The organism is Angustibacter luteus, from assembly GCF_039541115.1.
Classification (GTDB): Bacteria; Actinomycetota; Actinomycetes; order Actinomycetales; family Angustibacteraceae; genus Angustibacter; species Angustibacter luteus.
Map to the genome: position 1 here is coordinate 506,660 of NZ_BAABFP010000004.1, position 54,587 is coordinate 561,246.

The window sequence follows — 54,587 nt, forward strand, 5'->3', positions numbered from 1 at the left end:
GTTCACTGGGTCCATGACCGCGCTCGAGACCAGCACCAGCAGACCGGCGACGACGACCGCCCGCTCGTCGGCCCGGACCGGCGCCGGGATGGCGGTCACCTCGATGCTCTGCGTCCAGCTCGGGCTCGCCGCGTCGGTGCCGCTGATCGACGTGGTCGGCACGCAGGGGGCGGCGTGGCTGCGGCTGTCGTGGGCCGGCGTGCTGTTCCTGGTCATCGTGCGTCCGCGGTTCACGAGCTTCTCCCGCTCGGCCCTGCGCGCCGGCATCGCCCTCGGCGTGGTCACCGCCGGTCTCACGATGCTCTTCATGGCCGCGATCGCGCGGCTGCCGCTGGGCACCGCCAGCGCCCTGGAGTTCCTCGGACCGCTCGGCGTCGCGGCGTGGCGCAGCCGCGGAGCCGGCCGCGCGTGGGCCCTGCTGGCCGGCGTCGGCGTCGTCCTGCTGACCCAGCCCTGGACGGGCGAGGCCGACCTGGTGGGCGTCGCCTTCGCGCTCGGCGCGGCGGCCTGTTGGGCGGCCTACATCCTGCTCACCCAGCGGGTGGGCGACGAGGTCACCGGCATCGCGGGACTGTCGATCTCGATGCCCGTCGCGGCGCTGGTGGCGACCGTGGTCGCCGGCCCCGGCGTCCTGCCCCACCTGACGCCGCAGGTGCTCGCGCTCGGCCTCGGCCTGGCGGTCCTGCTGCCCGTGGTGCCGTTCACCCTCGAGCTGTTGGCGTTGCGGCGCCTCACCACCGCCGCGTTCGGGACCCTGATGAGCCTCGAACCCGCGATCGCCGCGGTCATCGGCTTCCTCGTGCTGCGGCAGGCCCTGGACCTCCTGGCCGTCGCCGGCATCGCCCTCGTCGTCGCCGCCGGTATCGGGGCCGAACGCGGCGGCGCCCGGGCGGGACACGTCTGACGGTTCGCCCGGCCAGGGTTCACCGACCCGACGAGTTCCGTGCACGCCCCGTCCACGTTGTGCGGCCAGCATCGGGCCGGAGCGTGCCAGCGGGGCGCGCAGGTCGGAGGACTCGATGTCGTTGCGCGCCCGTCACCTCGCGCTGGTGCTGGTCCCCGTCACTGCGGCGGCGCTCGGGGCCGTGCCGGCCGCGGCGGTCTCACCGAAGGCACCGACCGGCCCCACCGCCCGAGCTGACGGGTACGTCGCGTTCGGCGGTCGCACCCTGACCCTGCCCGCGGCCCTCGGGGTGACGGCCAACGACCGGGTCGGCGCCGGCGGTGCGCGAACCGTCGTCCAGCACACCGACCCCGCGCACGGCAGCCTCGCGCTCGCCGCCGACGGCTCCCTGCGCTACCGCCCGGCGGCCGGGTTCCACGGCCGAGACACGTTCTCGTACACCATGACCGACGCGGTCAGCCTCTACCCCACCCACCTGCCGGCGCTCGCCACCATCGACGGGACGACGCTCAGCGGCGGCGCGTACGGGTCCGGCCTCACCCCGGTACCCGGCGTCCGGAACGAGTTCTACGGTCTCACCGACCGCGGCCCGAACGTGGACGGCCCCGGCGGGGTGAAGGTCGAGCCGCTGCCGTCGTTCACCCCGGCCATCGGCCGGTTCCGGCTGGTCTCCGACGCGCTCGGCACCCGTGCCCAGCTCGTCCGCAGCATCACGCTCAAGGCGGCGGACGGCAGCCCGTACAACGGCCAGGTGAACGCGCTGGCCAACACCGGCGAGACGATCCTGGACCGGGACGGGGCGGTCCTTCCCGCGTCGGCCAACGGCTACGACCCCGAGGGCCTGGTCGCGCTGCGGGACGGCACGTTCTGGGTCTCGGACGAGTACGGGCCGTTCATCACCCACGTCGACGCGAACGGCCGGGCGATCGAACGCCTCTCGCCGTACGACGGGTCGCTGCCCCGCGAGCTCGCGAACCGGGTGCCCAACAAGGGCATGGAGGGTCTGACGATCACCCCGGACGGGCGCACGCTCGTCGGCATTATGCAGAACGCCCTGCAGGCGCCGGACGTGACGGGCAAGACCGGCTCCTACCCGGTCATCCGGATCGTCACCGTCGACCTGCGCACCCGCGCCCAGCACGAGTACGTCTACCTGCTGGATGACCCGCAGACCACCAACTCCGGGGTCAGCGAGATCACGGCGCTCAGTGCCACGACGTTCCTGGTCGACGAGCGCGACGGACTGCTGGAGCCCGGCGCCTACAAGAAGCTGTGGAAGATCGACCTCGCCGGTGCGACGGACGTCGGGCCGGCCACGACCGCGGGGACGTACGACGTCGCCGAGGGCGGTCTGGTTGCGGGCGGCGGCTCGCTGGAGAAGCTCGTCGGCAAGGCCACCACCGCTGCGGCCCAGGAGACCCTGGCCGGCGTCGGGGTCACGCCGGTCCGCAAGACCCCCGGGCTGGACCTCGGCGCCCTGGTGAGCGGGCTCGACCCGTCCGGCGGCTTCTTCGGCCACGACAAGGTCGAGGGCGTCACCACCGTCGACGGCGGCCGCACGCTGGTGATCAGCAACGACAGCGACTTCGGCATCGACGCCGTCACCACGGACGCGCCGCCGTTCGGGCTGCACGCCAAGGTGTTGCCGAACGGCACCCAGGACGACGGGGAGTACCTCGCGGTCGACACGACGCGGCTGGTCGGTGGCGCCGCGCGCACGAGCACCGCGACCGTGACGATCTACGTCCCGTAGCGGCGGTCAGGGCTTCTTGGCGGGGTGCTTCGGCGGCTTCGGCGCTTTGGCCTTGTGGGGCTTGGCCGCGGGCTTGGGTGCGGGCTTGACCTTGGTCGTGGTCGACGCGTTGGTGGCGCGGGTCCGCGTCGCCGTCGGGGAGGGGCTGTGCGTCGTCCGCGTGGAGGTGGCCGCTGCCGGACGCGGGCTGGCGGAGACGGTCGGTCGGTCGACGCTGGCGGCGGGGTCGTTGCCGCCGAGCCCGACCGCCACGGCGACGACACCGGCGACGGCGACCGTCGCGGCACCGACCAGCGCCGCCGGCCGTCGCGACCGCCCACCCGCGGGCGCGGGCTCCGTGACGATCGGCGGAAGGACGGCAGTAGGCGGTGGCAGGACCGGCGCCTGGTCCGTGGACGACGTCCACGCCGCGATCTCGGCCGCCGATGGCCGCATGGCGGGGTCCTTGGCGAGGAGCCGGAGGGTCAGCGCCTCGACCGGGGAGCCCATCAGCTCGGGGAGGACCTGGCCAGGACGCACCGGTACGGCCTGCACGTGCTGGTAGGCCACCCCGGCCGGGCTGTCGGCCCGGAACGGCGTCACCCCGGTCACGAGCTGGTAGAGCACGCACCCCAGCGAGTAGACGTCGGACGCCGACGTCGCCGGGCCACCCTGCGCCCGCTCGGGTGCGAGGTAGTGGCTGGTGCCGAGGATCTCCCCGGTGGACGTCAACGCGAGGGCCGGGTCGTCGACGAGTCGCGCGATCCCGAAGTCGGCGACCTTGACGGTGCCGTCGGCCGCCAGCAGGAGGTTCCCCGGCTTGACGTCCCGATGGATCACGCCCTGCGCGTGCGCGGCCGCCAGCCCAGCGGCAGCCTGCGCCACCACGGTCATCGCCCGCTCCGGCGCCATGGCGCCGTTGAGGGCCGTCTCACGGGCCAGGTCGTGCCCGGCGACCAGCTCCATCACCAGGAACCCGTGGTCACCGGACGTGCCGAAGTCGTGCACCGTCACGACGTTCGGGTGGCTCAGTCGCGCGGCCGCCTGCGCCTCGACGCGGAACCGACCTGCTGCCTGCTCGCCATCACCCGTGCGCAGCATCAGCTTGACCGCGACGGTTCGTCCCAGCACGGCGTCCGTCGCCGACCAGACCTCGCCCATGGCGCCTCGGCCCAGGCGTTCTACCAGCAGGTAGCGGTCGGCCAGCAGTTCCGTCACCCGGTCATGGTGCTGGGGACCGTCCGGGATCGCCAGTTGGATCAAGCAAGCCCGCTCGCGGGCCACGCGCTCACCAGATAGCGGGATATCGGGGCTCAAAGAGGCCGTTTGACGCCGGATAGCGGGACATCTGGGGTGCGCGGCGGGCCTACGAGGCGAGGTAGACGGTGCTGGCGGAGGGCTCGCGGGTGTAGAAGTTCGGGAACTCAACGACGTCCGCGCGCGCCTGACCGAACACCTTGCGCAGGGTGGCGAGGAAGTCCACGTCCGGCGCGCCGTCCGCCCACAGGCCGAAGATGCCGCCCGGGCGCAGCAGCTCCACCAGCCGGCCGAGGCCGTCGCGGGTGTAGAACGCCGCGTGGCTGGGGTGCAGGACGTGCCGGGGCGAGTGGTCGACGTCGAGCAGGACGACGTCCCACTGGCGACCCGGAACGGCTGGGTCGAAGCCGGTGCCCGACGCGACCAGGGCGAAGAAGTCGGCGTGCAGCAACGTGGTCCGCGGGTCGGCGTCCAGCTCGGCGCCGCCGGGTACCAGGTCGCGCACGTGCCAGTCGATGACGTCGGGCAGTGCCTCGACGACCGTCAGCGCGCTCACGCGGGGGTCTTCGAGCGCCGCCCGCGCGGTGTAGCCCAGTCCGAGCCCACCGACCACGACGTCCAGGCTCCGGTCGGACGCCTCGCCGAGCCCACGACGCGCCAGCTCGACCTCGGCCACGGTGAACAGGCTCGACATGAGGAACTCGTCCCCGAGCTTGACCTCGTACACGTCCACGCCCAGCGACGGCTCGACCCGTCGGCGCAGGCTGATCGCGCCCATCGCGGTCTCCCGCCAGGCCAGCTCCTCGAACCGCGCGCTCACCCTCAGGCTCCCGTCTGCCACCCCCAGTAGGCCACGCCGCTCCCGCCCACGCACGACAGTCGCCGCACTAGGGTCGTGGCGAGCACACCTCCCCTCCCCAACGACGAGGAGCGCGCCATGGACTGGACCCTCGAAGTCGTCCTCCTGCCGGTGAGCGACATCGACCGCGCGGTGGCCTTCTACCGCGACCAGGTCGGGTTCCACCTCGACCACGACACCACGAACGAGCACATGCACGTCGTCCAGCTCACCCCGCCCGGCTCAGGTTGCTCGATCGTGATCGGCGACCTGCCCAGCCAGACCGAGATGGCACCCGGGTCGATGCGCGGGCTGCAGCTCGTGGTGTCCGATGCGCAGGCTGCCCGCCAGCACCTGGTGGACCACGGCGTCGAGGCCAGCGAGATCACGGTGTTCGACGAGCGGGACGGTGGCACGTTCTTCGGCTTCGCCGACCCGGACGGCAACACGTGGGCCGTGCAGCAGCTCAAGGTGCGCGCGGACAAGCCGCTGATCCCGCTGGACGCACGCGGTCGCTTCGGGGAGTAGAGCCGGACAAATCGGCGGGGCTCGAACACGTGTTCGATTGTCTGCCATGCTGGGTCGATGGCCGCGACGCCCCTCCCCCGTCGAGGACCCTCCCTCGACGAGCGGTCCCGGGCGACCGGCATCGGCACCGGTCAGCCGGCTCCGGCGAGGTGGTCCCCGCGACACTGCTGGGTCGAGGGTCACCACGGCTGGCCCGGTCGCTGGCCGGGCGTGATCCTGGAGTGGCGCCAGCTGGACGAGGGCTGGCAGGGCCGGGTGGCCTTCGTCCTCGTACTGGGGCGTGAGGTGTGCCTGGTCGAGTCCTGGTTGGACGCCGACGTGCTGAGACCCACGGCAGGATGAGCCCGTGAACCTTCCCCTCGGGAGCGGCCCGCTGGCCGGCGTCCGCGTCGTCGAGCTCGGCGGCATCGGACCCGGCCCCTTCTGCGGCATGCTGCTCGCCGACCTCGGGGCCGACGTGATCCGGCTCGAACGACCGGCGGACGTCGGAAGGGCGAGCGAGCACCCGGTGGTGCACCGCGGGCGGCGATCAGTGGCGCTCGACCTCAAGTCGGAGGACGGGATCGCCGCTGCGCTCCGGGTCGTGGACACTGCCGACGCGCTGATCGAAGGCTTCAGACCCGGTGTGGCGGAACGAATCGGGCTCGGACCCGACGTGTGCCTGGCCCGCAACCCGCGGCTCGTGTACGGCCGGATGACCGGCTGGGGCCAGGACGGACCGCTCGCCCAGCAGCCGGGCCACGACATCAACTACATCGCCCTCGCTGGCCTGCTCGGCGCCCTCGGCCACCCCGACCGGGAGCCGCTCCCTCCGCTGAACCTGGTGGGAGACATGGGCGGTGGCGGGCTCCTGCTCGCGCTCGGCCTGGTCGCCGGCGTTCTCAGCGCCCGGACGACGGGGGTCGGGCAGGTCGTGGACGCCGCCATGACGGACGGCACGGCGATCCAGCTCGCGCTGGTGCACGGGCTGCTCGCTCGCGGGCTGTGGGCGGACCAGCGCGGCGGCAACCTGTTCGACGGGTCCGCGCCGTTCTACCGGACCTACCGCTGCGCCGACGGCGGCTTCGTCGCGGTCGGTGCCATCGAGGCGCCGTTCTACGCGGCGCTGCTGGCCGGGTTGGGCCTGCAGGACGACCCGCTGTTCGCCACCCAGTTCGACACCTCGGCCTGGCCCGAGATGTCGGCGCGTCTCGCCGATGGGTTCAGCACCCGAGCCCGCGACGACTGGGCCGCCCACTTCGGCGACCTCCCGGCCTGCGTCACGCCGGTGCTGTCGTTCGCCGAGGCCGCCGACCACCCGCACCACCTGGCCCGTGGCACCTTCACGGAGCAGCACGGCTACCTCGAGGCCGCCCCGGCCCCGCGCTTCTCGGTCACACCCGCCGGCCCGGTCGCCGCGCCACCGGCGATCGGCGAGCACACCGTCGAGGTGCTGCGCGAGGCCGGGCTCGACGACGATTCGATCGCGCGTGCCACCCGTGCCTACCCTCGTCGGTGATGAAGCCCTCCCGCACCACGTCCTGCGCCGCCGTCCTCGCCGTCCTGCTGGGCACCGTCGCGTGCTCGCACCGAGCGCCCACCCCGGCCGCACCGTCCCCGTCGGTGACGACGTCCGCGCCCAGCCCGCCGGCGAGTGCGCCCCCGCTCGTGGCACCGCTCACCGGCCGGCCCGTGCACGCGGTCGCCCAGCGGCCGGCGCTGACCGTGAAGATCGAGAACAGCACGGCGGCCCGCCCGCAGTCCGGCCTGGACCAGGCGGACCTCGTCGTCGAGGAGCTCGTCGAGGGCGGGATCACCCGGTTCGCCGCGATGTTCCAGACCGCCGACCCGGGCACGGTGGGCCCGGTGCGGTCCGTGCGCAACGTCGACACGTCGATCGCGTCGCCGACCCGCGGGCTGCTGGCCTTCTCGGGCGGCGCCGGCGTGGTGCTCAAGGTGGTCCGCAAGGCGCCGTTGCAGCTGCTCTCCGGCGGTGCCGGGTTCCGTCGCTCGGGCGCGCGGTCGGCCCCGCACAACCTGTACGCCAAGGCCGGCACCTTGTGGGGGCGGGCGAACGCCGCGCACCGAGCCCCGCCGAAGCCGTACCTCCCCTGGGCGCCCGATGCGACCCGCGCTGGCACGGCCACAGCCCCGGGCAACCAAGCCGCCAGCCAGGCGCAGCTGACCTTCTCGAGCGGCGAGCGGCCGCGCTGGACGTATCAGGCCTCCACCCGGACGTGGCTGCGCAGCGAGGGCAGCAAGCCGGCGAAGGTCGCCTCCGGCCGGCGGCTGGCCGCTGACAACGTCCTCGTGCTGCGGGTGCGCACCCGGGACGCCGGCTACCGCGACCCGGCCGGTAACGACGTGCCCGAGTCGGTGCTGACCGGGTCCGGCCGGCTCACGGTGCTCAGCGCGGGGCGACAGGTCTCCGGCACCTGGCACAAGGCCGGTCGGGACGCCCGTTTCACCTTCACCGACACGGCCGGCCGGCCCTTGCTCGTCGCGCCTGGGCGGACCTGGATCGAGCTCGTGCCGTCGACCGGCGCCGTCCGGATCTCCTGAGCCTGCGGATCGGGTACGCCCCGTCTGGTGCGGCAGGGGGTCTGGACGCCGCCGCTCGACTCCAGTTGAGTAGGCGCATCCGCGCCGCGCACCCGGGGAGCCCACCATGTCCACGATCACGCCGGGCTTCTTCGGGCGCCGACGCCGCTCGGACGACGACCTGCCGCCCGGCCAGTACCTGACCGAAGACTTCCCGGTGCTCACCGCCGGGCCGACGCAGCACGTGCCGACACCGGAGTGGCAGTTCACCGTCACCACCGAGACCGGCCAGCGGCAGACCTGGGACTGGGCGCAGCTGATGGCGTTGCCGCAGGAGGACGTCACGGTCGACCTGCACTGCGTGACGCGGTGGTCGAAGCTGGCGACCCGCTGGCGCGGGGTGTCCGTGGACACGCTGCTCGCGGACGTCGACACCGACGCGAGCTTCGCGCTCGTCGGCTCGTACGGCGGCTACACGACGAACCTGCCGCTGGACGACCTGCTCGAGGGGCAGGCCTGGGTGGCCCACCGGTTCGACGACGACGACCTCGACGCCGAGCACGGCGGCCCTGCCCGGCTGCTCGTGCCGCACCTGTACCTCTGGAAGAGCGCCAAGTGGGTCACCAGCATCACGCTCTCGGACGCCGAGGAGCTGGGGTTCTGGGAGAGCGCTGGCTACCACAACTACGGTGACCCCTGGCGCGAACAGCGGTACTGGGAGTGAGCGGCTGGCAGCGCGCGACGGTCGTCGGGGCGCGGGCCGAGACCGCGTCCGCGCGCACCTTGCGGCTGCAGGTCGAGGGATGGCCGGGACACCTTCCCGGCCAGCACGTCGACGTCCGGCTCACCGCCCCGGACGGTTACACCGCAACGCGTTCGTACTCGATCGCGTCGGCCTTCGACGGCGCCGCAGGCGGCGACGAGATCGAGATCTCGGTCGAGGAGGTGGCGGACGGCGAGGTGTCGCCGTACCTCGTGCAGGTCGCCGCGGTCGGGGACGCCGTCGAGGTGCGCGGGCCGCTCGGCGGCTGGTTCGTCTGGCGGGCCGCGCAGCCGGAACCGTTGCAGCTCATCGGTGGTGGCTCCGGCGTCGTCCCCCTGATGTCGATGGTGCGCGGGCACGAGCTGGCCGGCGCCCGCGCCCCGGTGCGGCTGCTCTACTCGGTGCGCGACCCGGCCTCCGTCTACTACCGCGACGAGCTGACCCGGCGCGCCGCCGAGCAGCCCGGCCTGCAGGTGGACTTCGCGTACACCCGGACCGCCCCGCCGTCCTGGGACGGGGTGGTCGGCCGGCTGGACGGCGCCCGGCTGTCCCGCTGGACCTGGCCGGTGGACGCCGAGCCGACCACGTACGTCTGCGGCCCCACGGGTTTCGTCGAGGCGGTAGCGGACGAGCTCGTGCGGGCCGGCTACGACCCGCGGCGGATCCGCACGGAACGGTTCGGCCCCAGCGGCTCCTAGGCCAGCGCCGGGTCCTAGGCCAGCGCCGGGTCCGTGCGGAAGGTGAGGCGGCTCAGGCCGCTCAGGTCCAGCCAGCGCGCGTGCGGCGCGGTGACCAGCTTGAGGACCGCCTCGCCGCAGCCGCGGCAGCGCATCACCGTGCCCGGCGCCTGGGTGTAGACCCGGGTCTCCGCCATCGGGGCCTCGTGACCGCAGTGCGCGCACTCGCCCATCGCGGCGGTGACGTCGACGGCGAACAGCTCGAGCAGGTCGCCCGCCACCGCGTTGCCGTCCACGTAGTGGTCCTCCACCTGCATGGCGTCCTCCGATGCGCGTAGGTTCGCAGCCCAGGGTGCCGTGCCGCGCGCTGCACCGCTAGACCCGATCTGTCCGCAGTGCGGGAGGTGCCCGTGTCCCAGCAGCGTCCGGCCGTCGTCGCGCAGCTGTCCGTCCGGCGCGGCCGGGAGGCCGTCGACTTCTACCGGGCGGCGTTCGGGGCCGTCGAGGTCTACCGGGTCGGCGGCACGGACGACGACCCCGAGCTGGTCTCTCAGCTGCAGATCGCCGGCACGACGTTCTGGGTGGCGGACGAGTCACCGGCGCACGGCAACCCCAGCCCCGAGACCGTCGGTGGCTGCACCACGCGGCTGCTGCTCGTCGTCGACGACCCGGACGCGGTGGTGACGCAGGCGGTCGGGGCCGGTGCCCGCGAGGTCCAGCCCGTCACCGAGGACTACGGCTGGCGGCTGGGTCGCATCGAGGACCCGTTCGGCCACCACTGGGAGGTCGGGCACCCACTCGGAGCCTGGCCGCCGACGTCCGGGCCGCACTAGAGGTCGGTCTTGGCCTCCACCCGGCCGGACGCGACGGCCTGCGCCAGCGCGGCGTGGTCGAGGGCGTTCTGCTCCGCGTAGGTCACGGAGAAGTCGGCGACCGCCTCCTCGAAGTGTGACTTCGAGCCCAGGTAGGCGGCGATCGCCACCCGGTCGCCGGAGCGGGCGTGGGCGCGGGCCAGCGTCTGCGCGCACAGCCTCCCGTAGTAGGTCATCGTGCGCGGCTCCATGATCTCGACGACGGCCGAGCCCTTGCCGTCGCGGAGCTGGCGCACGTAGAAGTCACGCTCGGTGCCCTCCGGCCCGGTACCGCTCTGCCAGCCCAGGAAGATGTCGCTGGCCGCCTGCATCAGGTGCTGGCCGCGCACCACGCGCTCCCCGTGGTTGTGCACGGACGGGATGTCGACGAAGTCCGCGAGGACCGACGGCTGGGCCTCCTTCGCCTGCAGGAACAGTGGGTCGCCGCTGTCGACTCCCTCGAACAGCAGGATCCAGGCGCGGGTGCCGACGCTGCCCACGCCGACGACCTTGCGGGCCACCTGGACCAGCCGGAACTGCTCCAGCAGGTGCTGGCGGTCGGACTGCAACGTCGTCCGGTAGGAGCGCACGAGGTCGCGCAGGGTCGCGTAGATGTAGTCCGACTCCTCGTGCGGCCACAGCTCCTCGACCGGGACCAGCAGCGGGGGTTGGCTGAGGATGCGGACCTGGCCGTCGACCGTCGTGGTCAGCTTGCCCAAGGCCTGCAGGCTGTTCTTGTTGCGGGCCTTCTTCAGGGCCGCCTCGGCCCGCGCGGTGACCTTGTCACCCAGGTGCTCGCCCAGCGTCCTGATGGCCTCCTCCATGTCGAGGTGGGTGTACCAGACGTCGAGGTTTCCCTGCCGCGCGAACGAGCGCATGGTCTCGCGGTAGGTGGCCGCCGCGGCCGCCGCGACCTTGCGCTGCTGCTTCGCCGAGAAGTCGTTGTTCTGGGCCGCCACGGTCAGGCTGGCGCACAGCCGCTTGATGTCCCACTCGAACGGGCCCGGGTGCGTCTCGTCGAAGTCGTTCAGGTCGAACACCAACCGCCGCTCCGGGGTGGCGAAGGCACCGAAGTTGCTCAGGTGGGCATCGCCGCAGAGCTGGACCGAGAGCCCCGAGCTCGGTGACCGGGACAGGTCACCCGCCATCAGCAGCGCCCCGCCGCGGTAGAAGGTGAACGGCGTGGCCAGCATCCGCCCGTACCGGATCGGCACCAGCTCAGGCACCCGCGTGGTGGCCTGCCCCTCGAGCACGTCGACCGGATCGGGCCGGCCCTGCGGGACGTAGTCCGCGTGCGAGTCCAGCGGGAGCCGCTCGCGGGCCGCCTTTCCGGCTGCGACCCGCTCATCACGGGTCAGGTGCGGGATGGAGTGAGCGTCCGTGGCTGTCATGGTGGCCTCCGCCTGTTGCTGGGCATTGCATCCCTGCGGAGGCGATCTTGGCAAGTGACCAGCCGCCGCTCGGCCCACGGGTTCGGTATCAGGAGCGACCATCGGGGGTCTTGTCAGGGTGACAGCGAAACGCACCAGGCCACCCAGCCGCACCGTGGTCGTCGCGACCGCCGGCTACGGCAAGACGACCGCGCTGGAGTCGGAGGCCCCCGCCGCCGGGCTGCGCCGGCAGGCGGTCGACCTGGTTGCCGGACCGCTGCCGGACGCGCCGTGGCTCGGGATCGACGACCTCGATGTGCTGTCCGCCGGCGACCGGCTGCTCCTGCTGGAGCGGCTGGCGGCCCTGCCCGACGACGTCGGGTTCACGTTGACTGCCCGGTGCCCGCTGGACGACGCGCTGCTGGCGACGTTGCCCGGCCCGGTGCTCGAACGCGGGCCGCAGGACCTCCGGCTGAGCACGTACCAGGTCGCCGGCCTGCTCGCTCAGGAGTACGGCGTCCAGGACCCGGCCGCGGCCGGACGCGTGCACGCCGCGACGGCGGGCTGGCCCATGCTGGTGCACTTCGCCGCGGACCTGGTCGCCCGGGAGCCGGACGCGGACGTCGTCACGGCGCTCGCCGCTCCGGGCACGGCCTCGGCTCGCTGGGTCACGGCCCAGGTGCTGGCCTACCTGGAGCCCGCCGTCCGCGACGCCCTGCGGGTCGCCGCCGCCCTCGGCCCGTTCACCGCCCGGCTGCTCGAGAACCTCTCGCCGCTGGGTTCGGCCGCCGCAGCGGCGGCCGTCGACCGGCTCTGCCGCAGCGGCGTTCTCGTCGCTCGGCAGCGGCCCGGCGGCCTGGGCCTGACGGTGGTGGTGCCGGTGGTGGCGCAGGTGCTGGCCGCTGCCACCCGCTCCGCGGTCGGCGCCGACAAGCTGGTGACCGCGGCGCGCAGCTACCAGGACGACGACCTGCCCTTCCCCGCAGCGCGCGCCTGGCAGCTCGCCGGCGATCTCGAGGCCGCTCGCCGGATGGTCGAGCAGCAGGGTGCGCAGATGCTCGCCGCCGGGCACGCGGCCGGGGTGGTCGCGCTCCTGGACGAGCTCGGTGCCACCGAGTCCACCCTGCTGCAGCGCACCCGGGCGGACGCGCTGCGGATGGTCGGCGACACCGCGGGCGCGCTGCGCGCGTACGCGCCGCTGGTGGAGCGCGCCGACCGCGACGGGTGGGACGCCGCACTGTCCGGCCAGGTCGCCGCCGTGCACTACGCCTGCGGGGAGCCCAGAGCGGCGCTGGTCGCGCTCGACCGGATCAGCGCCGACGCGGCGTCCGGTGACCGCGACGGCATCCTGTGGAGGGCCTGCCGGGCCCAGGTGCTCGCCACGCTCGGCCGGGACGACGAGGCCGTCACCGTTGCGGCACAAGCGGTTTCGGATGCCGAGGCGGGTGACGACAAGCACGCCGCCGCCGAGGCGCACTCGGCGATGGCCCGGGTCTGCCGCGGGTCCCAGAAGGAGGCGCATCTCGAACGAGCCCTGGACGCGGCGACCAGCGCCGGCGATGCCCTCGCCGCCATGCGGGTCCGCGTCAACCAGTCGTGCCTCGCCCTCGCCGCGGCCCGCTACGGGCAGGCCTGCACGGCCGCCCGGGAGGCGGTCCGGCTGGGTGAGCTCGGCAGCCCACCAGGGCGGTACGCGGTCGCGCTGCACAACCTCGGCGAGGCCCTGCTGCGGGTCGGCGAGTACGGCGAGGCGACGTGGCAGCTGCAGCGGTCGGTTGCCATGTTCCGCGGCCTCGGGCCGGGGCGCTGCGGCATGGGCCTCGTGGGCCTCGGCGAGGTCCACCGCGAGCTCGGGCACGACGAGCAGGCGCGGGCCGCGTACCTGGAGGCCGTCGACCTGGGCCGGGACAGCGGCGAGCTGCAGGTCCTGGTCCCTGCCCTCGCCGGCCTCGCCCGGCTGCGCGCGGCCGACGACCCCGACGAGGCGTACCGGCTCGCCGACGAGGCGGTCCGCGGCGCCTCGGCGAGCCAACGGCCGTTCGCGCACCTGGGGATGGGCTGGGTGCACCTCGTCCGCGGCGACCGTGCCGACGCCGCGATCTGGGCCGGCCGGGCGGTGGAGTCCGCCCGCGACGTCCACGCCCTCGACGTCCTGGCCGAGGCGCTCGAGCTCACCGCGGCTGCCACCGATGACCCCGCCCTCGCCCACCGTGCCCTGGGTGAGGCCCTGGCGATCTGGCGGGACGGCGGCGCCACCACCGCCGAGGCCCGCGTCGAGCTGCTGATCGGCTGGCAGCCGGCCGCCGACGGGGCGGACCGGTCCCGTGCCCGGGACGCCGCCCGCCGGCTGCAGCGGCTCGGCATCCTGCACGTGCACGGCCGGCCGGTCACCGACCAGGCGAGTGCGCACCAGGTGACGATCCAGGTGCTCGGCGGCTTCACCGTCGGCGTCGGCGGGGCGCCGGTGCCCTTCACCGCCTGGCGCTCGCGACAGGCCCGGACCCTGGTCAAGGTGCTAGCGGCGCGACGCGGGCGTCCGGTCAGCCGGGCGTCGCTGTGCGAGCTGCTCTGGCCCGACGACGACCCCGCGAAGACCGCGCACCGGCTCTCGGTGCTGCTGGCCACCGTGCGCGGGGTGCTCGACCCGGGACGGGACTGGCCGGCCGAGCACTACGTCGGCGCGGACCCGCAGGGGATCCGGCTCGACCTGGCGCACGTCGCGCTGGACGCGGACGCCCTCGTGCACGACGCCGATGCCGCTGCCGCGCTGATGGACGCCGGGGAGCGCGAGCGGGCTCGCGAGATCCTCACGGACGTGGACGGTCGGTACCGCGGCGGCGCCCTCGAGGACGAGCTGGGTGAGGAGTGGGCCGACGGCTTCCGCGAGGAGGTGCGCGCCGCGTGGCTGCGGTCGCTGCGCCGGCTGGCCTGGCTGCACGCCGGGCAGGGACGTCCGGCCGACGCGCAGGTGCTGCTCGTGCGCCTGCTGGACGCCGACCCGTACGACACCAACGTGCACCGGCTGCTGGTCACGACGCTCGTGCGCGGCGGCCGGCACGGGGAGGCGCGGCGGGCGTTCGCGCGCTGGGCCGAGGCGATGGACGCCGTGGACGCCCCGCCGCCGGACGACGCCGTGCTGGGCTCGAGCGGGCTGGGCTCAGGCGTTCTGACGCCACGATGACGGCGCGCTGACACCTTCGATCTCGCCGTACCGAAGCGGCTGGCCGTCCGAACCGGCGGCTCACGACCAGCAGGGGGAAACACCATGTCTCACAAGATCATCCGCATCGCCACCGTCGTCACCGCCGCGGCCGCCGCCGGGTTGCTGGGCGTCGCATCGCCCAGCGCCGCGAGCGCCGCCCCGGCGTCCGAGGTCTGCGGCAAGGGGGGAGTCGTCCTGTACGGCGGTGCGGGGAACGACACGCTCACCGGCACCAACGGCAACGACATCATCTACGGCCTCGGTGGTGACGACCGCATCGACGGCAAGGGCGGGAACGACGTCCTGGTCGGCGGGCCCGGGTGGGACACCATCAGGGGTGGGGACGGCAACGACTGCATCAGCGGGGGCACGGGGAACGACACGGTCTCGGGCGAGCGGGGCGACGACTGCGTCGCCGGCGACGAGGACAACGACTTCGTCAGCGGTGGCCCCGGCAAGGACGACCTGGACGGCGGTGACAACGCGGACGGCAGCTCGGGGTTCGACATGTGGTACCTCCCGGACGCACAGGACTCGGCCGCCCGCATGGAGTACTGAGCGGGCGTCGTCCCTTCGTTCACACGTCACAGATGGGGCACCGGACCGACGTCCGGTGCCCCATCTGCGTCAGGTCAGCGCGTCCTAGTTCTGGATCGACTGCGCCTGTGACAGGTTCCAGGCGGACCAGCCGCCCTGGATCTGGTTGGTCACCCGGAAGCGCACCTTCTGGTAGACCTCCTCGTCGCCGTCCGTGTCGTCGGTGACGGGCAGCGCCGCCCGCACCGTGATGTCCTTCGTCGCGCCGGCGGCCGGGAAGGACTTGTTCTGCGTCGAGGTCCCGGTGAACTCGTCCAGCGCATCCGGGTCGCCGGCGGCGCCGGCCAGGTCGGACTCCCAGCGCTCGTGGGTGATCTCGACGCTCACGCCGGCCAGGGACGGGTCGCACGTAAGGTGGTAGACGTAGTCGGCCTGCTTGAGTCCGCCTGCGGTCCAGTGGTTGGTGAACGCGGGCTTGTCGACGGTGAGGTGGCAGCCGTCCTTGGTGACGGTGCCGACGGCCTGCGCCGACGACGCCACCCCGAGCGGGGCACCGACTCCGGCGGCCAGCGCGAGGGTGATGGCGAGCTTCCTGCTTCGGTTCATGGTCTTTCCCCCATCTGAAGAGGCGGTCGGGGTGACCGCCGACATCAGAGTCGGTGGGGGTCGTCAGCGTGGCGTCACAACGGTCGGCCAGGCCGGCTCAGCAGCAGTGCGGGTCGAGCATCTGGGAGATGGCGTACAGGGACTCCGGCACCAGCCGGTACCAGACGTTCATGCCGTCCCGCCGCTTCGTGCACAGGCCGGCCTCGAGCAGCTTGCGCAGGTGGTGGCTGACGGTGGCTTCGCTGAGGCCGACGACGGGGGCCAGGTCGCAGGTGCAGGCCTCCCAGTTCGGGGCGCCGAGCAGGAACGCCACCAGCTGGAGGCGGGTCGGGTCCGCGAGCGCCTTCAGCCGGACGGCGAGGGCGACCGCGTCGTCGGCGGTCAGGGTGGGCGTGGCGCCGAGTGGCTCGCAGCAGATCGGTGAGGTGTCCACGAGCAGCGGCAGCGTCTTCGGCATGAGGGACATCCTGCCACCTTCTTGACGAATGTCGAAGAGGTTGGCATGGTTCGGACGACAGTTATTCGATATTCATCGAAGGAGTCGCCATGTCCCGCGTCCAGCTCGCCCTCAACGTCGAGAACATCGACGACGCCGTCACCTTCTACTCGACCCTGTTCGACACCCAGCCCGCCAAGCGTCGTCCGGGCTACGCCAACTTCGCCGTCGAGAACCCTGCCCTCAAGCTCGTGCTGTTCGAGAACCCCGGCCGGTCCGGCACTCTCAATCACCTCGGGGTCGAGCGCGAGTCGATGGCCGAGATCGTCGAGCAGGCGGAGCGCCTGGAGGCCGCGGGTCTGCAGCTGGACGTCGAGGGCGACGTCGTCTGCTGCTACGCGCGCCAGGACAAGCACTGGGTCACCGGTCCGGACGGACAGCGGTGGGAGAACTACGTCGTGCTCGCGGACGCCGGAGCCGACCTCGAGGGCAAGACGCTGGCGGACGTCGGCGCCGCGCCCGAGAGCTCGGGCTGCTGTGCCGGCTGAGCTGGGACGCCGACTGCTGGCCGAGCTGGTCGGGACGGCGGCGCTGGTCACGGTGGTCGTCGGGTCGGGGATCGCGGCTCAGCGGCTCTCGCCCCAGGACGTCGGTCTGCAGCTGCTGGAGAACTCGCTGGCGACCGCGCTCGGGCTCGGGGTGCTCGTCCTCGTGCTCGGTCCGGTGTCCGGAGCGCACCTCAACCCGGTGGTCTCGGCGGCGGACGCCGTCCTGGGCCGTCGGGGCCGCACGGGGCTACGCGCGCGGGACGTCGTCAGCTACACCGGCGCCCAGGTGGTGGGCGCGGTGCTCGGTGCCGCCGTCGCCAACGTGATGTTCGACCTGGATGCTGTTCAGGTGTCCACCACCGACCGGACGACCAGAGGCCACCTGATCGGCGAGGCCGTGGCGACCGCCGGGCTGGTCCTCGTGGTCTTCGCGCTGGCCCGGACGGGCCGGGGGGCCTGGTCGGCGTCCGCCGTGGGCGCCTACATCGGAGCGGCGTACTGGTTCACCAGCTCGACGTCGTTCGCCAACCCCGCCGTGACCGTCGGCCGGACGTTCACCGACACCTTCGCGGGGATCGCCCCGGCATCCGTGCCCGGCTTCGTGCTCGCCCAGGTCGTCGGTGGCGTGCTGGGCCTGGCACTCGTGCTCGTCCTGTACCCCTTCGAGTCCGCGAGGTCCGCATGACCCAGCCCAGGCCGTCCGTGATGTTCGTCTGCGTGCACAACGCCGGCCGGTCCCAGATGGCCGCCGGGTTCCTCACCCACCTGTCCGAGGGTGCGGTGGAGGTCCGGTCGGCGGGCTCGGTCCCGGCCGACCAGGTCAACCCCGTCGCGGTGGCCGCGATGGCCGAGGTGGGGATCGACATCGCGGAACAGCGGCCGAAGGTCCTGACCGCGGACGACGTCCAGGCCTCCGACGTCGTCATCACGATGGGCTGCGGTGACGCGTGCCCGTTCTTCCCCGGGGTGCGCTACCTCGACTGGGAGCTCGACGACCCCGCCGGGCAGGACCTGGACGCCGTCCGAGCGATCCGCGACGAGATCCGGGCCCGGGTGGAGACTGTCCTGGGCGAGCTGACGCCCTGACCCCTGGCGAGACCAGAGAAGTGGGGCACCCAGGGGACGTCAGGTGCCCGCATTCGCTGTTCTCGACGTCCCGCCCACGCGAGCCACTCCAGGAGCTCTCATGCCCTCCTTCATCTTCATCTACCGCGCCGGGCCTGACCCCGTACCCGCTGATCGCGTCGCAGAGAACCGCGCCGCGTGGCAGGAGTGGAACGCCTCACTCCAGGAGGACTACGGGATCCGCACCGCGGGGGGCAGGCTCGTGACGGCGACCGGTCAGACAGACGCGGATGGCGTAATCCGCGGCGCCTCGATGGTCGACTTCGACTCCCTCGAGCAGGCCGTCAGCGCCGCTCGAGGAGCACCGAACCTGGCCTTCGGCGGAAGTGTCGAGGTGCTCGAGGAGCTCTCGCAGCGCTGACCGCCGGAGTGCGTGGAGCGGGTGACGGGAATCGAACCCGCACTGTCAGCTTGGGAAGCTGATGTTCTACCATTGAACTACACCCGCGAGCGCCCCGAAGTGCGCGCAGCAGAGCATAACCGATCGCTCGGCTGGCCCGTGAGCGGCGCCTTCGGGGCCCCCGGTCAGCGAGAGACCTTGTCGGCCGACGCGGTGTCGCGCAGGTCGATGACCCGTTCGTACGTCGCGTCGTCCTCGATGTCCATCCGCGATCGGTCGGGCAGCAGCACGACGGCCACGATGGTGATCACAGCGGAGATCGCGATGTACCCGGCGACCGCGTAGCCGGTGCCGAACGTGTGGATCAGCCAGACCGCGATCAGGGCGGCCGGGCCACCGGCGATCACCGAGGACAGCTGGTAGCCGATGCCCGCGCCGCCGTAGCGCAGGTTGGTCGGGAAGCTCTCGGCGATCAGCGAGGCCTGCGGTCCGTACTGGATCGCGTGCGGGATGAGGCCGAGGCAGACGGCGACGAACACCAGCCACTCGACGCCGGAGTCGAGCAGCGCGAAGTACGCGAAACCCCACACGCCCATGATGGCGGCGCCCGTGAGGTAGACCTTCTTGCGGCCGATGTTGTCCGACAGGTGCCCGAAGACGGGGACCAGCACGAGCTCGAAGCCCGCCGCGATCATGGTGCCGATGAGCACGAAGTTGCGGGTGTACCCGTGGTCGTCGTCGGTCAGGTAGGACAGCACGAACGCCGTCACCACGTAGAACGGCATCTGCTCGGACATCCGGGCGAGCGCCGACAGGATGATCTCCTTCGGGTACCGCTTGACCACCTCGAGCACCGGCTGCTTGGCGATCGACTTCTCCTGCACCCGCTTGGCGAACATCGGCGTCTCGAGGATGGACAGCCGGATGTACAGGCCGATCGCGACCAGCACCAGGCTCAGCAGGAACGGGATGCGCCAACCCCAGGCCAGGAACTGCGCCTCCGTGGTGAGGTTGTTGAACAGCGTGAGCATCGCGGTGGCCAGGATCAGGCCGATGGCGACGCCGAGCTGCGGCCACGAGCCCATCAGGCCGCGGCGCTTCTGGTTGCCCCACTCCATCGAGAGCAGCACGGAGCCGCTCCACTCACCGCCGACGGCGACGCCCTGCAGGACGCGCAGCCCGATCAGCAGGATCGGTGCGAGCGAACCCCAGGCCGCGGCGCCGGGCAGCGCCCCGATCAGGGTGGTGGCGGCGCCCATCATCAGCAGCGTGACGATCAGCGTGACCTTGCGGCCGATCCGGTCACCCCAGTGCCCGAAGATCGCGGCGCCGACGGGCCGGGCCGCGAAGCCCACGAAGTAGGTGGCGAACGACTCGAGGAGCCCGACGTAGTGCGAGGAGTCCGGGAAGAACACCTTGGGGAAGACCAGCGCCGCCGCGGTTCCGTAGAGGAAGTAGTCGTACCACTCGATGGTGGTGCCGACCGTGCTGGCGATGGCCGCCTTGCGGATCTGTCTGTCCTGCTCTGGGGTGCCTTGGGCCGCGGTGGCCGCGGCAGCGTTCTGGGGGTCCAGGGTCATCGTCGACCGCCTTCGTTCTCGCGCGTGGGTGAATTTGCCCTGACAATCACCATTGCACCGATCGTGATGACCGCAATTCGAGATCACCGGGTGCGCGAGACGGCCCGTGCGGGCGAGTCCGACGGAATGCCGTGCTCAGCACCGGGGCCGGCCGGTTACCCTCGGTCCGTGCTCCTCAGTGACCGAGACATCCGGACCGAGATCGAGACCGGGCGGGTCGTGCTCGACCCCTACGACGAGACGATGCTGCAGCCGTCGAGCGTCGACGTCCGGCTGGACCGGTACTTCCGGTTGTTCGACAACCACAAGTACCCGGTCATCGACCCGTCGGCCGACCAGCCCGACCTCACCCGGTTGGTGGAGGTCTCGGCGGACGACCCGTTCGTCCTGCACCCGGGCGAGTTCGTGCTCGGCTCGGTGTACGAGGCCGTGACGCTGCCGGACGACGTCGCCGCCCGGGTCGAGGGCAAGTCGAGCCTGGGCCGGCTGGGCCTGCTGACCCACGCGACGGCCGGCTTCATCGACCCCGGCTTCAGCGGGCACGTCACTCTCGAGCTGAGCAACGTCGCGACCCTGCCGATCCTGCTCTGGCCGGGCATGAAGGTCGGCCAGCTGTGCTTCTTCCGGCTGACCAGCGCGGCCGAGCACCCCTACGGCAGCGAGCGCTACGGCTCCCGCTACCAGGGGCAGCGCGGACCGACGGCCAGCCGGTCGTTCCAGAGCTTCCACCGCACCCAGGTCTGAGCCCGGGCAGGCGCGATGGCATGGTTCGGACGACGACGAGGCTCCGACGAGCCCACGCTCGAACAGCTGCGCCGCTGGCACCTGCTGCTGCTCCCGACCACGGTGGACGTCGGCCAGGTCGACCGCCTCATCCGCAACCGCTACCCGGACGCCCGGATCGCGGACACCCGACGGGCCCGGCTCGGCCGGCACGCGGCGATCAGCGGTCCGCACGAGCTCGAGGACGACGAGCTGCGGGCGGTGCAGGTGCCCGCGGGGTGGCGCACGGCCTACGCCCTCGAGGTCGAGGCCGAACCCGACCCGGACGCGTTCGAGGACATCGGTGACCCGGTGCTGCGTGCCTGGTGGATGCGCGCGTTCCCACGCGGCAAGCCGTTCCGCGACGAGGGGGACGCCGTCGACCTGGCGCTCGCCCTGGCCCGTCGGCTGGGCGGCGCCGTGCGGGCGGCCGGCAGCGGCGTCCTGCTCGAACCGGACCACGACCGCCTGCTCGACCTGACCGTCTGGTCCGGCTACTGGCTCGGTCCCGACCGGCTCCTGGAGCTGCTCGGCCCGGTGCTGCCGGGCGCCGAGGTGAACCTGGCGGTGCACGGTCGGCACGAGGCGCCGCACCACGACACCCCGTGGTCAGTCGACCCGCTGGACCCGCTCGGCGCCGACCTCGAGCACGCCCTCGGCGAGCCGGACCACGAGATCATCGACGAGGTCGCCCGCCAGCACGACGCCCGCGCCCTGGCCGGCGGGGTGGTGCTGGACGGGTACGCGCTGACCGCGCACGGCAGCCTCGTGGTCGAGGTGATCCAGGAGGACGCCGTGCCCATCTGGGTGCGCGAGCGGGTGTCCGGGCAGCTGCTCGACGCGACGAACCCGGTGGTGACCTACGCCGTGCGCTGGGTCACCCACGACCCGCACGTCCTGGAGTCCGAGGACCCGCCGTACGCCGTCCGGCTCGAGCGCGAACGCCTGCGGCCGCAGATGCGGGCTGCGGCGCTCAGCATCGCGGAGGCCAGCGCCGGGGTCGTCAGCGACAGCGCCGGTTTCGAGGTGGATCGCTACTCGCTCTGAGGACCCTTGCTGGCTCGCCCGCGCACCGGTACACCTGTACTGGCGGCGGAAGGAGCTGGCCATGGACACCTGGGCCTGGGATGCCCCGAAGTGGATCCTCCGCCTGCTCGTCGTCCTCACGCTGGTCGGCTGGGTGGTGCTCGCGGTCGTCTTCGGGTCGGTCAGCGTCTTCGGGTCGGCCAGCCCGAGGATCGGTTGGAAGCTCGTCGTGACGTCCGGGGCCAGCGTCGCCCTCGCCCTGGCCGTCGTGGCGGTGGCCGTGCAGTCGTTCGTCGGCAACGACCGCGGCCTGTCCGGCGCACAGCTGGCGTCCTTGGCGAAGCTGGCCGGCGCGAACGCATCCGACCGCGGCACCGACGCCGTCAAGACCGTCTACAGCTGGCGCGAGGACCAGTGGCGTCAGCTCGCGCGCGGGGCCGCCGGAGTGGTGGTCGCGCTGCTCGTGGCCATCGTCCCGCTGCTGCTGAAGGCCCCGACGGTCGAGAACGTCTACTCCGTCCCTCCCGCCGCCGGCCAGCTGGCCGGCGGAGTGGCGGTGCTGAACGGGCTGCCGCTCACCCAGACCACGGTCTCCAGCGGCAGCACCGCCTTCCCGCCCGCCCTCTGGGTGGCGCTCGCAGATCTGCTGCTGCTCGCCGTCCTGGCCATGATGTTCGCGCGCGGAGCGCACCGCTCGTACATCCGTGACATCGCCACGCTCGCCGAGAAGGACACGTGATGGGTTCGTACGCCGGGAGCCTGGCGACTGTCGTCGCCCTCCTGGTGACCGCCGCCGCGGCTGCCGCGCTGGCCGCCGCCGTCACCTTGATCGCGGCCAGTGTGCGCAGGCGTCGGACGCTGGAGTGGGCCAGCGCGACCGCGGCCCAGCTCGGTCGCGCGATGTCCGAGCCCCACGAGGGTGCCGCACCGACGGTGGACGAGGAACCCCACGCGGCTGGTCGGCCCGCGACGCTTCGAGATCGCCGGCCCCAGGAGTGGGCCGACCTGCGCGTGCTCCGGTCCGGCGGGTCCGCGATCCCTGCCCTCGACGAGCTGGATGGCATGCCCACGGAGCTGGTCACGTGGGCCGCTGCGCACGGGCCGGAGTCCGTTCGCAGGGACCTGCCGGTGGCGATGGACCTGCTTGCAGTGGACCGGGACGTGCGCTCGCACCCTGCGGCGGGGGACGAGCCCGACGAGTCACTCGCGCCGCCGCCTGATCCGCTGCCACCGCAGCCCGACGACGGCGAAGTGGAGCCATCGACGGAGGAGCAGCGGTTGGCGAGACAGCGGCAGATCGCTGCCGACCGGATCGCGATGCTGAAGCGGATTGCCGCCAGGACCGGCAGCAAGTCGTTGAAGCCGGAGTGAGCGGCCCGCATCGCGTTGCGGTCCGGCGGCCGGGCGGTCAGGCGATCAGGCGGGTCCGGCGCCACAGCCGCATCGTCGGCCCGCCCATCAGGCCGAGGTCGTCGAGGAAGCCGGTGAGCTGGCTGGCGCTGCTGCGCAGCTGCTCGGCGTAGTGCTCGTTGCCCGCCGCAGCTTCCTTGGCGCGCAACGGGTCCAGGTCGACGGCCGCGTACACGCCGGGATGCACGAGGTTGCTCACGATGACGTCGGCGACGATCGCGATGACGGCCCGGTGCCGGCGGCGCTGCGCCGGCGACAGGTGCGGCGCCCGGCGGGCGAGCTCCTCGCGGGCGAAGCGCATGTGCCGCGCCTCCTCGAGGACGTGGATCCGGCTGACCTCGCGGGACAGCGGCTGCACCCGCTCGTCCCGGATGAGGTCGCGTTGCAGGATGTCCAGCACCTCCTCGGCCACCAGGATCGCGGCGTAGGCGGCCGGGCCGTAACCGATCGTCTTGAACAGCCGACCGAGACGTCGTCCGGCCTTCGACGGTCCGTACGCCGGGCACCCGTAGGCCGAAGCCATCCGCGCGAACATCACGGAGTGCCGGCACTCGTCGCCGATCTCGGTGAGCGCGAACTGCACGTGCGGCAGCGATGGGTCGTCGTCGTAGACGTCCCGCAGCACCAGCTGCATCAGGATCATCTCGAACCAGATCCCGACGCCGCTGATGGACGCGAACTCGTGCTGGGTGAGGCGGACCTGCTGCTGCGGGCTCAGCTCGTCCCACAGCGGGGTCCCGTAGAGCGAGGACCACTCGGGGCTCATCCCGTGCAGGTCGGGCGCGAGCGGCGCCTGCCAGTCGAGGGCCACGTTCGGGTCGAAGGACGCCTTGGCGGAGGACGCCAGCAGGCGGGTGGGGACGACCTCTCGGTCGGTGCGGGCAGTGACCGGCACGGTTCCTCCATCCGGGTAGGAAAGTAACTGTGAACTATGTTTACTGCTAATCTGGTTCGCATGCAAGAGGGAGCGCGGACGTCGAGTCCGGACGGCCGCCGTCAGCGCTGGGTCGAGCACCGCCGGGAACGTCGGCAGGAGTTCGTCCAGGGGGCGCTCGCCGCGGTCCGACAGCACGGCGCCGACACCGGGCTCGACGAGGTCGCGGCGTCGGTCGGCGTCTCCAAGTCCGTGGTGTACCGGCACTTCGCGGACCGCGAGGACCTCTTCGGCGCCGTCCTGGACGCCATTGCCGACGACGTCCTGATGCCCCGCATCCTCGGCGCCCTCGGCGAGGCCGCGCAGGCGACGTCCGAGCAGCTGAGCCTGGACGCCGACACCGTGCGGCGCGTCGTCCGGGCCTTCATCGCCGTGGTCGACGAGGAGCCGCAGCTGTACCGGTTCGCCCTGGCGCGCGCGTCGTCCGGCCTCGACGGCGACTTCGTCGCCTCGACCGAGCGGCAGATCGCCCAGGCGCTGTCCGCGCTGCTCGGCGACCGGCTGCGCGAGCTCGGCCGCGACTCCGGCGGCGCCGAGGTGTGGGCGTTCGGCGTGGTCGGCATGGTGCAGCTGGCCACCCAGCGCTGGTTCGACCAGCGCAGCATGACCGCCGACGCGCTCGCGGACTACCTGACGGTCCTGGCGACCGGGGGCCTGTCCGGCGTCCTCAGCCCACCCTGACCGCCGCCCCGCCCACGTTGTTGATCACGTTAAGTGGGCGCAGACCCGCTTCCCGAGGCGAACAACCCTCGAGAAGCGGTCGCCGACCCACCTCACGTGATCAACAACGGATGGCCGGACGGCGGGGCCCGGCGGGGCGCGGCGGGGCGCGGTGCGGCGGCGGCCGTCAGACCGGGGAGGGCTCGGGCTCGGCGGCCGGCTGCGGGTCCTGTCCACGGCGGACGGCGGCGAGCAGCATCTGCGCGACGTCGACCACCTCGACCTCCTCGCGGGCGGAGCCGTCGGCCTGCTGGGCGGCGAGCCCGTCGCTCATCATGACGCGGCAGAACGGGCAGCCGATCGCGATCTTGTCGGCCCCGGTGGCGACGGCCTCGGCGGTCCGGTTGGTGTTGATCCGGGTGCCGAGCGTCTCCTCCATCCACATCCGTGCACCGCCTGCCCCGCAGCAGAACGAGCGCTCCTTGCTGCGCTCCATCTCGCGGTACTCCACGCCGGGCAGCGCGCCGATCAGCTCGCGCGGCGCCTCGTAGACGTTGTTGTGCCGACCCAGGTAGCACGGGTCGTGGTAGGTGATCGGCGTGCCCGCGGCGGTCACGCCGTCCTTCGCGGCGGGCTGGTCGGCGGGCGGCGCGACCGGCACGAGGCGCTTGTCGCGGACAAGCCGGTTGAGCAGCTGCGTGTGGTGCACGACCTCGTAGTTCCCGCCCAGCTGCGGGTACTCGTTGGACAGCGTGTTGAAGCAGTGCGCGCAGGTCACCACGATCTTCTGCGCGCCGAGCTCGTTGAGCACCTCGACGTTCGGCTGGGCGAGCATCTGGAACAGGAACTCGTTGCCGGCGCGGCGGGCCGGGTCACCGGTGCAGGACTCGCCGTCGCCGAGCACCGCGAAGTCGACCCCGGCGGTGTGCAGCAGCTCGGCCACGGCCCGCGTGGTCTTCTTCGCGCGGTCCTCGAAGGCACCGGCGCAGCCCACCCAGAACAGGTACTCGACGTCGGCCAGGCTCTCGACGTCCTGACCGACCTGCTTGACCTCGAACGGCAGGTCCTTGGCCCAGTCCAGCCGCGCGCGGGGGTTCATGCCCCACGGGTTCTGGTTGTTCTCCAGGTTCTTGAACAGCCCGCCGAGCTCGCTCGGGAACGCCGACTCGATCAGCACCTGGTAGCGGCGCATGTCGACGATGTGGTCGACGTGCTCGATGTCCACCGGGCACTGCTCGACGCAGGCGCCGCAGGTGGTGCAGCTCCACAGCACGTCCGGGTCGATGACGCCCAGCTCGGCCGCGCCCCGCCCGTCCGGGTTGTACGCGCCCAGCATGTCCGGCGCGTCGCCGGCGCCGTAGCCGGTGGCGCCGATCAGCGGGCGCTCGTGGGCGGCCCGGACCTTGGCGTCGAACTCGGACAGCTCGGGGGCGACGCCCTCGAGCGGCTGGCCGGTCTTCGCCGCCAGGTACGTCGGGTTGGCCAGCGCCTGCAGGTACGGCGCCTTCTCGTGCGCGTGGTCCCGCAGCGCCATCATCAACAGCTTGGGGGACAACGGCTTGTCGGTGTTCCAGGCCGGGCACTGGCTCTGGCAGCGGCCGCACTCGGTGCAGGTGCTGAAGTCGAGCAGGCCCTTCCAGGTGAAGTCCTCGACCTTGCCCACGCCCAGGGCGGCGTCCTCGTCCAGCTCGTCGATGTTCTCGAAGTCGACTGGCTCGCCGTTGACCGCGATCGGCTGCAGCGCACCGAGGCTGGTGCGGCCATCGGCGTTGCGCTTGAACCAGATGTTGAAGAACGCCAGGAACCGGTGCCACGCCACCCCCATCGCCGGCTGCAGCGCCACCGTGATGAACCAGGCCATCGAGATCAGGATCTTCAGCGTGGCGACCACGATGATCGCGTTCTCGAGCCCGTCCTGGGTCAAGGCGTCACCCGTGCCGAGCCAGGACGTCGTCGGGAAGTGCAGGTGGGTGGCCCAGTCGCTCCCCTCGGTCTGGCCCAGCCAGTACTCCAGGAAGCGCAGGCTCAGCACGCACAGGACGACGCCGAGGATGGTCGCCTCGACGTAGTAGGCCTGCCACCACGTGGAACCGAAGAACCGCGAGCGCCGCCCGTCGGCCTTCGCGAACCGCGGGTGGTTCTTCTGCCGGATCGCGATCAGCACCAGGATGCCCGCGAGCGACAGCCAGGCGATCGCCTCGACGGCCCACTCGTAGAGGAAGAAGTGGCCGATCAGCGGCAGGGCGAAGTGCGGGTCGAACACCTGCCCGTAGGCGGTGAGCAGCGAGAAGAACAGGACGCCGAACGACACCATCACGAACCAGTGGGCGGCGGCGACGACGGGCAGCCGGGCCATCCGGGTGTGGCCGAGGAACTCGCGCAGCAGGGTCACCGTGCGGGTGGCCGGCGCGTTGGTGCGGCGTGGGTCGGGCTGGCCGACCCGGATGCGGCTGGCGATCGTGCCCACGGTGCGCGCGAACAGGGCGACGCCGATCACCGTGACGACGATGACCAGGATGGCGGCGGCGACCTGCATGGGTCCTCCTGTCGGCGGGGCTGTGGCTCTGCTGCGGGGTCCTGCGTCTGCGGTGCCGAGGCTAGTGCGAAGCGCCTGCCAGCGGCGGTCCGGGCAGTCTACTGGCGGGTAACTTACGCGGCCAGGCGATGTGACGAGTGCCACCGACAGGACTCGGGACGCGGGCCGACGGGGGCTGAGCGGGCCGGGCCCGGCGCCGCCCCGCGAGTCCTGCTGGTCCGGCGGGCATCAGTGCGCCGGCCGACCGCCGATGCGCCGGCTGAGCGAGTCGGCCACCTCACGCAGCCGGTCGGCGAGCGCCCCGGGGTCCGCGTCGGCGTCCTGCGCGGCGTAGGTGATCGCCAGCCCCGCGGTGGGGTGGCCGGCGTGGTCGAGCACCGCGCTCGCCACGCTGGCGAACCCGGGGGTGACCTCGCCGTCCTCGAGCGCGTACCCGCGGGCCCGCACGTCGACCAGCAACCCGCGCAAGGCTGAGAGCGAGGTCGGCCCGAGCCCGTGCCGCTGGACGAACGCGCCCCGGTCCGGGAACAGCGCCCGCACCTGGGCGGGCGGCAGCGCGGCCAGCATCGCCCGCCCGGACGCGGCCAGCTGGGCCGGCAACCGCACCCCGACGTCGGTCACCAGCGTCGGTCGGCCCCTCGCGCGCTCCTCCACGACGTACAGCACCTCGCGTCCGTGCAGCACGGCCAGGTGGGCGCTCTGCCCGACGGAGTCCACCAGCCGCGCCAGCAGCGGCCGGGCCAGCCGGGCCAGCGCGTCCTGGTGGGTGTACGCCGACCCGACCTCGAACGCCGTCACGCCCAGCCCGTAGCGCCGCTCCTCGGGCAGGTGGACGACGAATCCGGCCTCGGTCAGCACGCCGAGCAGGTGGTACGTCGTCGACCGGGGCAGGCCCAGATCGCTCGCGATCCGGCCGGCCGGCTGAGGGCCGGCCCGCCGAGCCAGGTGGGTCAGGATCGCTAGGGTCTGCTCGGCGGCGGGCACCCGCGACGCGCCGCTCACGGGAGGCGACCTTGTACGGAGCACTGACCGACGAGCAGTACCTGACGAGCACGGCCCGCGACGCCGGCGTGATGACCGCGGTGCTCACGCGACACCCGCTGACCACGCCCGTGCCGTCCTGCCCGGGCTGGGACCTCGCCGAGCTCGGCGGCCACCTCGGCGTCATCCACCGCTGGGCCCGCGACTCGCTGGCCTCTGATTCCCCGCCCGACGAGGGACAGCCGCCCAGCCGCGAGGAGCTGGCCGGCTGGTACCGGGACAGCGCCGACGCACTGCTCTCGGCGCTGCGGGCGGCCAGGTCGGACGACCCGTGCTGGGGCTTCGGGCCGCACCCACGCACCGTCCGGTTCTGGCTCCGGCGGCAGGCCCACGAGACCTGCATCCACGCCTGGGACGCCGCGAACGCGGTCGGCGCCCCGCCGGCGATCGCCGCGGACCTCGCTGCGGACGGGCTCGACGAGGTCGCCGGGATGTTCTACCCGCGCCAGATCCGCCTCGGACGGCGCGAGCCCCTGGGTGTCGCCCTCGCCTTCGCCGCGACCGACGTGGGCCGCGTCAGCGTGCTCGGCGAAGGGGAGCCGGTCGCAACGGTGAGCGGCTCGGCCGAGCAGCTCCTGCTCGGCCTGTGGCGACGCCGCGACCTGGCTGCCCTGCTGGCCGACGGCGATGTCCGGATGGACGGTGACACCGCGGTGGCGCACGCGGTGCTCGCCGAGCAGCTGACGCCGTAGCCCTCGCATCGCCCCATCCTAGGCGCGGCGTCTGGGATCCCAGACGGTTCCGGCGTTCGCGGGATGGTCCGGCACTGCCCGCGCGAGTCCAATGGATCCCATGACCGACACGCTGCACCGTCCCGCCGCCACCACCCAGGTCACCGTGGGAATCGGCCCGCTCACGCCGTCCGACGTCGTCGCCGTGGCCCGGCACGGGGCGGGGGTGCGGCTGGGTGACGACTCGCTCGCCGAGATCGCCCGCACCCGGGCCGTCATCGAGGCGCTCGCGGACGACGTCGAGCCGCACTACGGCGTCTCCACGGGCTTCGGGGCGCTGGCCACCAAGCACATCCCCACCGAGCGTCGGGCCCAGCTGCAGCGCAGCCTGGTCCGCTCGCACGCGGCGGGCTCCGGCGCCGAGGTCGAGCGCGAGGTGGTGCGCGCGCTGATGCTGCTGCGCCTGTCGACGCTGGCCACCGGGCGCACCGGCGTCCGACCCGTCGTCGCGACCACCTACGCCGCGATCCTGGACGCCGGGATCACCCCGGTCGTGCGCGAGTACGGCTCGCTGGGGTGCTCGGGCGACCTGGCGCCGCTCGCGCACTGTGCGCTGGCGCTGATGGGTGAGGGTGAGGTGCGCACGGCCGACGGTGAGCTCAAGGACGCTGCGCAGGCGTTGCGCGAGAACGGAATCGAGCCGGTCGAGCTGGCCGAGAAGGAGGGCCTGGCGCTGATCAACGGCACCGACGGCATGCTCGGCATGCTGGTGCTCGCGCTGCACGACCTGGGCGAGCTGCTGGCGGCGGCCGACATCGCGGCGGCACTCAGCGTCGAGTCGCTGCTCGGCACCGACGCGGTGTTCGCCGACGACCTGCAGGCCCTGCGCCCGCACCCGGGCCAGGCCGCGGCGGCCGCCAACCTGCGCGCCGTCCTGGCCGAGAGCCCGATCATGGCCAGCCATCGCGGCCCCGAGTGCACGCGCGTGCAGGACGCGTACTCGCTGCGCTGCGCGCCCCAGGTGCACGGCGCCGCGCGGGACACCGCCGCGCACGCGCTGCGGGTGGCCGAGTGCGAGCTGGCCGCGGCGGTCGACAACCCCGTGGTCACGCTGGACGGCCGGGTCGAGAGCAACGGCAACTTCCACGGTGCCCCGGTGGCGTACGTGCTGGACTTCCTAGCGATCGCGGTGGCGGACGTCGCGTCGATGAGCGAGCGCCGGACGGACCGCTTCCTCGACGTCTCCCGCAGCAACGGCCTACCGCCGTTCCTGGCCGATGACCCGGGCGTGGACAGCGGCCACATGATCGCGCAGTACACGGCTGCCGGGATCGTCAGCGAGCTCAAGCGCCTCGCCGTGCCGGCCAGCGTGGACTCGATCCCCAGCAGCGCGATGCAGGAGGACCACGTGTCCATGGGCTGGGCGGCCGCCCGCAAGCTTCGCCGCTCGATCGACGGCCTCGGCCGGGTCATCGCCATCGAGGTGCTGACCGCCTGCCGCGCGATGGAGCTGCGCGCCCCGCTCGAGCCGGCGCCGGCGACCGGGGCCGTCCGCGACGTCCTGCGGGCGGGCGGCGCGCCCGGACCCGGTGGCGACCGCTACCTGGCCCCCGAGATCGAGGTCGCGGTGCAGGCGGTGGTCCGGGGCGACGTCCGGCGGGCCGCCGAGCAGCACACCGGCCCCCTGCACTGACCGCGCCCCCCCGGATGTCCCGCTATCCGGGGTCATGAGGGGCTCAGAACCCCGGATAGCGGGACATCTGCGGAACCGAGAGCGAACGAGGAGACGAGACGACATGGCGATGGACGGCGCACGACCGGTCCGGGCGGCCCGCGGGACGACGCTGACGGCGCGCAGCTGGCAGACCGAGGCCCCGCTGCGGATGCTGCAGAACAACCTCGACCCCGAGGTGGCCGAGCGGCCGGACGACCTGGTCGTCTACGGCGGCACCGGCCGCGCGGCGCGGGACTGGCGCAGCTACGACGCCATCGTCCGCACGCTCACCACGCTCGCGGACGACGAGACGCTGCTCGTGCAGTCCGGTCGGCCCGTCGGTGTGATGCGCACCCACGAGTGGGCGCCGCGCGTGTTGATCGCCAACTCGAACCTCGTCGGTGACTGGGCGACCTGGCCGAAGTTCCGTGAGCTCGAGCGCCAGGGCCTGACGATGTACGGGCAGATGACAGCCGGCTCCTGGATCTACATCGGCACCCAGGGGATCCTGCAGGGCACCTACGAGACCTTCGCCGCGGTCGCCGCCAAGCGCTTCAACGGAACCCTCGCGGGCACCCTCACCGTGACCGGCGGCTGCGGTGGCATGGGTGGCGCGCAGCCGCTCGCCGTCACCCTCAACGGTGGTGTCTGCCTGGTCGTGGACGTCGACGAGACCCGCCTGCGCCGCCGCGTCGACCACCGGTACCTGGACGAGGTCGCCACCGACCTGGACGACGCGATCGCCCGCTGCGAGAAGGCGAAGGCCGACCGGCGTGCGCTGTCCGTCGGCCTGGTCGGGAACTGCGCGACCGTGCTGCCGGAGCTGCTGCGCCGCGGTGTCGCGGTGGACGTCGTCACCGACCAGACCAGCGCGCACGACCCGCTCAGCTACCTGCCCGAGGGTGTCGACCTCGCCGACTGGCAGGACTACGCCGAGGCCAAGCCTGAGGAGTTCACCGACCGGGCGCGGGTCTCGATGGCCAAGCACGTCGAGGCCATGGTCGGCTTCATGGACGCCGGCGCCGAGGTGTTCGACTACGGCAACTCGATCCGGGACGAGGCCCGCCAGGGGGGCTTCGATCGGGCGTTCGCGTTCCCCGGCTTCGTGCCGGCGTACATCCGCCCGCTGTTCTGCGAGGGCAAGGGCCCCTTCCGCTGGGCGGCGCTGAGCGGCGACCCGAAGGACATCGCGGCCACCGACAAGGCCGTGCTGGACCTGTTCCCGGACAACGACCACCTGCACCGCTGGATCCGCGCGGCCCAGGACCGGGTCGCGTTCCAGGGCATGCCGGCCCGGATCTGCTGGCTCGGCTACGGCGAGCGCGACAAGGCCGGCCTGAAGTTCAACGAGATGGTCGCCAGCGGCGAGGTCAAGGCCCCGATCGTGATCGGCCGCGACCACCTGGACTGCGGCAGCGTCGCCTCGCCGTACCGCGAGACCGAGGCGATGGCCGACGGCTCCGACGCGATCGCCGACTGGCCGCTGCTGAACGCGCTGGTCAACACGGCGTCCGGCGCGAGCTGGGTCTCGATCCACCACGGTGGCGGTGTCGGCATCGGCCGCTCCATCCACGCCGGTCAGGTCAGCGTCGCGGACGGCACGGAGCTGGCCGCGGCCAAGCTCGAGCGGGTGCTGACCAACGACCCGGGCATGGGCGTGATCCGGCACGTGGACGCCGGGTACGACCTCGCCGACCACGTGGCCCAGGAGCGGGGCGTGCGCGTCCCGATGCGCGAGGGGGTCTAGTTCGTGGCGGTCTGGTCGTGGGTGGCGGGCTCGTCGGAGATGTCCGCGACCCGCGCGTCCAGCGCCCGGATCGCGTCGTCGGCCTGGACGACGACCCCGACCCCGTGCGCGCCGGCACCGAGCGAGATCTCCTGTCCGACAACGGCTTCGTCGACGACCACGGGCCAGGCCCGGGTCGAGCCGAACGGCGTGATCGTGCCGCGCTCGTACCCGGTGACGGCGAGTGCGGTGTCGGCGTCCGGCATGGAGATGCGGTTGACGCCGAGCAGGGCGCGCAGCTTCGGCCAGGAGATCTCGCGGTCACCGGGGACCAGGACGAACAGGAAGTCGTCGTCCGCCCGGCGCACCACGATGGACTTCAGCAGGGCGCGTGGCGCGATGCCGCGGGCGGCGGCGGCCTCGGCCAGCGAGCGGACCCGCCCGTGCCGCACGACCCGGTACTCGATGCCGGCGGCGTCCAGCGCGGCCAGCGCCCGTTCCTCACTCATGCCTGTGCACCCTACGACCGCCGCCCCCCTCCCCGCGGTGATCATGCACGTTCGCCCCGGCGGGGTGGGCGAACGTGCATGATCACCGCGGAGGGATGCGGGGGTTGGGGCGAACGTGCATGATCACCGCGGAGTGCGGGAGGGTGGGTCGGTGAGCAGCCACGACGCGAGCAGCCAGCAGAGCTTCAGCCGGTGGTGGGCCGAGCTCGACCCGATCGGTCGTTCGCCGTCGGGCGGGTACCGGCGCTTCGCCTGGACGCGGCAGGACGCGACGCTGCGGGAGTGGTTCCGCGGCGCCGCGGGCGGCCTCGGTCTCGATGTCGTCACCGACCGCACGGGCAACGTGTGGGCGTGGTGGGGCGACCCGGACGCCGATGGCCCGGGCGTGGTGATCGGCAGCCACCTGGACTCGGTGCCGGAGGGTGGCGCGTTCGACGGTCCGCTGGGCGTGGTCTCGTCGCTCGCCGCCGTGGAAGCGTTGCAGCAGAGCGGCTTCACCCCGCGACACCCGATCGCGGTGGCCTGCTTCGGCGACGAGGAGGGCGCACGGTTCGGCATCGCGTGCGCCGGTTCCCGGCTGCTCACCGGCGCGCTGGACGCCGACCGGGCGCGCGCGCTGCGCGACGGTGACGGCACCACCATGGCCGAGGCGATGGCCGCGGCCGGGCACGACCCGCAGCACGTGGGTCGCGACGACGAGACCCTGCGCCGGGTCGGCATGTTCGTCGAGCTGCACGTCGAGCAGGGGCGTGGCCTGGTGGACGTCGACTCCGCCGTCGGCGTGGGCAGCGCGATCTGGCCGCACGGCCGGTGGCGCTTCGACCTCGCCGGACGCGCCGACCACGCGGGCACCACGCGCCTGGCCGACCGCACCGACCCGATGCTCGACCTCGCCGCGCTGATCCAGGCCGCGCGGGCCGCAGCCGAGCGCTACGACGCCGTGGCCACCGTCGGCAAGGTGAGCGTGAACCCCAACGGGGTCAACGCGATCCCGTCGTCGGTCTCCGCCTGGCTGGACGCCCGCGGCCCCGACGAGTCCGACGTCCGCTCCCTGGTTGCCGACCTGTCCGACGCGTACGGGCGTCCGGACGAGGAGTCGTGGACGCCGCGCACGCCGTTCCACCCGACCCTGTCCGCGAACGTGGTGCACGCCCTGGAGGAGCTCGGCGAGCCAGTCCCGGTGCTGGAGACGGGGGCGGGTCACGACGCCGGCGTGCTCAGCCAGACGGGCATCCCGACGTCCATGCTCTACGTCCGCAACCCCACGGGCGTCTCGCACTCCCCGCTCGAGCACGCCGAGGTCGACGACTGCCTGGCCGGGGTCGACGCGCTGACCCACGTGGTGCGAAGGCTGGCGCAGTGACGGACTGGTGGTGCGAGCAGGCCTGGCTGGACGACGCGCCCGTCGCGGGCGTCCGGGTGCGCGAGCAGGCGGGCGTCATCACCGCGGTCGAGCGCGGGGTCACCGCGGAGCCGGGTGACGAGCGGCTGACCGGACTGGTGCTCCCCGGCTTCGCGAACGCGCACTCGCACGCCTTCCACCGGGCCATGCGCGGCCGTACGCACGACGAGGGCGGCACGTTCTGGACCTGGCGGGAGCGGATGTACGCCGTCGCCGGGCAGCTCGACCCGGACTCCTACCTACGGCTGGCCCGGGCCACCTACGCCGAGATGGCCCTGGCCGGGGTGACCTGCGTCGGCGAGTTCCACTACCTGCACCACGGCCCCGGCGGCACGCCGTACGACGACCCCAACGCGATGGCCGAGGCGCTGCGCGAGGCCGCCCGGGACGCCGGCCTCCGGATCACCCTGCTCGACACCTGCTACCTCGCTGGTGGGCTGACGCCGGAGGGCCACACCCGTCCGGACCCGGTGCAGCAACGCTTCTCGGACGGGACGTCGTCGCGCTGGGCGGCGCGGGTCGCGGACCTGCGCGCGGACGACGTCCTGCGGGTCGGCACGGCGATCCACTCCGTGCGGGCGGTGCCGAAGATCGAGCTGGGCGAGGTCGCCGCGGCGTTCCCGGACGCACCGCTGCACGCGCACCTGTCCGAGCAGGTCGGCGAGAACCTGGCGGCGTTCGCGTTCTACGGGCTCGGCCCGACCGAGCTGATGGCATCGGCCGACGCGCTGGGGCCGCGCAGCACGATGGTGCACGCCACCGTGGCGCCGCACATGGAGCTGCTCGGCAGCACCGGGACCAACGTGTGCATCTGCCCGACGACCGAGCGAGACCTGGCGGACGGGATCGGTCCGGCCCGGCTGATGGCCGACCACGGCAGCCCCCTGTGCCTGGGCAGCGACCAGAACGCGGTCGTCGACCTGCTCGAGGAGGCGCGCGCGCTGGAGATGCACGAGCGGCTGTTCACGTTGGAGCGCGGGGTGTTCAGCCCCGCCGAACTGGTCGCGGCGCTGACCCACCAGGGGCATGCCGCGCTGGGCTGGCCGGAGGCCGGGCGGATCCAGGTCGGCGCCCCGGCGGACCTCGTCGCCGTCCGGCTCGACACCGTGCGGACGGCTGGAACCGCTGCGGCGCAAGCGGTCTACGCCGCGACCGCCAGTGACGTGCACGCGGTGGTGCAGGGCGGCCGGGTCGTCGTCCGCGACGGCGAGCACGTGCTCGGTGACGTCGGACGCCTGCTCGCCGAGGCCATCGAACCGCTGTGGGCGGGCGAACGTGCATGATCACCACAACCAACTCCGCGGTGATCATGCACGTTCGCCCCGACGCGAAGAGGGAGGGCGCATGAGCAGCGTGCTGGTCACCGGCATCGCCGAGCTGGTCACCAACGACCCGAGCGTGGGCGACGGCAGCCCGCTCGGCCTGGTCGAGCGCGCGGCACTCGTGCTGGACGCCGGACGGGTGGCCTGGGCCGGCCCGGCCGCGCAGGCACCGATCACCGACACCCACGTCGACCTCGGCGGCCGCGCGGTCGTGCCGGGTTTCGTGGACTCGCACAGCCACCTGGTGTTCGCCGGTGACCGGGCTCGCGAGTTCGAGGCTCGGATGACCGGCGCCCGCTACGACGGTGGCGGCATCGTCACCACCGTCGCCGCGACCCGGGCGGCCCCGGACGAGCTGCTGCTGGCTCGCACCCGCGCGCTGGTCGCCGAGATGCGCGCGCAGGGCACCACGACGGTCGAGGTCAAGAGCGGCTACGGCCTCACCGTCGCCGACGAGGCGCGCAGCCTGCGCATCGCCCGCGAGGTGACCGCCGAGACCACCTTCCTCGGCGCGCACGTGGTGCCCGCTGGCGCCGACCGCGACGAGTACGTCGCGCTGGTCACCGGCCGGATGCTCGAGGCCTGCGCGCCGCACGCCCGCTGGGTCGACGTGTTCTGCGAACCGGCCAGCGCGCACGCGTTCGACGGTGACGAGGCGCGCGCCGTGCTGCAGGCGGGGATCGCGGCCGGGCTGCTGCCCCGGGTGCACGGCAACCAGCTCTCGGCCGGGCCGGGCGTCCAGCTCGCCGTCGAGGTCGGCGCGGCCAGTGTCGACCACTGCACCTACCTGACCAGCGCGGACGTCGACGCGCTGGCCGCCGCCGCCCCGACGTCGGGCCGCGACGGCACCGTCGCGACCCTGCTGCCCGGCGTCGAGTTCTCCACGCGCTCGCCCTACCCGGACGCCCGAGCGCTGGTCGACGCCGGCGTCACGGTCGCGCTGGCCACGGACTGCAACCCCGGCACCTGCTACACGTCGTCCATCCCGCTGGTTGTGGCGCTCGCCGTCCGCGAGATGGGGATGTCGCCGGCCGAGGCGCTCTGGTCGGTGACCGCAGGGGGCGCGCAGGCTCTGCGGCGCGGCGACATCGGGCACCTCGGGGTCGGCGCGAAGGCCGATCTCACCGTGCTCGAGGCGCCGACGTACCGGCACCTGGCATACCGGCCGGGAGTTCCGATCGCCAAGGTTCTCGACGTCTGAGGGCGACGCGCCGATACTGACCGTCGTGCGAATCCATCCCACCACCCCGGGGGAGTACGACGACGTCATCGACCTGTCGCTGCGCTGCTGCCCGCAGTACACCCGCCCGCTCGTGGAGGGCCCGGTCAGGGATCCCTCGCTCAGCGAGGACCGGACCATGCTCACGGCATCAGCCGACGGGCGAGCGGTCGGCTTCGCGATCCAGCTCCACCTGGTGGGTACCCCAGCCGGCCAGTACGTGACTGTCGTCGTGGTGGATCCGGATCATCGCGGCCAGGGCCTGGGAGCCCGGCTGCATGCCGCGCTGGCGGACCAGCTGCCAGCGCAGGTCACGGCGGCGATGGCGCAGGTGGACGACGCGGACGAGCAGGCGCTGGCCGTGGCCCAGCACTGGGGCTACCAGGTGATGCAGCGTTCGATCACCTCACAGCTGGACCTCGTCGACCTGCCGGCCGTGGAGCTGCCGGAGGGCGTCACGGTGCAACCCAGCCCGAGACTGTCCTTCGACGACGAGGCGGCGGTCGAGGCCATGTACGACGCCAGCCAGACGAATCCTGAACGTGAGCACGCCGGGGTGTCCACGCTCGCGACCTTGCGGGCGTACGCCTCGGCCGAGGGCGCGGAACGGCCGGTGGCCGTGGTCGTGCGCGATCACGGGCGACCGGTGGCGCTGTCGTACGGGATCGTCCACGGCGACGTCGCGCAGGTGGTGTACACCGGCGTCGATCCCGCCCACCGAGGCCGGGCGCTGGGTGCCCTGGCGAAGGCCTGCCTGCACGCGCAGGCCGCCGCGGTGGGGGCGACGGTCGCGATCACGAACAACGAGGAGCACAACGTCGGGATCCGGCACGTCAACGACACCCTGGGCTACCGCCGGACCAGCGGTGTGTACTGGCTGCGCAAGGACTTCCCCGTCAGCTCGTGACGGGAGCGCGACAGCGACTGGATCACCTGTGTGACAGTCCGAGCGCGGCGTCCCCCTGATGCGCTCATCGAGTGCGTCGCCGACCACACTGCCGACCTCCCGCCCGGCCGGCGTGGGGATGAGAGCTCAGAGCGGCCCAAGCTCCAGCTGGACCGTCCGGCCCGAGTACTCCCACACCGCTGCGCGCAGTGCGGACTCACTGATGAGCAAAGGCTGCGAAGGGCGTGACCACCCGGTGGCGACCCAGCTCGCTACCGGCAGTACCGGCAGTGCCTCAACAAGGAGCTCGGTCGGCGCATCTGCGCGGGGTTGCAGAACGAGCAGCCGAACGGGATTGCTCGGAGCGTTCACCAGGGCGATGCGTGACACTGCTGGCCAGGGCAGTCGCAGGACCTCCAGACCGTCGTCCACGGTGATACCAGATTGGTCCAGGTGGAGAGCGCAGTACGGCCTGCGCGCACGCCAAATGCGACGGGACACCGACGTGATCGGGGCGCCTGCCTTCCACAGCACGTACACCCCAACGCCGGCGACCCCGGCACCGAGCAGCCCCACCGCGGTGATCCCTTCCTCGCGCGGGGCGCCAAAGGCAACCCAGAGCCCCAGCACGGCCGCGGCAGCACCGAAGAGCGGCAGGGTGAGACCTTGGGCCAACAACGTGCGGAGTGCACGACGCTCGGTCACGGGGGCGATGGCGACGCTGAGCGCCTGATCAATCACGGCGCAAGCGTAGGGGCTGGGGCGGCCCTCTCGGCGACGGTCGGGCAGGTTCTGCGGGACAGTGTCTGCATGAGCGAGCAGCCGCACTACCGCCGTCCGGGATGGTTCACCCGCAACGTCGCGAACAGGCTCGTCGCGGGGCTGACCAGCCTCGGGATCAGCGTGATGGGCAGCCGCGTCCTCGAGGTCCGCGGGCGCAAGAGCGGCCTCCCGCGCCAGGTCCCGGTCAACCTGCTGAGCCTGGACGGCAGCGAGTACCTGGTGTCCGCCCGGGGCAACGGCGAGTGGGTGCGCAACGTGCGCGCCGCGGACGGCGCGCTCGTCCTGCTGCTCGGCAAGCGGCGACAGCCGCGGGTCGCCACCGAGGTACCGGACGTCGACAAGGTGCCGATCCTGCGCGCCTACCTGAAGCGGTGGAAGGCGGAGGTGGGCGCGTTCTTCGACGGCGTCAGCGCGGACTCCACGGACGAGCAGATCGCCGCGATCGCCGCCAAGCACCCGGTCTTCCTGCTGGCGCCGGCGGCCTAGCCGACCTCTTCGAGCTTCGGCGGCAGGTGTCCGGTGGAGTGCCGGTAGTAGGCGGCGGCCTGGCGCGCCGCGAGCATCCGCGCCACCCCGATCAGGGCCCCGCTCGCCGCGGCCCAGCCGACGGCCTCGGCCCAGCTGGTGTCGGGGTGCTCAGGGTTCGCCGGCGGCTCGCCGCCGGTGGCCGCCTTCCACCCGGCGTTGAGGATCTTCTTCGCCGCGATGCCGGAGACGATCGCCGCCGCACTGCCCATGATCTTCCAGCTCGCTGCGCCCATGCCCCCCAGCCTGCCTCAGAGGAGGCCCGCGAGCCACCCAACGGTTGCGATGACCGGTGGCCCGACCAGCGGCGCGGTGATCGCGACGAGGCCGGCGACCACCAGCAGCGCCAGCGCGCGAGCGATCACGGAGGGCCGGCCGGTGCGTGGCCCGCGCATCATCCGCAGCAGCATGCGCCGAGTGTGCCACCCGGACCGCCCCGGGTGTACGTTGAACGGACACGACAGGGGAGCGCCGTAAGGCGCTGAGAGTGCGGTCAGCCCGCAGACCCTCGAACCTGCTCCGGTTAGCACCGGCGAAGGGAGTCGAGCTTCTCGCCGGTCGTCGTCGACCCGTGGCAGCCGCCACGACGCCGGCGGCGCCCGGTCCCCCTCCAACCAGGAGGGATCCACGCATGACCGCACCATCGAAGGTGGTCCAGCTCCCGACGTCCGACCGGACGCCGCGCACGCCACCGCGCATCGCCTGGGCCGTCGCCGCGGTCGGGGTCGTCCTCGGCCTGGCCATCTGGCTGATCGGGTTGCCGGACGACGTCACCTGGTTCGGCAGCACAATGTCCGACCTCTCGCTGCCGGCCGGGCTCATCGTCGCCCTGCTGTTCGGGTGGATCGGCTTCTCGCTGGCCAGCGCCCGCGCGTCCTGGCGGGTCGTCGACCTCGTCGTCGCGGGCGTTCTCGGCGTGGCGGGTGGCCTGCTGTTCGCCGTCTGGAACGCCAACTACGCCGTCATCTCCGGCCCGCTCGGCGCCACCCCGGCGATCGCGCTGCTCGGCGGCGCCTGGCTGCTGCCCGGGGTGCTCGGCGCCCTGGTCATCCGTCGACCCGGCGCGGCGGTCCTGGTCGAGGTCGTCGCGGCCGTCGTCGAGGGGCTGATCGGCAGCCAGTGGGGCTTCACGGTCGTCTGGTACGGCCTGCTCGAGGGCCTCGGTGCGGAGATCGTCTTCGCGCTGCTGCTCTACCGGCGTTTCGGGCTGCCGACCGCGATGCTGTCGGGTGCCGTCGCCGGGCTGATCATCGCGCCGGTCGACCTGGTGCTCTCGTACGCCGCGCAGACGGCCGGCTGGAAGCTCGGCTACGTCGTCTGCCTGGTCATCTCGGGTGCCGTGCTGGCCGGCGTCGGGGCGTGGGCGATCACCCGCGGGCTGGCCCGCACCGGTGCGCTCGCCCCGCTGGCGTCCGGGCGCTCGGCCAGGCGTGTCTGAGTCGATGACCGCGCGACAGCTGCCGGCCGTGGGCCTTCGGGCCCGCGGCTGGGGCTGGCGGCACGCCGGGCGGTTGGCCTGGGCGGTCCGCGACCTCGACCTGGACGTCGCCCCCGGCGAGGCCGTGCTGCTGCTCGGGGCGAGCGGGGCCGGCAAGTCGACGTTCCTGGCCGGCTGTGCCGGGTTGCTCGGTGAGCCCGGCGCGCGCTCGGCCGACGGGGTCGCGGTGCACGAGAACGGCGGCGAGTCCACCGGTTCGCTGACACTCGACGGCGTCCCGGCGGCGACCTCGCGGCTGTCCGGTGCGGTGCGGGCCGGCCTGCTGCTGCAGGACCCGGACGCGCAGACGGTGCTGGCCCGGTGCGGTGACGACGTCGCGTTCGGGTTGGAGAACCTCGGCGTGCCGCGCGAGCAGATCTGGCCGCGGGTCGACGAGGCCCTGCGCTCCGTCGGCTTCCGCTACGGCCGCGCGCACCCGACGTCCGACCTGTCCGGCGGCGAGCGGCAGCGGCTCGCGCTCGCCGGGGTGCTCGCGATGCGCCCGGGACTGCTGCTGCTCGACGAGCCGACGGCGATGCTCGACCCGGACGGCTCGCGCCTGCTCCGCGACACCGTGCGCGACGTGCTGGCCGTCTCGGGCGCGACCTGCCTGATCGTCGAGCACCGGGTGCAGCAGTGGGTGGACGTCGTCGACCGGGTCGTCGTCCTCGGCGCGGACGGTGGGCTCGCGGCTGACGGTCCCCCGGACGAGGTGCTCGGTCGGCACGGCGCAGCCCTTGCGGCACAGGGCGTCTGGGTGCCGGAGCGGTACCTGCCCGCGGCCGGTGTCGGACGTCGCACCCGGTCACCGCGCGACGATCGGCTGGACGGCGCGGCGCTGCTGGCCGCGCAAGGGCTGGCTGGCGCGCCGCCCGGCGCGGACGCCGTGGTGCGCGACGTCGACCTGACCCTGCACGCCGGTCGGGCGACGGCGCTGGTCGGGCCGAACGGCGCCGGCAAGACGACGCTCGCCCACGTGCTGGCCGGCCTGACCCGACCCGTGGCGGGTTCGCTCACCGCCGCCCCGGCGTTGGCCCGCGGCCTGTCCGGGCCGCCGCACCGCTGGCGGGCCCGCGACCTGGTCACCCGGATCGGCACGGTCTTCCAGGAGCCGCAGCACCAGTTCGTCGCCGCGACGGTGCGCGAGGAGCTCGCAGTGGGACCGCGGCGGGCGGGTCGGTCCGCGGCCCAGGTGGACGGCCGGGTCGACGAGCTGCTGACCCGACTGCACCTGCGGCACCTGTCGCAGGCCAACCCGTTCACCCTCAGCGGCGGCGAGCAACGCCGACTGTCGGTGGCGACCGCGCTGGCCACTGGGCCTTCGCTGCTGGTGCTCGACGAGCCGACGTTCGGGCAGGACGCGCGGACCTGGGCCGAGCTCGTCGACCTGCTCCGCGAGCTGCTGGACGACGGCACCGGCGTGCTCGCCGTCACCCACGACGAGGCGCTGGTGACCGCCCTGGCGGACGACGTCCACGAGCTGCCTGGCCCGTTGACGCCCTGGCAGGTGGTGTCCGCATGACCGTGATCTCGTTGCAGCGCAGCCACTTCGACGCCACCGCACCGTTGGCCCGGGCGAACCCGGTCGCCAAGCTCGTGGCGTCCACGGTGATCGCGTTCGGGTTGCTGCTGAGCGTGGACGTCGTCACCGCAGGGACCGCGCTGGTGCTCGAGCTGCTGGTGCTGCCGCTCGCCGGGCTGACGCTGGTCGCCCTGCTCCGGCGCTCGGTGGTCGTGCTGCTCGGCGCCGTTCCCGCGGGCGTCGCGGCTGTGCTCTTCGGCGTGGACTCCGGCGCCACGCTGCTCGACCTGGGACCGATCAGCATCACCGAGGGCTCGCTGGCCTCCGGTGTCGCGATCAGCCTGCGCATCCTGGCCATCGGGCTGCCCGGCATCATCCTGCTCTCGACGACTGACCCGACCGACCTCGCCGACGGGCTCGCGCAGGTGCTGCGCCTGCCGTCGCGGGTGACCCTGGCGGCCCTCGCCGCGACCCGGCTGCTCGGCGTGATGGCGGCGGACTGGCGCTCGATGTCGTTGGCGCGCCGGGCTCGTGGCCTCGGCGGCGACGGTCCGGTCGGTGCCGTCCGGGCCGCCGCCGGTCAGGTGTTCGCGTTGCTCGTGCTGGCGATCCGCCGGTCCACCGTGCTCGCGACCACGATGGAGTCGCGCGGGTTCGGCACCGACCAGCCGCGCACCTGGGCCCGCGAGAGCCGGCTGCACTGGGTGGACGTGGTGGTCGTCCTCGGCTCGGTGGTGCTGATCGCGGTGGCCATCGCCGCCGGGGTCGCCGCAGGCACCTGGCACCTGCTGCTCACGTGATCAGGATGCGACCGGCTGCCCGGACCAGCGCGCGGCGGTCCGTCGCGGTCAGGTTGGCGGTCAGCGTCTCCACCTGATCGGCGAAGGCGGCGCCGACCTGCTCGGCCAGCGCGCGACCCTCGGCGGTGATGATCACGTGCACGACCCGCCGGTCCGAGGTACTGGGCCGGCGGACCACCAGCCCGCGCCGCTCGGCCCGGTCGACCAGGCCGCTGACGCTCGACTTGTCCAGGCCGAGGTGCTGGCCCAGCTCGTTCATGGTGGGCTCGTGGTCGCGCAGGATGCCGCCCAGGCGGACCTGCGCCAGGGACAGCCCGTGCTCGGCGGCCAGGTCGCTCAGCGTTCCCTGCACCAGGAACGAGAGCCGGGCCAGGACGTCCACGAGATCGGTTCGGTCGCTCACGTCTCCCACCCTACTTGAACTAGTACGTGTCGCGAACTACATTGGTTCGTGTCACGAACATTTCGTTGAGAGGCACTGCCATGCGCGTGAACGCCGCCGTCGTCCGATCGTTCGACGAGCCGCCCCACCACGAGGGGTTCGACCTCCCTGACCCGACAGGCGCGGACCAGGCCGTGGTCGACGTCCTCGCGGCAGGTCTGCACCCACGGGTGCGCAGCGGCGCGTCCGGGCGGCACTACACCAGCACCGGCCGGCTGCCGCTGGTGCCGGGCATCGACGGTGTCGGGCGGCTTGCGGACGGGCGGCTGGTCTACTTCGTCACGGACGACGACCTGCCCGGCTCGATGGCCGCGCGGGCGGTCATCGACACCCGTCGGATGGTCGTCCTACCTGAGGACGTCGACGTCGTCCGGGTCGCCGCCGCGATGAACCCCGCGATGTCGTCCTGGGTGGCGCTGCGCCGGCGCGTCCCGATCGAGCCCGGGCAGTCCGTCCTGGTGCTGGGGGCGACCGGCAACGCCGGGCAGATGGCCGTCCAGGTCGCCAAGCGGCTCGGCGCCGGTCGAGTGGTCGGCGCGGGTCGCAACCCCGCCGCCCTCGCGCTGCTGGCCGGGCTGGGCGCCGACGTCACGGTCGCGCTGGGGGAGGACGACGACGCGGCCGCGGCGATGCTGGCGGCCGCCGCGAGCGAGGTCGACCTCGTCCTGGACTACCTCTGGGCCGCACCGGCCGCGAGCGCCATGATGGCGCTGCTGCGGGCGCGGGCTGACCGTAGCCGGGCGCTCGACTGGATCCAGATCGGCTCCGTGGCCGGACCCACCCTCGAGCTCCCTTCGGTGGCGTTGCGCTCGGCGAACCTGCGGATCCAGGGCAACGGGCAGGGTGCGGTCTCCACCCGGGCCTACGTGGCCGAGTTGCCGTCGCTGGTGGAGGAGATCAGCTCCGGTCGGCTGGCGGTCAACGCGCGCGCCGTGCCGCTGGCCGACGTCGAGGCGGCCTGGACCGCCTCGGACGTGCCCGGCGTCCGCACCGTCCTGCAGCCTTGACCCAGGCTTGAGGTTCGCTGGGGGTGGCCATAGGGCGGCCGCCGCGAGAGTCAGCTCGTCAACCTGACCGACGAGCAAGGAGCAGTCCCATGATCCGTCCCCGACTCGCAGCGGTGGTCGCCGCGTCCGCCACCCTGGCCGTCAGCGGCCTCGCCTACGGCCTGGCGTCCAGCTCGGCCGCGACGCCGAGCACCGCGACGGTCTCGTCGACCACCTCCACGTCGAGCCCGTCCACCTCCGACGACGACCCGACCACGAGCCCGACCGCGACGTCCCGGCCGACGTCCAGCGCGACGTCCAGCGCGACGTCGAGCCCGACCGCATCACCGAGCACGTCCGACGACCGCCAGCACCGCGGTCGCGGTGCGGACGACGGCGCCGGGCACGACGCCAACGACGACCACGGCGGCGACCGCGCCGGCGGCGGCCACGGGGCCGACGACCCGGCGACCCACGACGCCAACGACGACCACGGCGGCGACCGCGGCGGTCATGGCAGCGGTCACAGCAGCGGTCACGGCAGCGGTCACGGCAGCGACGACGGGTCGGGCCACGACGCGAACGACGACCACGGTGGCGACGACCACGGCGGCAGCGGCCACGGTGGCGGAGACGACGACTGACCGTGCGCGGCAGCTCAGTCCGCCGGCGGGGCGAAGGTCACCACGACCTGCGTCCCGCCGCCGGGCGCCGCGAGCAGGTCGAGGCTGCCGCCCGCCGCGACCGCCACCCGACGGGCGATGTCCAGCCCCAGACCGCTGGACCCGGCGCCGCTGGCCCCGCGCTCGACGTCCGAGGCCTGCACCCCACCGGGCCCGGCATCGACCACCCGCAGGCGCACCAGCCCGGCCGACCGGTCCAGCCGGACGTCGAAGCCCGTTCCCTCTGGCGTGTGCGCGAACACGTTGTCCACCAGGACGTCCACCACGTCGGCCAGCTCCCCGGCGTCCACCGCGGCCAGCAGCGGTCCGGTCGCCAGCTCGACACTGACCCGGCGCCCCTGTTCGTCCGCCAGCGCGGACCAGAACTCCACCCGCTCGCGCACCACCGGGACCGCGTCGCAGCGGGAGTCCAGACCGCTCAGCACCGGACGGCGCGCGTCCCGGACGATCGCGTCGACCGTGCGCTGCAGCTGGTCCACGTGCCCGCGCAGCCGGGTCGCCGCGTCCTCGTCGAGCACGCCGTCGACGTCCAGCCGCAGCGCGGTCACCGGGGTGCGCAGCCGGTGCGACAGGTCCGCGACGGACTCGCGCTCCAGCACCAGCAGCTCGCCGATCCGGTCCGCCAGCCGGTTCAGGGCCTGCCCGAGCTCGGCGACCTCGGGTGGTCCCTCGACGTCCGCGCGGGCGTCGAGCTCGCCCTCGCGCAGCCGGTGCGCGACCTCGGCGAGGTCGGTGACCGGCGCGCTGACCCGACCGCCGAGCCGGCGGGCGACCAGCAGCGCGGCGGCGAGCAGCACCACACCGAGGCCCGCCAGGCTGGCCCAGGCCGCGGCCAGCCCGTGGTGCAGCTCGGCATCGCTGACCGACGTCCGGACGACCGCCGTGCCGTCCCCGGTGACGATCGGGACCAGGACCTGGGCGCCCGAACCCGCGTGCGCCGTGAAGGCCGCACCCTGCCGGGCGCGCGCGACATCGGCCGCGGGCTGGGTCGGCTCCGCGGCGCCCAGCACCTCACCGCTGGGCAGCAGCACCGACGTGCTGAACGGCGAGCGCTGGTCGTTCAGGGCGACGAGCTCGGCGAGCTGGCCCTGGTCGTCCACCGTGCCGACCAACGCCGCGACCGACTGCGCCTCCTGGTTCGCGCTGGCCAGAGCCCGGTCCTCCGACAGCGTCCGCACCAGCAAGCCGAGAGGGATCAGGAATGCCAGCACCACTGCTGACGTCGTGGCCACCACGAGCCACGCGATCTGCCGGCGCATCAGCCCTCGTCCGGCCCGGGTGCGCGCAGCGCCACGCCCACGCCCCGGACGCTGTGCAGGTACCGGGGCTCGGCCGCGCTCTCGCCGAGCTTGCGGCGCAACCACGACAGGTGCACGTCGACCGTGCGGTCTCCGCCGCCGTACGCCTGGCGCCACACCTCGGCCAGCAGCTCGCGCTTGCTGACCACCTCACCGGGCCGACTGGCCAGCAGCAGCAGGACGTCGAACTCCTTGCGAGACAGGTCGATCGGGCTGCCGTCGAGGCTGGCCTGCCGGGTCCGCGGGTCGATGGACAGGCCACCGACGACGACGGGTTCGCTGACCGGCGCGGCGCCGGCCCGGCGCAGGACGGCGCGCAACCTCGCCTCGACCTGGTCGACACCGAACGGCTTCGCGACGTAGTCGTCCGCGCCCGCATCGAGCGCCCGGACGACGTCAGCGTCGTCGTCGCGTGCCGTGATGACGATGACCGGGACGTCGCTCACCGCGCGCAGCATGGCCAGCACCTGGAGCCCGTCGACGTCCGGCAGACCGAGATCGAGCAGGACGACGTCCGGCCGGTCGTCGACCGCCTGCTGCAGCCCGTCCATGCCCCGGGTGGCGGTGGCGACGGCGTGCCCGCGCTCGCCCAGGCTGCGCACGAGGGCCGACCGGATGCCCGGGTCGTCCTCGACCACCAGGATCGTCGCCACCCCGGCACGCTACCTGCTGGTCGCCCGTGGAACCGTCCGCTCGACGTCAGTGTCAGGCTGGGCTCGTGAAGGGGCGTCGGGTGGTCGCGATGGCGGCGGCGTGGGTGGCCGTGGTGGCGCTCGCGTCGTCCTTGGCGTGGTTCGCGATCGAGCGCGCCGGCCGCGAGGTGCTCGCCGGGCCGGCCGTGGGCCTGGGTGACTCCGGGCCGTCCACCGGCGAGCCCGTCGACGCCGCCGCGTCGCCCACCTCCTCGCCCACCGCGTCGCCCACGGCGTCGCCGTCCAGCACCCGAACCACCTCGGCCCACCCGCCGACGTCCGCGACCCGGCCGGGCCTGCGGGCCGTCGACCGCAGCGCGCAGGTCACCGGCGGGTCCGTGGGTGTGCGCTGCACGGGCTCGACGGCGCGGCTGCGGTACGCGCAGCCGGCGAGCGGCTGGACGGTGGAGGTCAAGGACACCGGCCCGCAGCGGGTGGAGGTGGAGTTCACCACGTCCGAGCGCGGCACCCGGGTGCGCGCGGAGTGCGCCGGTGGCGTCCCGACGATCACCAGCGAGCCGCACGGTGGTGGGGGTGGCGGTGGCGGCGGCGGTGACGACGGCGGCGGTGGTGGGGACGGCGGCGGGTCTGGGTCGAGCGGGTCGAGCGGGTCCGGCAAGGGCTGACACCCGGCGGTGACGGCCACGAAACGTTCCGGCAACGTGGCTGGGGCACCGTGGTTCGGGTCAGCCGGGGCCGGGGGGCTGCCCGGAACTCGTGGACCGAAGGAAGCCGATGACCGTAGCCCCGGCCCGTTCCCGTTCCCGTCGTCGTGCCGCCGCTGAGCCCGTGGCGCAGACCGGCGACGCGCGAGCCGCCCTCTCGCTGGCGCGGCGACCCTGGTCGCTGCCCACCGCGGGTGGGCGCGTCGTGGTCCGTGGCGCGATGCCCGGTGACCTCGCGGCCGTCGCCGTGCTGCACGGGCGGTGCTCGGCGACGACCCTGCTGCAGCGCTACCTCAAGGGCGGCCGCCCGCCGTCGCTCAGCACGCTCAGCGACCTGATGCACCGCCCGCTCGTCGTCATCGCGCTGGCACCGGCCGGCGACGTCGTCGCCCTCGCCTCGGCGACCCGGGCCAGCACGGCTCCCAACGGCGACCCCGAGCCGGGCACCACCCTGCAGATCGGGCTCCTGGTCCGTGACGACTGGCAGCAGCTCGGCGTCGGCCGCGCCCTGGCGGCCCACGTCGCGGCGTCCGCGCAGCTGTTGGGGGTGCGCGAGCTGGTGGCGGACGTCGCGTCCCAGGGCCTGCCGCTGCGCCGGATCATGGACGGCATCGGCGCCACCAAGTCGTCCCGCAACGAGCGCGGCTCGCGGCTGCGGACCCGGCTCGACCACGCCGCGCTCGCCGGCCTCGGCCCGGTGTCCGGCGTCCTCGTCGCCGGCTGACCCCTCGCGACCGCACCCGTCCCCGCACCATTCGCGCTCCACGTGGTTCTCGAGCCCGCATAGCCACGTCAAGCGCGAATGGTGCGAGGGTGGCGACGCGGGTTGACCTCAAGCGGACTTGAGGTTGCACGATCGGGGGCATGAGCCTCGCGACCGCGCCCGCCGCCACCTCGGACGAGCGCCTGCTGGACCGGACCCGGCTGCCCCTCGTCGTCGGCGCCCTGGCGCTGGTGACGCTCGGCGCGCTGGAGAACCGGGCTGTCGCCACGGTGCTGCCCACCCTGCTCGGTGAGCTGCACGCCGTGCCCAGCTTCGGGCTGGTCAGCGCCGCGCCGCTGGCGAGCTACCTGATCGCGCTGGTCTGCGCGGGCCGCTGGTCCGACCGCAGCGGGCCGGCGCCGACGCTGCGGACCGGCGTGCTCGCCTTCGCCGCCGCGCAGCTGATGGTCGGTCTCGCGCCCTCGCTGGGCGTCGTCGTGGTCGGCCGGCTGCTCAGCGGGTTCGCCGAGGGACTGCTGGACGTCGGCGTGATCGTCCTCGTCGCCCGCGCGCTCGAGCCGCGCTGGCGCCCGTCGATGATGGCGCTGTTCGCCGGGGCCTGGATCCTGCCGTCGGTACTCGGCCCCGTCGTCGTCGGCGCGGTCACGGTCACCCTCGGCTGGCGGTGGGTGTTCCTTGGTGCCGTGGTGCTGCTGGTTCCGGTCTGGCTGATCCTTCGGCCGGCGCTGCGCCGGGTCGCCACCGAGCCGGCGTCCGCCGAGCGGCCGCTGGACGTCGTCCCGCTCCGGCTCGTCCTCCCCTGGGCGGTTGCTGCGGCGGCGGCGCTCGTCGTCCTGAACCTGGCCGGCGAGGCGGCGTCGTCCGCGCCCGTACTGGCCGGCGCGGTCGTCGTCGTCGCGACCGTCACCCTGGCCGTCAGCGCCGTCCGGCTCCTGCCGCCCGGCACGCTGCGGGCCGCCTGCGGCATCGGCGGCGTGGTCGCGCTCCGGGCGGCAGTCACCGCGGCATTCATGGGGATCGGCGGGTTCCTGCCGCTGGTGCTGGCGACCCTGCACCACCAGGGTCCGGCCGCGGCCGGCATCAGCCTGAGCATCACCGGCGTCATGTGGTCGCTGGGGTCGACGGTGCAGAGCCGGCTGAGCGCCCGCCCGGGACTGGTGCTGCACGCCGGGTTCGCGGCCCTGGTGGTCGGCCTCGCAGTGAGCGGGCTGCTGGTCTGGACGGACCTGCCCGTCGCCGTCGGGCTGGTCGGCTGGGCGGTCGCCGGGCTCGGGATCGGGATGACGACGTCCACGCTGTCCGTGCTGAGCATGGCGGTCTCGGACGACGCGACCCAGGGCCGCAACAACGCGGGCGCGCAGCTGGCCTCGGGGATGTCCGGGGCCGTGTTCTTCGCCGCCGCCGGGACCGTGCTGGCGCTCGCCGGACCGGGGCGGACGGCGTTCGGCCTGATCTGCGGCGCGGCGGTCGTGATCGCCGTCCTCGGCCTCATCGGGGCCCGGCGTGCCCTCTGCGCCCTCCCCGCCTGACCCCGACCCCCGCCCCGGCCCCCCGCCCCCGGACCCAGGCCACCGCACATGTCCCGCTATCCGGGGTCATCGCGCCGCCACAACCCCGGATAGCGGTACATCTGCGGAGGTCGGTCGAGCGGGGGGAATGGGGACGCCAAGGCCCGGGTTGAGTCAGGTGTACTCAAGTTTGGCGCGGGCGGATTTGACACGTCTGACGCCGCGACTCAGACTTGAGCGGAGCAGACTCAAGGCCGCCCACGAGGTGGCACCCCAGATCCACGAGGAGAGCACTGATGGCACGAGCGGTCGGCATCGACCTGGGCACGACGAACTCCGTCGTGTCCGTCCTGGAGGGCGGCGAGCCCACCGTCATCGCGAACGCCGAGGGTGGCCGCACCACGCCGTCCGTCGTCGCGTTCGCCAAGAACGGCGAGGTGCTCGTCGGCGAGATCGCCAAGCGCCAGGCCGTCACGAACGTCGACCGGACGATCCGGTCCGTCAAGCGCCACATGGGCAAGGACTGGCACGTCGAGATCGACGGCAAGGACTACACCCCGCAGGAGATCAGCGCCCGCATCCTCGGCAAGCTGAAGCGGGACGCCGAGAGCTACCTGGGCGAGGACGTGACGGACGCGGTCATCACCGTCCCGGCGTACTTCAACGACTCCGAGCGCCAGGCGACCAAGGAGGCCGGCGAGATCGCGGGCCTCAACGTCCTGCGCATCATCAACGAGCCCACCGCGGCCGCCCTCGCCTACGGGCTGGAGAAGGGCAAGGAGGACGAGCTCATCCTCGTCTTCGACCTCGGCGGCGGCACGTTCGACGTCTCCCTGCTCGAGGTGGGCAAGGACGAGGACGACTTCTCGACCATCCAGGTCCGCTCGACCAGCGGTCACAACGACCTCGGCGGCGACGACTGGGACCAGCGCATCGTCGACCACCTGCTCCAGCAGGTGAAGATGGGCTACGGCATCGACCTCGGCAAGGACAAGATCGCCATGCAGCGGCTGCGTGAGGCGGCTGAGCAGGCGAAGAAGGAGCTCTCCAGCTCCACCTCGACCAACCTGTCGCTGCAGTACCTCTCGATGACCGAGAACGGCCCGATCCACCTGGACGAGACGCTGACCCGCTCGCAGTTCGAGCAGATGACGTCCGACCTGCTCGAGCGCACCAAGGCGCCGTTCAACCAGGTCATCGCGGACGCCGGCATCAAGCTCTCCGAGATCGACCACATCGTGCTGGTCGGCGGCTCCACCCGGATGCCCGCCGTCACCGCGCTGGTCAAGGAGCTCACCGGCGGCAAGGACCCCAACAAGGGCGTCAACCCGGACGAGGTCGTCGCCGTCGGCGCGGCCCTGCAGGCGGGCGTCCTCAAGGGCGAGCGCAAGGACGTCCTGCTGATCGACGTCACCCCGCTGTCGCTGGGCATCGAGACCCAGGGCGGTCTGATGACCAAGCTCATCGAGCGCAACACGGCCATCCCGACCAAGCGCAGCGAGGTCTTCACGACCGCGGCCGACAACCAGCCGTCCGTGACGATCCAGGTCTTCCAGGGCGAGCGCGAGATGACCCGCGACAACAAGGCGCTGGGCACCTTCGACCTCACCGGGATCGCTCCCGCGCCGCGCGGCATGCCGCAGGTCGAGGTCACGTTCGACATCGACGCCAACGGCATCGTGCACGTGTCCGCCAAGGACCGCGGCACCGGCAAGGAGCAGTCGATGACGATCTCCGGCGGCAGCGCGCTGCCGAAGGACGAGATCGAGCGGATGATCAAGGACGCCGAGGCGCACGCCAGCGAGGACAAGCAGCGTCGCGAGGAGGCGGAGACCCGCAACCAGGCCGAGCAGCTCGTCTGGTCGACGGAGAAGTTCGTCAAGGACAACGAGGACAAGATCCCGGCCGAGCCGAAGGCGGACGTCGAGAAGTCCATCGCCGACCTCAAGGAGGCGCTGTCCGCCAACGCCTCCACCGAGGACCTCAAGGCCAAGACCGAGGCGCTCGCCACCGCGAGCCAGGCCATCGGCCAGGCCATGTACGCGGCCGAGGCGCAGGCCTCCGCGGACGCCGAGCAGGCCGGCAGCGCCGAGGGCGGCGCCGGTGCGACCGACGCTGACGACGACGTCGTCGACGCCGAGGTCGTGGACGACGAGCCAGGCGAGAACGAGGGTCGGGCGCAGGCATGACCGACGCCCCCCAGGGCGGTCGGCCGGTCGCGGACGACGGGAGCGAGCCTCCCGTCGTCCGCGACAAGCGGCGGATCGACCCGCAGACCGGACAGCTGCGGGACGGCGGCGCTGCGGCGCCGCAGGCTCCCGCCCCCGAGGTCAGCGGCGAGATGGCCAACGAGACCGAGGTCGAGCAGGGGCTGGATGACAAGTCGTCCGGCCTCACGGCTGACGTCGACCTGGCCGCCGAGCGGCTGGCCGACCTGCAGCGACTGCAGGCCGAGTACGTCAACTACCGCAAGCGGGTCGAGCGTGACCGGGACGTCGCCCGCGAGCTCGCGACGGCGTCCGTGCTGGAGTCGTTGCTGCCGGTGATGGACGACCTGCACCTGGCCCGCCAGCACGGCGACCTGGAGAGCGGGCCGTTCGCAGCGGTGGCCGACAAGCTCGAGGCGATCGTGGCGCGCGCCGGTCTCGAGCGCTTCGGCGAGGTCGGCGAGGCGTTCGACCCGGCGGTGCACGAGGCCCTCATGCACGTCCAGGCCGAGCTCGCCGCCGGCACGGAGGTCACGACCGTCGTCCAGGTGCTGCAGCCGGGGTACCGCGTCGGTGAGCGGGTCGTGCGCGCTGCGCGCGTCGCCGTGGCCGACCCCGACACCACCAGCTGAGTCCGAGAGGAGGCACCGCATGGCCGGACAGGACTGGTTCGAGAAGGACTTCTACGCCACGCTCGGTGTCCCCAAGGACGCGGACGCGGCGGCGATCAAGAAGGCGTACCGCAAGCTGGCGCGCCAGCACCACCCGGACGCCAACGAGGGCGACGACACCCGGTTCAAGGAGATCGGCGAGGCCTACTCGGTGCTCTCCGACATTGAGCAGCGCCAGCAGTACGACGCGATCCGGTCGATGTCGCACGGCGGCGCGCGATTCGCGCCGGGCGGTCAGGGCGGGGCCGGCTTCGAGGACCTCTTCGGCGGTCTGTTCGGTGGTGCGGGAGCTCCCGGGGGCGGTGGCCAGCGCGCGCAGTTCGACAGCACGGGCGGCATCGATCTCGAGGACCTGCTGCGCGGCATGGGTGGCGCCCCGGGTGCCGGTGGTGGGCGCGGTGGCCGGTTCAGCGGTTTCGGCACCCGCGGCCCGCGTCGCGGCGCCGACGTGAACGCGACCACCACCCTGCCGTTCCGCGAGGCAGTGGTCGGCTCGACCGTCACCCTGCGCACGCCGGAGGGTCGCACGGTGACCGCGCGGATCCCGGCCGGCGTCAAGGACGGGCAGAAGATCCGCCTGCGCGGCAAGGGATCCGACGGCGACCCGGGTGCGGCGGCAGGTGACCTGATGATCCAGGTCGCTGTCACGCCGGACCCGGTCTTCGGCCGGCAGGGCGATGACCTCACCGTCACGGTGCCGGTCACGTTCGCCGAGGCCGCGCTGGGCGCGCAGGTCGACGTCCCGACGCTGGACGCCGAGGGCGACGTCACCACCGTTCGGGTCAAGGTGCCGGCCGGCACGCCGTCCGGTCGCACGCTGCGGGTCAAGGGCCGGGGCGTCAAGCACGCCAAGGGTTTCGGCGACCTGCGCGTCACCGTGCAGGTGGCGGTGCCGCAGCGGCTCACCGACGACGCGCGCGAGGCCGTCGAGGCGTACGCGAAGGCCACCGGCGGCGAGGACCCGCGCGCCGACCTGATGGCCCGGGCGCGCTCACCGCGGACCGGCGGCTGACATGAGCGACAGCGCCAGCTGGCAGGGCCGGGTCGAGCTCGACCTGGACGACGAGACCCCGGTCTTCGTCATCTCGGTCGCGGCGCAGATGGCCGGCATGCACCCGCAGACGTTGCGGCAGTACGACCGGCTGGGCCTCGTCTCGCCGGACCGCACGCGCGGGCGCGGCCGGCGCTACTCGGCGCGCGACGTCTCGCTGCTCCGCCAGGTGCAGCGGCTGTCCCAGGACGAGGGCGTCAGCCTCGCCGGGATCAAGCAGATCCTCGAGCTCGAGCACCAGGTCGCCGCGCTGCGCGCCCGGGTCGTCGAGCTCAGCAACGAGCTCGCCGCCGTGCAGGACGCGACCGGGCTCGGTCGTCGGGTGTTCGCCGCCGGCCCCGCCGGTGACGTGGTCTCGATGCGCGCCGGGCGCCGTCCGGACCGGTCCGCCTTCGGGCTGACGTCCGCGCTCGTCGTCTGGCGCCCGCAGGGCTGATCGTGGCAACGGCGTTCGCCCTGGCGCACGCGGTTGCCACGTACGCTCCGGAGGACACCGGACGAGGGCGGACCCATGACGAAGCTGTCCATGTACGAGCGTCTGCCGTTCGACGAGGCGACGACGCCGCCGCGGGTGTCCACCGGCGAGCTGCCCCCGCCGGACGAGATCCGACGGCTGGTCACCGAGGCCTACGAGCGCTACCGAGCGAACAGCGACGGCGTCGTCGCGGACTACATCCCCGCGCTGGCCGGTGCGTCCCCTGACCTGTTCGGCATCTGTGTCGTCGGTGCCCGTGGCGGGTCGTTCGAGATCGGGGACGTCGACACGTCCTTCTCGATCCAGAGCGTGTCCAAGCCCTTCGTCTTCGCCCTCGTGTGCGAGGAGGTCGGCTACGAGGCGGCGCGCCGCCAGCTCGGCGTGAACAGCACCGGCTTCCCGTTCAACTCGCTCATGGCGGTCGAGCTGAACGACGACCGGACGAT

General features: G+C 73.2%; 59 protein-coding genes, 1 tRNA gene and 1 riboswitch (1 of these 61 cut by a window edge). Of the genes, 40 read left to right on the forward strand and 20 right to left on the reverse strand.

Annotated features, from left to right (window positions below; translation table 11 throughout):
• The first annotated feature begins 13 nt into the window (after positions 1 to 13).
• A complete protein-coding gene (locus tag ABEB17_RS08805) occupies positions 14 to 904 on the forward strand; it encodes an EamA family transporter (protein WP_345716305.1) in 891 nt (296 codons plus the stop codon).
• 115 nt (positions 905 to 1,019) lie between these two features.
• The gene (locus tag ABEB17_RS08810; protein ID WP_345716306.1) at positions 1,020 to 2,657 is read left to right on the forward strand and encodes an esterase-like activity of phytase family protein; all 1,638 of its coding nucleotides are present in this window, start codon (positions 1,020 to 1,022) and stop codon (positions 2,655 to 2,657) included.
• A 6-nt stretch (positions 2,658 to 2,663) separates the two neighbouring features.
• Here ABEB17_RS08810 and ABEB17_RS08815 read toward each other — a convergent pair whose 3' ends face one another.
• A complete protein-coding gene (locus tag ABEB17_RS08815) occupies positions 2,664 to 3,854 on the reverse strand; it encodes a serine/threonine-protein kinase (RefSeq protein WP_345716307.1) in 1,191 nt (396 codons plus the stop codon).
• 148 nt (positions 3,855 to 4,002) lie between these two features.
• Positions 4,003 to 4,713: a polyamine aminopropyltransferase gene (locus ABEB17_RS08820; RefSeq protein ID WP_345716308.1), complete on the reverse strand. Its 711-nt coding sequence runs from the start codon at positions 4,711 to 4,713 to the stop codon at positions 4,003 to 4,005.
• 117 nt (positions 4,714 to 4,830) lie between these two features.
• Here ABEB17_RS08820 and ABEB17_RS08825 point away from each other — a divergent pair, with 117 nt between their 5' ends.
• The 6 genes from ABEB17_RS08825 (at position 4,831) to ABEB17_RS08850 (ending at position 9,240) form a co-directional block, all read left to right on the forward strand.
• Entirely contained in the window at positions 4,831 to 5,259 is a 429-nt protein-coding gene (locus ABEB17_RS08825; RefSeq protein ID WP_345716389.1) for a VOC family protein, read from the forward strand.
• Positions 5,260 to 5,316: 57 nt separating this feature from the next.
• Complete coding sequence (locus ABEB17_RS08830; protein ID WP_345716309.1) at positions 5,317 to 5,601, forward strand: hypothetical protein; 285 nt, start codon at positions 5,317 to 5,319, stop codon at positions 5,599 to 5,601.
• A gap of 4 nt (positions 5,602 to 5,605) precedes the next feature.
• A complete protein-coding gene (locus ABEB17_RS08835; protein ID WP_345716310.1) occupies positions 5,606 to 6,757 on the forward strand; it encodes a CaiB/BaiF CoA transferase family protein in 1,152 nt (383 codons plus the stop codon).
• On the forward strand, positions 6,757 to 7,800 hold the full coding sequence (locus ABEB17_RS08840) for a DUF3048 domain-containing protein (RefSeq protein ID WP_345716311.1): 1,044 nt from the start codon (positions 6,757 to 6,759) through the stop codon (positions 7,798 to 7,800). The genes ABEB17_RS08835 and ABEB17_RS08840 overlap by 1 nt, the downstream gene beginning before the upstream one ends.
• Positions 7,801 to 7,906: 106 nt before the next feature.
• Positions 7,907 to 8,503: a molybdopterin-dependent oxidoreductase gene (locus tag ABEB17_RS08845; protein WP_345716312.1), complete on the forward strand. Its 597-nt coding sequence runs from the start codon at positions 7,907 to 7,909 to the stop codon at positions 8,501 to 8,503.
• On the forward strand, positions 8,500 to 9,240 hold the full coding sequence (locus ABEB17_RS08850) for a ferredoxin reductase (RefSeq protein ID WP_345716313.1): 741 nt from the start codon (positions 8,500 to 8,502) through the stop codon (positions 9,238 to 9,240). The genes ABEB17_RS08845 and ABEB17_RS08850 overlap by 4 nt, the downstream gene beginning before the upstream one ends.
• 14 nt (positions 9,241 to 9,254) lie before the next feature.
• Here the strand turns inward: ABEB17_RS08850 and ABEB17_RS08855 are convergent, their stop codons facing one another.
• A complete protein-coding gene (locus tag ABEB17_RS08855; protein WP_345716314.1) occupies positions 9,255 to 9,536 on the reverse strand; it encodes a DUF6510 family protein in 282 nt (93 codons plus the stop codon).
• Between the two features lie 93 nt (positions 9,537 to 9,629).
• Between ABEB17_RS08855 and ABEB17_RS08860 the strand changes: the two genes are divergently transcribed.
• Complete coding sequence (locus ABEB17_RS08860; RefSeq protein WP_345716315.1) at positions 9,630 to 10,052, forward strand: VOC family protein; 423 nt, start codon at positions 9,630 to 9,632, stop codon at positions 10,050 to 10,052.
• On the opposite strand, the gene ABEB17_RS08865 is transcribed toward ABEB17_RS08860, so the two are convergent.
• Positions 10,049 to 11,461, reverse strand: a complete 1,413-nt coding sequence (locus ABEB17_RS08865; protein ID WP_345716316.1) for a DUF2252 domain-containing protein — start codon at positions 11,459 to 11,461, stop codon at positions 10,049 to 10,051. The two genes, ABEB17_RS08860 and ABEB17_RS08865, sit on opposite strands and share 4 nt — an antisense overlap.
• Before the next feature lie 118 nt (positions 11,462 to 11,579).
• Between ABEB17_RS08865 and ABEB17_RS08870 the strand changes: the two genes are divergently transcribed.
• Both ABEB17_RS08870 and ABEB17_RS08875 read left to right on the forward strand, forming a co-directional pair.
• Positions 11,580 to 14,621, forward strand: coding sequence for an AfsR/SARP family transcriptional regulator (locus ABEB17_RS08870; protein ID WP_345716317.1), 3,042 nt, complete (start codon positions 11,580 to 11,582; stop codon positions 14,619 to 14,621).
• 84 nt (positions 14,622 to 14,705) lie between these two features.
• A complete protein-coding gene (locus ABEB17_RS08875) occupies positions 14,706 to 15,200 on the forward strand; it encodes a calcium-binding protein (protein ID WP_345716318.1) in 495 nt (164 codons plus the stop codon).
• An 84-nt stretch (positions 15,201 to 15,284) separates the two neighbouring features.
• On the opposite strand, the gene ABEB17_RS08880 is transcribed toward ABEB17_RS08875, so the two are convergent.
• Positions 15,285 to 15,785, reverse strand: a complete 501-nt coding sequence (locus ABEB17_RS08880) for a hypothetical protein (protein ID WP_345716319.1) — start codon at positions 15,783 to 15,785, stop codon at positions 15,285 to 15,287.
• A 97-nt stretch (positions 15,786 to 15,882) separates the two neighbouring features.
• Entirely contained in the window at positions 15,883 to 16,242 is a 360-nt protein-coding gene (locus ABEB17_RS08885) for a metalloregulator ArsR/SmtB family transcription factor (RefSeq protein ID WP_345716390.1), read from the reverse strand.
• An 89-nt stretch (positions 16,243 to 16,331) separates the two neighbouring features.
• On the opposite strand from ABEB17_RS08885, the gene ABEB17_RS08890 reads away from it, so the two are divergent.
• From ABEB17_RS08890 to ABEB17_RS08905, 4 genes are all read left to right on the forward strand, one after another.
• Complete coding sequence (locus tag ABEB17_RS08890) at positions 16,332 to 16,769, forward strand: ArsI/CadI family heavy metal resistance metalloenzyme (RefSeq protein ID WP_345716320.1); 438 nt, start codon at positions 16,332 to 16,334, stop codon at positions 16,767 to 16,769.
• Positions 16,759 to 17,454, forward strand: a complete 696-nt coding sequence (locus tag ABEB17_RS08895; protein ID WP_345716321.1) for an aquaporin — start codon at positions 16,759 to 16,761, stop codon at positions 17,452 to 17,454. The genes ABEB17_RS08890 and ABEB17_RS08895 overlap by 11 nt, the downstream gene beginning before the upstream one ends.
• The gene (locus ABEB17_RS08900; RefSeq protein ID WP_345716322.1) at positions 17,451 to 17,855 is read left to right on the forward strand and encodes an arsenate reductase ArsC; all 405 of its coding nucleotides are present in this window, start codon (positions 17,451 to 17,453) and stop codon (positions 17,853 to 17,855) included. The genes ABEB17_RS08895 and ABEB17_RS08900 overlap by 4 nt, the downstream gene beginning before the upstream one ends.
• Before the next feature lie 100 nt (positions 17,856 to 17,955).
• A complete protein-coding gene (locus tag ABEB17_RS08905; protein WP_345716323.1) occupies positions 17,956 to 18,255 on the forward strand; it encodes a YciI family protein in 300 nt (99 codons plus the stop codon).
• A 13-nt stretch (positions 18,256 to 18,268) separates the two neighbouring features.
• Here the strand turns inward: ABEB17_RS08905 and ABEB17_RS08910 are convergent.
• Positions 18,269 to 18,342 (reverse strand) — tRNA-Gly (locus ABEB17_RS08910).
• 77 nt (positions 18,343 to 18,419) lie between these two features.
• Positions 18,420 to 19,814 (reverse strand): MFS transporter, encoded by a 1,395-nt coding sequence (locus ABEB17_RS08915; protein WP_345716324.1) that lies wholly within the window; start codon positions 19,812 to 19,814, stop codon positions 18,420 to 18,422.
• 168 nt (positions 19,815 to 19,982) lie between these two features.
• Here ABEB17_RS08915 and dcd point away from each other — a divergent pair, with 168 nt between their 5' ends.
• The 4 genes from dcd (at position 19,983) to ABEB17_RS08935 (ending at position 22,973) form a co-directional block, all read left to right on the forward strand.
• Positions 19,983 to 20,558 (forward strand): dCTP deaminase, encoded by a 576-nt coding sequence (gene dcd / locus ABEB17_RS08920; RefSeq protein ID WP_345716325.1) that lies wholly within the window; start codon positions 19,983 to 19,985, stop codon positions 20,556 to 20,558.
• Between the two features lie 15 nt (positions 20,559 to 20,573).
• Positions 20,574 to 21,623 carry a hypothetical protein gene (locus ABEB17_RS08925; protein WP_345716326.1) on the forward strand — a complete coding sequence of 350 codons (1,050 nt, stop codon included), beginning with the start codon at positions 20,574 to 20,576 and terminating at the stop codon, positions 21,621 to 21,623.
• 61 nt (positions 21,624 to 21,684) lie between these two features.
• Positions 21,685 to 22,341 (forward strand): hypothetical protein, encoded by a 657-nt coding sequence (locus ABEB17_RS08930; RefSeq protein WP_345716327.1) that lies wholly within the window; start codon positions 21,685 to 21,687, stop codon positions 22,339 to 22,341.
• Entirely contained in the window at positions 22,341 to 22,973 is a 633-nt protein-coding gene (locus tag ABEB17_RS08935) for a hypothetical protein (protein WP_345716328.1), read from the forward strand. The genes ABEB17_RS08930 and ABEB17_RS08935 overlap by 1 nt, the downstream gene beginning before the upstream one ends.
• Positions 22,974 to 23,010: 37 nt before the next feature.
• Here the strand turns inward: ABEB17_RS08935 and ABEB17_RS08940 are convergent, their stop codons facing one another.
• A complete protein-coding gene (locus tag ABEB17_RS08940) occupies positions 23,011 to 23,907 on the reverse strand; it encodes an AurF N-oxygenase family protein (RefSeq protein ID WP_345716329.1) in 897 nt (298 codons plus the stop codon).
• A 60-nt stretch (positions 23,908 to 23,967) separates the two neighbouring features.
• On the opposite strand from ABEB17_RS08940, the gene ABEB17_RS08945 reads away from it, so the two are divergent.
• Positions 23,968 to 24,627, forward strand: a complete 660-nt coding sequence (locus ABEB17_RS08945; protein ID WP_345716330.1) for a TetR/AcrR family transcriptional regulator — start codon at positions 23,968 to 23,970, stop codon at positions 24,625 to 24,627.
• Positions 24,628 to 24,793: 166 nt separating this feature from the next.
• Here ABEB17_RS08945 and ABEB17_RS08950 read toward each other — a convergent pair whose 3' ends face one another.
• Together ABEB17_RS08950 and ABEB17_RS08955 are read right to left on the reverse strand one after the other, a co-directional pair.
• A complete protein-coding gene (locus ABEB17_RS08950) occupies positions 24,794 to 27,142 on the reverse strand; it encodes a (Fe-S)-binding protein (RefSeq protein ID WP_345716331.1) in 2,349 nt (782 codons plus the stop codon).
• A gap of 228 nt (positions 27,143 to 27,370) precedes the next feature.
• A complete protein-coding gene (locus ABEB17_RS08955; protein WP_345716332.1) occupies positions 27,371 to 28,144 on the reverse strand; it encodes an IclR family transcriptional regulator in 774 nt (257 codons plus the stop codon).
• Between the two features lie 11 nt (positions 28,145 to 28,155).
• On the opposite strand from ABEB17_RS08955, the gene ABEB17_RS08960 reads away from it, so the two are divergent.
• The 3 genes from ABEB17_RS08960 to hutU all read left to right on the forward strand — a co-directional run bounded on the left by ABEB17_RS08960 (position 28,156) and on the right by hutU (position 32,315).
• Entirely contained in the window at positions 28,156 to 28,875 is a 720-nt protein-coding gene (locus tag ABEB17_RS08960) for a maleylpyruvate isomerase family mycothiol-dependent enzyme (protein ID WP_345716333.1), read from the forward strand.
• A 100-nt stretch (positions 28,876 to 28,975) separates the two neighbouring features.
• Positions 28,976 to 30,547 (forward strand): histidine ammonia-lyase, encoded by a 1,572-nt coding sequence (gene hutH, locus ABEB17_RS08965; protein WP_345716334.1) that lies wholly within the window; start codon positions 28,976 to 28,978, stop codon positions 30,545 to 30,547.
• A 109-nt stretch (positions 30,548 to 30,656) separates the two neighbouring features.
• Complete coding sequence (gene hutU / locus ABEB17_RS08970; protein WP_345716335.1) at positions 30,657 to 32,315, forward strand: urocanate hydratase; 1,659 nt, start codon at positions 30,657 to 30,659, stop codon at positions 32,313 to 32,315.
• Here hutU and ABEB17_RS08975 read toward each other — a convergent pair.
• Positions 32,312 to 32,803, reverse strand: a complete 492-nt coding sequence (locus ABEB17_RS08975; protein ID WP_345716336.1) for an aminoacyl-tRNA deacylase — start codon at positions 32,801 to 32,803, stop codon at positions 32,312 to 32,314. The two genes, hutU and ABEB17_RS08975, sit on opposite strands and share 4 nt — an antisense overlap.
• A 151-nt stretch (positions 32,804 to 32,954) precedes the next feature.
• Between ABEB17_RS08975 and ABEB17_RS08980 the strand changes: the two genes are divergently transcribed.
• The 4 genes from ABEB17_RS08980 (at position 32,955) to ABEB17_RS08995 (ending at position 37,653) form a co-directional block, all read left to right on the forward strand.
• Positions 32,955 to 34,166 (forward strand): allantoate amidohydrolase, encoded by a 1,212-nt coding sequence (locus ABEB17_RS08980; RefSeq protein ID WP_345716337.1) that lies wholly within the window; start codon positions 32,955 to 32,957, stop codon positions 34,164 to 34,166.
• Positions 34,163 to 35,488, forward strand: coding sequence for a formimidoylglutamate deiminase (locus tag ABEB17_RS08985; protein WP_345716338.1), 1,326 nt, complete (start codon positions 34,163 to 34,165; stop codon positions 35,486 to 35,488). The genes ABEB17_RS08980 and ABEB17_RS08985 overlap by 4 nt, the downstream gene beginning before the upstream one ends.
• Positions 35,489 to 35,549: 61 nt before the next feature.
• On the forward strand, positions 35,550 to 36,728 hold the full coding sequence (gene hutI, locus ABEB17_RS08990; RefSeq protein ID WP_345716339.1) for an imidazolonepropionase: 1,179 nt from the start codon (positions 35,550 to 35,552) through the stop codon (positions 36,726 to 36,728).
• A 25-nt stretch (positions 36,729 to 36,753) separates the two neighbouring features.
• Positions 36,754 to 37,653, forward strand: a complete 900-nt coding sequence (locus ABEB17_RS08995; RefSeq protein WP_345716340.1) for a GNAT family N-acetyltransferase — start codon at positions 36,754 to 36,756, stop codon at positions 37,651 to 37,653.
• 126 nt (positions 37,654 to 37,779) lie between these two features.
• On the opposite strand, the gene ABEB17_RS09000 is transcribed toward ABEB17_RS08995, so the two are convergent.
• Positions 37,780 to 38,373: a hypothetical protein gene (locus tag ABEB17_RS09000; RefSeq protein ID WP_345716341.1), complete on the reverse strand. Its 594-nt coding sequence runs from the start codon at positions 38,371 to 38,373 to the stop codon at positions 37,780 to 37,782.
• 69 nt (positions 38,374 to 38,442) lie between these two features.
• Between ABEB17_RS09000 and ABEB17_RS09005 the strand changes: the two genes are divergently transcribed.
• Positions 38,443 to 38,901 (forward strand): nitroreductase/quinone reductase family protein, encoded by a 459-nt coding sequence (locus ABEB17_RS09005; RefSeq protein WP_345716342.1) that lies wholly within the window; start codon positions 38,443 to 38,445, stop codon positions 38,899 to 38,901.
• Here ABEB17_RS09005 and ABEB17_RS09010 read toward each other — a convergent pair.
• Positions 38,898 to 39,176, reverse strand: a complete 279-nt coding sequence (locus tag ABEB17_RS09010; RefSeq protein WP_345716343.1) for a DUF4235 domain-containing protein — start codon at positions 39,174 to 39,176, stop codon at positions 38,898 to 38,900. The genes ABEB17_RS09005 and ABEB17_RS09010 overlap by 4 nt on opposite strands.
• Before the next feature lie 15 nt (positions 39,177 to 39,191).
• Complete coding sequence (locus ABEB17_RS09015; RefSeq protein WP_345716344.1) at positions 39,192 to 39,350, reverse strand: hypothetical protein; 159 nt, start codon at positions 39,348 to 39,350, stop codon at positions 39,192 to 39,194.
• A gap of 42 nt (positions 39,351 to 39,392) precedes the next feature.
• Positions 39,393 to 39,498, forward strand: a riboswitch (TPP riboswitch).
• 73 nt (positions 39,499 to 39,571) lie between these two features.
• On the opposite strand from ABEB17_RS09015, the gene ABEB17_RS09020 reads away from it, so the two are divergent.
• From ABEB17_RS09020 to ABEB17_RS09030, 3 genes are read left to right on the forward strand one after another with little or no spacing between them, the layout of a single operon-like run.
• On the forward strand, positions 39,572 to 40,378 hold the full coding sequence (locus tag ABEB17_RS09020; RefSeq protein WP_345716345.1) for an ECF transporter S component: 807 nt from the start codon (positions 39,572 to 39,574) through the stop codon (positions 40,376 to 40,378).
• 4 nt (positions 40,379 to 40,382) lie between these two features.
• Entirely contained in the window at positions 40,383 to 41,939 is a 1,557-nt protein-coding gene (locus tag ABEB17_RS09025) for an ABC transporter ATP-binding protein (RefSeq protein WP_345716346.1), read from the forward strand.
• Complete coding sequence (locus ABEB17_RS09030) at positions 41,936 to 42,739, forward strand: energy-coupling factor transporter transmembrane component T family protein (RefSeq protein ID WP_345716347.1); 804 nt, start codon at positions 41,936 to 41,938, stop codon at positions 42,737 to 42,739. The genes ABEB17_RS09025 and ABEB17_RS09030 overlap by 4 nt, the downstream gene beginning before the upstream one ends.
• Here the strand turns inward: ABEB17_RS09030 and ABEB17_RS09035 are convergent.
• Positions 42,732 to 43,142 carry a MarR family winged helix-turn-helix transcriptional regulator gene (locus tag ABEB17_RS09035; protein WP_345716348.1) on the reverse strand — a complete coding sequence of 137 codons (411 nt, stop codon included), beginning with the start codon at positions 43,140 to 43,142 and terminating at the stop codon, positions 42,732 to 42,734. The two genes, ABEB17_RS09030 and ABEB17_RS09035, sit on opposite strands and share 8 nt — an antisense overlap.
• Before the next feature lie 80 nt (positions 43,143 to 43,222).
• Here ABEB17_RS09035 and ABEB17_RS09040 point away from each other — a divergent pair, with 80 nt between their 5' ends.
• Entirely contained in the window at positions 43,223 to 44,188 is a 966-nt protein-coding gene (locus ABEB17_RS09040) for a zinc-binding dehydrogenase (protein ID WP_345716349.1), read from the forward strand.
• 154 nt (positions 44,189 to 44,342) lie between these two features.
• On the opposite strand, the gene ABEB17_RS09045 is transcribed toward ABEB17_RS09040, so the two are convergent.
• Genes ABEB17_RS09045 through ABEB17_RS09060 form a run of 4 tightly spaced genes read right to left on the reverse strand, consistent with a single transcriptional unit; the run spans position 44,343 to position 46,801 of the window.
• On the reverse strand, positions 44,343 to 44,522 hold the full coding sequence (locus ABEB17_RS09045) for a hypothetical protein (protein ID WP_345716350.1): 180 nt from the start codon (positions 44,520 to 44,522) through the stop codon (positions 44,343 to 44,345).
• Positions 44,512 to 44,790, reverse strand: coding sequence for a hypothetical protein (locus ABEB17_RS09050; protein WP_345716351.1), 279 nt, complete (start codon positions 44,788 to 44,790; stop codon positions 44,512 to 44,514). The genes ABEB17_RS09045 and ABEB17_RS09050 overlap by 11 nt, the downstream gene beginning before the upstream one ends.
• Positions 44,791 to 44,825: 35 nt before the next feature.
• Positions 44,826 to 46,109 (reverse strand): HAMP domain-containing sensor histidine kinase, encoded by a 1,284-nt coding sequence (locus ABEB17_RS09055; RefSeq protein WP_345716352.1) that lies wholly within the window; start codon positions 46,107 to 46,109, stop codon positions 44,826 to 44,828.
• On the reverse strand, positions 46,109 to 46,801 hold the full coding sequence (locus tag ABEB17_RS09060) for a response regulator transcription factor (RefSeq protein ID WP_345716353.1): 693 nt from the start codon (positions 46,799 to 46,801) through the stop codon (positions 46,109 to 46,111). Before ABEB17_RS09060 ends, ABEB17_RS09055 begins: the two co-directional genes overlap by 1 nt.
• A 65-nt stretch (positions 46,802 to 46,866) precedes the next feature.
• Here ABEB17_RS09060 and ABEB17_RS09065 point away from each other — a divergent pair, with 65 nt between their 5' ends.
• The 8 genes from ABEB17_RS09065 to glsA form a co-directional block, all read left to right on the forward strand.
• Positions 46,867 to 47,466 (forward strand): hypothetical protein, encoded by a 600-nt coding sequence (locus tag ABEB17_RS09065; RefSeq protein ID WP_345716354.1) that lies wholly within the window; start codon positions 46,867 to 46,869, stop codon positions 47,464 to 47,466.
• Between the two features lie 163 nt (positions 47,467 to 47,629).
• Positions 47,630 to 48,229 carry a hypothetical protein gene (locus ABEB17_RS09070; protein ID WP_345716355.1) on the forward strand — a complete coding sequence of 200 codons (600 nt, stop codon included), beginning with the start codon at positions 47,630 to 47,632 and terminating at the stop codon, positions 48,227 to 48,229.
• A gap of 140 nt (positions 48,230 to 48,369) precedes the next feature.
• Positions 48,370 to 49,758 carry an MFS transporter gene (locus ABEB17_RS09075; protein WP_345716356.1) on the forward strand — a complete coding sequence of 463 codons (1,389 nt, stop codon included), beginning with the start codon at positions 48,370 to 48,372 and terminating at the stop codon, positions 49,756 to 49,758.
• A 275-nt stretch (positions 49,759 to 50,033) separates the two neighbouring features.
• Positions 50,034 to 51,926, forward strand: a complete 1,893-nt coding sequence (dnaK, locus tag ABEB17_RS09080) for a molecular chaperone DnaK (RefSeq protein WP_345716357.1) — start codon at positions 50,034 to 50,036, stop codon at positions 51,924 to 51,926.
• On the forward strand, positions 51,923 to 52,576 hold the full coding sequence (gene grpE / locus ABEB17_RS09085) for a nucleotide exchange factor GrpE (protein WP_345716358.1): 654 nt from the start codon (positions 51,923 to 51,925) through the stop codon (positions 52,574 to 52,576). Before dnaK ends, grpE begins: the two co-directional genes overlap by 4 nt.
• A gap of 19 nt (positions 52,577 to 52,595) precedes the next feature.
• Entirely contained in the window at positions 52,596 to 53,627 is a 1,032-nt protein-coding gene (locus ABEB17_RS09090) for a DnaJ C-terminal domain-containing protein (protein ID WP_345716359.1), read from the forward strand.
• A 1-nt stretch (position 53,628) separates the two neighbouring features.
• Complete coding sequence (locus tag ABEB17_RS09095; RefSeq protein ID WP_345716360.1) at positions 53,629 to 54,102, forward strand: heat shock protein transcriptional repressor HspR; 474 nt, start codon at positions 53,629 to 53,631, stop codon at positions 54,100 to 54,102.
• A 75-nt stretch (positions 54,103 to 54,177) separates the two neighbouring features.
• Positions 54,178 to 54,587, forward strand: partial view of a glutaminase A gene (gene glsA / locus ABEB17_RS09100; protein WP_345716361.1) — the beginning only. It continues 607 nt past the right edge of the window; 410 of the gene's 1,017 nt are visible here — the first part of the coding sequence; the start codon lies at positions 54,178 to 54,180; the stop codon falls past the right edge of the window.

Coding starts and splice junctions, on each gene's coding strand:
- ABEB17_RS08875 (WP_345716318.1), top strand. CDS start 14,706: ATGTCTCACAAGATCATCCGCATCGCCACCGTCGTCACCGCCGCGGCC.
- ABEB17_RS09030 (WP_345716347.1), top strand. CDS start 41,936: ATGACCGTGATCTCGTTGCAGCGCAGCCACTTCGACGCCACCGCACCG.
- ABEB17_RS08805 (WP_345716305.1), top strand. CDS start 14: ATGACCGCGCTCGAGACCAGCACCAGCAGACCGGCGACGACGACCGCC.
- ABEB17_RS08930 (WP_345716327.1), top strand. CDS start 21,685: ATGGACACCTGGGCCTGGGATGCCCCGAAGTGGATCCTCCGCCTGCTC.
- grpE (WP_345716358.1), top strand. CDS start 51,923: ATGACCGACGCCCCCCAGGGCGGTCGGCCGGTCGCGGACGACGGGAGC.
- ABEB17_RS09090 (WP_345716359.1), top strand. CDS start 52,596: ATGGCCGGACAGGACTGGTTCGAGAAGGACTTCTACGCCACGCTCGGT.
- ABEB17_RS08880 (WP_345716319.1), bottom strand. CDS start 15,785: ATGAACCGAAGCAGGAAGCTCGCCATCACCCTCGCGCTGGCCGCCGGA.
- ABEB17_RS08830 (WP_345716309.1), top strand. CDS start 5,317: ATGGCCGCGACGCCCCTCCCCCGTCGAGGACCCTCCCTCGACGAGCGG.
- ABEB17_RS08900 (WP_345716322.1), top strand. CDS start 17,451: ATGACCCAGCCCAGGCCGTCCGTGATGTTCGTCTGCGTGCACAACGCC.
- ABEB17_RS08915 (WP_345716324.1), bottom strand. CDS start 19,814: ATGACCCTGGACCCCCAGAACGCTGCCGCGGCCACCGCGGCCCAAGGC.
- ABEB17_RS08890 (WP_345716320.1), top strand. CDS start 16,332: ATGTCCCGCGTCCAGCTCGCCCTCAACGTCGAGAACATCGACGACGCC.
- hutH (WP_345716334.1), top strand. CDS start 28,976: ATGACCGACACGCTGCACCGTCCCGCCGCCACCACCCAGGTCACCGTG.
- ABEB17_RS08825 (WP_345716389.1), top strand. CDS start 4,831: ATGGACTGGACCCTCGAAGTCGTCCTCCTGCCGGTGAGCGACATCGAC.
- ABEB17_RS08945 (WP_345716330.1), top strand. CDS start 23,968: ATGCAAGAGGGAGCGCGGACGTCGAGTCCGGACGGCCGCCGTCAGCGC.
- hutI (WP_345716339.1), top strand. CDS start 35,550: ATGAGCAGCGTGCTGGTCACCGGCATCGCCGAGCTGGTCACCAACGAC.
- ABEB17_RS08925 (WP_345716326.1), top strand. CDS start 20,574: ATGGCATGGTTCGGACGACGACGAGGCTCCGACGAGCCCACGCTCGAA.
- ABEB17_RS09095 (WP_345716360.1), top strand. CDS start 53,629: ATGAGCGACAGCGCCAGCTGGCAGGGCCGGGTCGAGCTCGACCTGGAC.
- ABEB17_RS09025 (WP_345716346.1), top strand. CDS start 40,383: ATGACCGCGCGACAGCTGCCGGCCGTGGGCCTTCGGGCCCGCGGCTGG.
- hutU (WP_345716335.1), top strand. CDS start 30,657: ATGGACGGCGCACGACCGGTCCGGGCGGCCCGCGGGACGACGCTGACG.
- ABEB17_RS09055 (WP_345716352.1), bottom strand. CDS start 46,109: ATGCGCCGGCAGATCGCGTGGCTCGTGGTGGCCACGACGTCAGCAGTG.
- ABEB17_RS09075 (WP_345716356.1), top strand. CDS start 48,370: ATGAGCCTCGCGACCGCGCCCGCCGCCACCTCGGACGAGCGCCTGCTG.
- ABEB17_RS08855 (WP_345716314.1), bottom strand. CDS start 9,536: ATGCAGGTGGAGGACCACTACGTGGACGGCAACGCGGTGGCGGGCGAC.
- ABEB17_RS09020 (WP_345716345.1), top strand. CDS start 39,572: ATGACCGCACCATCGAAGGTGGTCCAGCTCCCGACGTCCGACCGGACG.
- ABEB17_RS09015 (WP_345716344.1), bottom strand. CDS start 39,350: ATGCTGCTGCGGATGATGCGCGGGCCACGCACCGGCCGGCCCTCCGTG.
- ABEB17_RS08885 (WP_345716390.1), bottom strand. CDS start 16,242: ATGCCGAAGACGCTGCCGCTGCTCGTGGACACCTCACCGATCTGCTGC.
- ABEB17_RS08975 (WP_345716336.1), bottom strand. CDS start 32,803: ATGAGTGAGGAACGGGCGCTGGCCGCGCTGGACGCCGCCGGCATCGAG.
- ABEB17_RS09005 (WP_345716342.1), top strand. CDS start 38,443: ATGAGCGAGCAGCCGCACTACCGCCGTCCGGGATGGTTCACCCGCAAC.
- ABEB17_RS08935 (WP_345716328.1), top strand. CDS start 22,341: ATGGGTTCGTACGCCGGGAGCCTGGCGACTGTCGTCGCCCTCCTGGTG.
- ABEB17_RS08950 (WP_345716331.1), bottom strand. CDS start 27,142: ATGCAGGTCGCCGCCGCCATCCTGGTCATCGTCGTCACGGTGATCGGC.
- ABEB17_RS09040 (WP_345716349.1), top strand. CDS start 43,223: ATGCGCGTGAACGCCGCCGTCGTCCGATCGTTCGACGAGCCGCCCCAC.
- dnaK (WP_345716357.1), top strand. CDS start 50,034: ATGGCACGAGCGGTCGGCATCGACCTGGGCACGACGAACTCCGTCGTG.
- ABEB17_RS08845 (WP_345716312.1), top strand. CDS start 7,907: ATGTCCACGATCACGCCGGGCTTCTTCGGGCGCCGACGCCGCTCGGAC.
- ABEB17_RS08865 (WP_345716316.1), bottom strand. CDS start 11,461: ATGACAGCCACGGACGCTCACTCCATCCCGCACCTGACCCGTGATGAG.
- ABEB17_RS09010 (WP_345716343.1), bottom strand. CDS start 39,176: ATGGGCGCAGCGAGCTGGAAGATCATGGGCAGTGCGGCGGCGATCGTC.
- ABEB17_RS08810 (WP_345716306.1), top strand. CDS start 1,020: ATGTCGTTGCGCGCCCGTCACCTCGCGCTGGTGCTGGTCCCCGTCACT.
- ABEB17_RS08905 (WP_345716323.1), top strand. CDS start 17,956: ATGCCCTCCTTCATCTTCATCTACCGCGCCGGGCCTGACCCCGTACCC.
- ABEB17_RS08840 (WP_345716311.1), top strand. CDS start 6,757: ATGAAGCCCTCCCGCACCACGTCCTGCGCCGCCGTCCTCGCCGTCCTG.